Annotated in this window: 54 protein-coding genes (2 of these 54 only partly in view); 26 read left to right on the forward strand and 28 right to left on the reverse strand. The window is 44.6% G+C overall.

Annotation, left to right across the window (positions count from 1 at the left end):
- From gltB to OE749_RS03150, 3 genes are all read left to right on the forward strand, one after another.
- Nucleotides 1-1,079: the final stretch of a glutamate synthase large subunit gene (gene gltB, locus OE749_RS03140; protein ID WP_263710892.1), read on the forward strand. The gene continues 3,388 nt to the left of window position 1, outside the view; the window shows 1,079 of its 4,467 coding nt (coding positions 3,389-4,467); its start codon lies beyond the left edge, outside the window; it ends in the stop codon at nt 1,077-1,079.
- 14 nt (nt 1,080-1,093) lie between these two features.
- Complete coding sequence (locus OE749_RS03145) at nt 1,094-2,509, forward strand: FAD-dependent oxidoreductase (RefSeq protein ID WP_263710893.1); 1,416 nt, start codon at nt 1,094-1,096, stop codon at nt 2,507-2,509.
- 121 nt (nt 2,510-2,630) lie between these two features.
- Nucleotides 2,631-3,122 (forward strand): hypothetical protein, encoded by a 492-nt coding sequence (locus OE749_RS03150; protein WP_263710894.1) that lies wholly within the window; start codon nt 2,631-2,633, stop codon nt 3,120-3,122.
- Nucleotides 3,123-3,171: 49 nt separating this feature from the next.
- On the opposite strand, the gene OE749_RS03155 is transcribed toward OE749_RS03150, so the two are convergent.
- Nucleotides 3,172-3,663 carry a hypothetical protein gene (locus OE749_RS03155; protein WP_263710895.1) on the reverse strand — a complete coding sequence of 164 codons (492 nt, stop codon included), beginning with the start codon at nt 3,661-3,663 and terminating at the stop codon, nt 3,172-3,174.
- Nucleotides 3,664-3,921: 258 nt separating this feature from the next.
- On the opposite strand from OE749_RS03155, the gene OE749_RS03160 reads away from it, so the two are divergent.
- The 9 genes from OE749_RS03160 (at nt 3,922) to OE749_RS03200 (ending at nt 11,608) form a co-directional block, all read left to right on the forward strand.
- The gene (locus tag OE749_RS03160; protein ID WP_263710896.1) at nt 3,922-4,512 is read left to right on the forward strand and encodes a DUF2726 domain-containing protein; all 591 of its coding nucleotides are present in this window, start codon (nt 3,922-3,924) and stop codon (nt 4,510-4,512) included.
- A 124-nt stretch (nt 4,513-4,636) separates the two neighbouring features.
- The gene (locus OE749_RS03165; RefSeq protein WP_263710897.1) at nt 4,637-5,341 is read left to right on the forward strand and encodes a 5'-methylthioadenosine/adenosylhomocysteine nucleosidase; all 705 of its coding nucleotides are present in this window, start codon (nt 4,637-4,639) and stop codon (nt 5,339-5,341) included.
- Nucleotides 5,316-6,320: a cobalamin biosynthesis protein CobD/CbiB gene (locus tag OE749_RS03170; protein ID WP_263710898.1), complete on the forward strand. Its 1,005-nt coding sequence runs from the start codon at nt 5,316-5,318 to the stop codon at nt 6,318-6,320. Before OE749_RS03165 ends, OE749_RS03170 begins: the two co-directional genes overlap by 26 nt.
- Before the next feature lie 10 nt (nt 6,321-6,330).
- On the forward strand, nt 6,331-7,146 hold the full coding sequence (locus OE749_RS03175) for a cobalamin-binding protein (protein WP_263710899.1): 816 nt from the start codon (nt 6,331-6,333) through the stop codon (nt 7,144-7,146).
- Between the two features lie 149 nt (nt 7,147-7,295).
- Nucleotides 7,296-8,690, forward strand: coding sequence for an adenosylhomocysteinase (gene ahcY, locus OE749_RS03180; protein WP_263710900.1), 1,395 nt, complete (start codon nt 7,296-7,298; stop codon nt 8,688-8,690).
- A gap of 138 nt (nt 8,691-8,828) precedes the next feature.
- On the forward strand, nt 8,829-9,248 hold the full coding sequence (locus OE749_RS03185; protein WP_263710901.1) for a rhodanese-like domain-containing protein: 420 nt from the start codon (nt 8,829-8,831) through the stop codon (nt 9,246-9,248).
- Between the two features lie 40 nt (nt 9,249-9,288).
- On the forward strand, nt 9,289-9,711 hold the full coding sequence (locus OE749_RS03190; protein ID WP_263710902.1) for a DUF2721 domain-containing protein: 423 nt from the start codon (nt 9,289-9,291) through the stop codon (nt 9,709-9,711).
- Entirely contained in the window at nt 9,684-10,250 is a 567-nt protein-coding gene (locus tag OE749_RS03195) for a GNAT family N-acetyltransferase (protein ID WP_263710903.1), read from the forward strand. The genes OE749_RS03190 and OE749_RS03195 overlap by 28 nt, the downstream gene beginning before the upstream one ends.
- 17 nt (nt 10,251-10,267) lie before the next feature.
- A complete protein-coding gene (locus tag OE749_RS03200) occupies nt 10,268-11,608 on the forward strand; it encodes an NAD(P)/FAD-dependent oxidoreductase (protein WP_263710904.1) in 1,341 nt (446 codons plus the stop codon).
- 90 nt (nt 11,609-11,698) lie between these two features.
- On the opposite strand, the gene tyrS is transcribed toward OE749_RS03200, so the two are convergent.
- Nucleotides 11,699-12,898 carry a tyrosine--tRNA ligase gene (gene tyrS, locus OE749_RS03205; RefSeq protein ID WP_263710905.1) on the reverse strand — a complete coding sequence of 400 codons (1,200 nt, stop codon included), beginning with the start codon at nt 12,896-12,898 and terminating at the stop codon, nt 11,699-11,701.
- Between the two features lie 270 nt (nt 12,899-13,168).
- Here tyrS and OE749_RS03210 point away from each other — a divergent pair, with 270 nt between their 5' ends.
- The 4 genes from OE749_RS03210 to OE749_RS03225 all read left to right on the forward strand — a co-directional run bounded on the left by OE749_RS03210 (nt 13,169) and on the right by OE749_RS03225 (nt 16,765).
- On the forward strand, nt 13,169-14,464 hold the full coding sequence (locus OE749_RS03210; protein ID WP_263710906.1) for an OapA family protein: 1,296 nt from the start codon (nt 13,169-13,171) through the stop codon (nt 14,462-14,464).
- 12 nt (nt 14,465-14,476) lie between these two features.
- Nucleotides 14,477-15,589 carry an anhydro-N-acetylmuramic acid kinase gene (locus OE749_RS03215; RefSeq protein ID WP_263710907.1) on the forward strand — a complete coding sequence of 371 codons (1,113 nt, stop codon included), beginning with the start codon at nt 14,477-14,479 and terminating at the stop codon, nt 15,587-15,589.
- Nucleotides 15,586-16,077 carry an Lrp/AsnC family transcriptional regulator gene (locus tag OE749_RS03220; protein WP_263710908.1) on the forward strand — a complete coding sequence of 164 codons (492 nt, stop codon included), beginning with the start codon at nt 15,586-15,588 and terminating at the stop codon, nt 16,075-16,077. Before OE749_RS03215 ends, OE749_RS03220 begins: the two co-directional genes overlap by 4 nt.
- Before the next feature lie 97 nt (nt 16,078-16,174).
- Nucleotides 16,175-16,765, forward strand: a complete 591-nt coding sequence (locus OE749_RS03225) for a hypothetical protein (RefSeq protein WP_263710909.1) — start codon at nt 16,175-16,177, stop codon at nt 16,763-16,765.
- A 126-nt stretch (nt 16,766-16,891) separates the two neighbouring features.
- On the opposite strand, the gene OE749_RS03230 is transcribed toward OE749_RS03225, so the two are convergent.
- Entirely contained in the window at nt 16,892-18,685 is a 1,794-nt protein-coding gene (locus OE749_RS03230) for a trans-sulfuration enzyme family protein (RefSeq protein WP_263710910.1), read from the reverse strand.
- 127 nt (nt 18,686-18,812) lie between these two features.
- On the opposite strand from OE749_RS03230, the gene OE749_RS03235 reads away from it, so the two are divergent.
- Nucleotides 18,813-19,748 (forward strand): D-2-hydroxyacid dehydrogenase, encoded by a 936-nt coding sequence (locus OE749_RS03235; RefSeq protein ID WP_263710911.1) that lies wholly within the window; start codon nt 18,813-18,815, stop codon nt 19,746-19,748.
- A 67-nt stretch (nt 19,749-19,815) separates the two neighbouring features.
- Nucleotides 19,816-20,829 (forward strand): GGDEF domain-containing protein, encoded by a 1,014-nt coding sequence (locus tag OE749_RS03240; RefSeq protein WP_263710912.1) that lies wholly within the window; start codon nt 19,816-19,818, stop codon nt 20,827-20,829.
- A gap of 10 nt (nt 20,830-20,839) precedes the next feature.
- Here OE749_RS03240 and OE749_RS03245 read toward each other — a convergent pair whose 3' ends face one another.
- Nucleotides 20,840-21,664 (reverse strand): thioredoxin family protein, encoded by an 825-nt coding sequence (locus OE749_RS03245; protein WP_263710913.1) that lies wholly within the window; start codon nt 21,662-21,664, stop codon nt 20,840-20,842.
- Nucleotides 21,665-21,754: 90 nt separating this feature from the next.
- Here OE749_RS03245 and OE749_RS03250 point away from each other — a divergent pair, with 90 nt between their 5' ends.
- A complete protein-coding gene (locus OE749_RS03250) occupies nt 21,755-22,129 on the forward strand; it encodes a DUF2750 domain-containing protein (RefSeq protein WP_263710914.1) in 375 nt (124 codons plus the stop codon).
- Between the two features lie 405 nt (nt 22,130-22,534).
- On the forward strand, nt 22,535-23,437 hold the full coding sequence (locus tag OE749_RS03255; RefSeq protein ID WP_263710915.1) for a zinc metalloprotease: 903 nt from the start codon (nt 22,535-22,537) through the stop codon (nt 23,435-23,437).
- Between the two features lie 90 nt (nt 23,438-23,527).
- Here the strand turns inward: OE749_RS03255 and htpX are convergent, their stop codons facing one another.
- The 11 genes from htpX to OE749_RS03310 all read right to left on the reverse strand — a co-directional run bounded on the left by htpX (nt 23,528) and on the right by OE749_RS03310 (nt 36,808).
- Nucleotides 23,528-24,403 (reverse strand): protease HtpX, encoded by an 876-nt coding sequence (htpX, locus tag OE749_RS03260; RefSeq protein WP_263710916.1) that lies wholly within the window; start codon nt 24,401-24,403, stop codon nt 23,528-23,530.
- Nucleotides 24,404-24,538: 135 nt separating this feature from the next.
- Nucleotides 24,539-24,931, reverse strand: a complete 393-nt coding sequence (locus tag OE749_RS03265; RefSeq protein WP_263710917.1) for a SpoIIAA family protein — start codon at nt 24,929-24,931, stop codon at nt 24,539-24,541.
- A gap of 12 nt (nt 24,932-24,943) precedes the next feature.
- Nucleotides 24,944-26,866 carry a methyl-accepting chemotaxis protein gene (locus OE749_RS03270; protein ID WP_263710918.1) on the reverse strand — a complete coding sequence of 641 codons (1,923 nt, stop codon included), beginning with the start codon at nt 26,864-26,866 and terminating at the stop codon, nt 24,944-24,946.
- A gap of 43 nt (nt 26,867-26,909) precedes the next feature.
- Nucleotides 26,910-27,710, reverse strand: a complete 801-nt coding sequence (locus tag OE749_RS03275) for an outer membrane protein OmpK (RefSeq protein ID WP_263710919.1) — start codon at nt 27,708-27,710, stop codon at nt 26,910-26,912.
- 633 nt (nt 27,711-28,343) lie between these two features.
- Nucleotides 28,344-28,916, reverse strand: a complete 573-nt coding sequence (locus tag OE749_RS03280) for a glutathione S-transferase family protein (protein ID WP_263710920.1) — start codon at nt 28,914-28,916, stop codon at nt 28,344-28,346.
- Between the two features lie 117 nt (nt 28,917-29,033).
- Complete coding sequence (locus tag OE749_RS03285; protein WP_263710921.1) at nt 29,034-29,786, reverse strand: hypothetical protein; 753 nt, start codon at nt 29,784-29,786, stop codon at nt 29,034-29,036.
- A 2-nt stretch (nt 29,787-29,788) separates the two neighbouring features.
- Nucleotides 29,789-32,950, reverse strand: coding sequence for an efflux RND transporter permease subunit (locus OE749_RS03290; protein ID WP_263710922.1), 3,162 nt, complete (start codon nt 32,948-32,950; stop codon nt 29,789-29,791).
- Between the two features lie 3 nt (nt 32,951-32,953).
- On the reverse strand, nt 32,954-34,039 hold the full coding sequence (locus OE749_RS03295) for an efflux RND transporter periplasmic adaptor subunit (protein WP_263710923.1): 1,086 nt from the start codon (nt 34,037-34,039) through the stop codon (nt 32,954-32,956).
- 202 nt (nt 34,040-34,241) lie between these two features.
- On the reverse strand, nt 34,242-34,586 hold the full coding sequence (gene erpA, locus OE749_RS03300; protein ID WP_263710924.1) for an iron-sulfur cluster insertion protein ErpA: 345 nt from the start codon (nt 34,584-34,586) through the stop codon (nt 34,242-34,244).
- 189 nt (nt 34,587-34,775) lie between these two features.
- Nucleotides 34,776-35,822, reverse strand: coding sequence for a hypothetical protein (locus tag OE749_RS03305; protein ID WP_263710925.1), 1,047 nt, complete (start codon nt 35,820-35,822; stop codon nt 34,776-34,778).
- 251 nt (nt 35,823-36,073) lie between these two features.
- Nucleotides 36,074-36,808: a DUF6776 family protein gene (locus OE749_RS03310; protein WP_263710926.1), complete on the reverse strand. Its 735-nt coding sequence runs from the start codon at nt 36,806-36,808 to the stop codon at nt 36,074-36,076.
- Nucleotides 36,809-36,922: 114 nt separating this feature from the next.
- Between OE749_RS03310 and OE749_RS03315 the strand changes: the two genes are divergently transcribed.
- The 4 genes from OE749_RS03315 (at nt 36,923) to folE (ending at nt 40,080) form a co-directional block, all read left to right on the forward strand.
- On the forward strand, nt 36,923-38,599 hold the full coding sequence (locus OE749_RS03315; protein ID WP_263710976.1) for a chloride channel protein: 1,677 nt from the start codon (nt 36,923-36,925) through the stop codon (nt 38,597-38,599).
- 9 nt (nt 38,600-38,608) lie between these two features.
- Nucleotides 38,609-39,037 carry a CopD family protein gene (locus OE749_RS03320; RefSeq protein ID WP_263710927.1) on the forward strand — a complete coding sequence of 143 codons (429 nt, stop codon included), beginning with the start codon at nt 38,609-38,611 and terminating at the stop codon, nt 39,035-39,037.
- A 105-nt stretch (nt 39,038-39,142) separates the two neighbouring features.
- A complete protein-coding gene (locus OE749_RS03325; protein WP_263710928.1) occupies nt 39,143-39,325 on the forward strand; it encodes a hypothetical protein in 183 nt (60 codons plus the stop codon).
- A 200-nt stretch (nt 39,326-39,525) separates the two neighbouring features.
- The gene (gene folE, locus OE749_RS03330) at nt 39,526-40,080 is read left to right on the forward strand and encodes a GTP cyclohydrolase I FolE (protein ID WP_263710929.1); all 555 of its coding nucleotides are present in this window, start codon (nt 39,526-39,528) and stop codon (nt 40,078-40,080) included.
- Nucleotides 40,081-40,144: 64 nt separating this feature from the next.
- Here folE and glnG read toward each other — a convergent pair whose 3' ends face one another.
- From glnG to glnA, 4 genes are all read right to left on the reverse strand, one after another.
- The gene (glnG, locus tag OE749_RS03335; RefSeq protein WP_263710930.1) at nt 40,145-41,557 is read right to left on the reverse strand and encodes a nitrogen regulation protein NR(I); all 1,413 of its coding nucleotides are present in this window, start codon (nt 41,555-41,557) and stop codon (nt 40,145-40,147) included.
- Complete coding sequence (glnL, locus tag OE749_RS03340) at nt 41,557-42,630, reverse strand: nitrogen regulation protein NR(II) (RefSeq protein WP_263710931.1); 1,074 nt, start codon at nt 42,628-42,630, stop codon at nt 41,557-41,559. Before glnL ends, glnG begins: the two co-directional genes overlap by 1 nt.
- A gap of 90 nt (nt 42,631-42,720) precedes the next feature.
- Nucleotides 42,721-43,254 (reverse strand): DUF4124 domain-containing protein, encoded by a 534-nt coding sequence (locus OE749_RS03345; RefSeq protein WP_263710932.1) that lies wholly within the window; start codon nt 43,252-43,254, stop codon nt 42,721-42,723.
- Between the two features lie 98 nt (nt 43,255-43,352).
- Nucleotides 43,353-44,762, reverse strand: coding sequence for a glutamate--ammonia ligase (glnA, locus tag OE749_RS03350; protein WP_263710933.1), 1,410 nt, complete (start codon nt 44,760-44,762; stop codon nt 43,353-43,355).
- A 480-nt stretch (nt 44,763-45,242) separates the two neighbouring features.
- Between glnA and OE749_RS03355 the strand changes: the two genes are divergently transcribed.
- Nucleotides 45,243-45,977, forward strand: a complete 735-nt coding sequence (locus tag OE749_RS03355; protein WP_263710934.1) for a 4'-phosphopantetheinyl transferase family protein — start codon at nt 45,243-45,245, stop codon at nt 45,975-45,977.
- A 94-nt stretch (nt 45,978-46,071) separates the two neighbouring features.
- Here OE749_RS03355 and ccmI read toward each other — a convergent pair whose 3' ends face one another.
- Genes ccmI through OE749_RS03375 form a run of 4 tightly spaced genes read right to left on the reverse strand, consistent with a single transcriptional unit; the run spans nt 46,072 to nt 50,350 of the window.
- Entirely contained in the window at nt 46,072-47,286 is a 1,215-nt protein-coding gene (gene ccmI / locus OE749_RS03360) for a c-type cytochrome biogenesis protein CcmI (protein WP_263710935.1), read from the reverse strand.
- Entirely contained in the window at nt 47,286-47,780 is a 495-nt protein-coding gene (locus OE749_RS03365) for a cytochrome c-type biogenesis protein (protein ID WP_263710936.1), read from the reverse strand. Before OE749_RS03365 ends, ccmI begins: the two co-directional genes overlap by 1 nt.
- A gap of 9 nt (nt 47,781-47,789) precedes the next feature.
- Nucleotides 47,790-48,389 carry a redoxin family protein gene (locus tag OE749_RS03370; RefSeq protein ID WP_263710937.1) on the reverse strand — a complete coding sequence of 200 codons (600 nt, stop codon included), beginning with the start codon at nt 48,387-48,389 and terminating at the stop codon, nt 47,790-47,792.
- Nucleotides 48,389-50,350, reverse strand: a complete 1,962-nt coding sequence (locus OE749_RS03375; RefSeq protein WP_263710938.1) for a heme lyase CcmF/NrfE family subunit — start codon at nt 50,348-50,350, stop codon at nt 48,389-48,391. Before OE749_RS03375 ends, OE749_RS03370 begins: the two co-directional genes overlap by 1 nt.
- A 559-nt stretch (nt 50,351-50,909) precedes the next feature.
- Between OE749_RS03375 and typA the strand changes: the two genes are divergently transcribed.
- Nucleotides 50,910-52,742 (forward strand): translational GTPase TypA, encoded by a 1,833-nt coding sequence (gene typA, locus OE749_RS03380; protein ID WP_404828110.1) that lies wholly within the window; start codon nt 50,910-50,912, stop codon nt 52,740-52,742.
- A 92-nt stretch (nt 52,743-52,834) separates the two neighbouring features.
- Here typA and OE749_RS03385 read toward each other — a convergent pair whose 3' ends face one another.
- The 5 genes from OE749_RS03385 to hutU form a co-directional block, all read right to left on the reverse strand.
- Nucleotides 52,835-54,325: a methyl-accepting chemotaxis protein gene (locus OE749_RS03385; protein ID WP_263710939.1), complete on the reverse strand. Its 1,491-nt coding sequence runs from the start codon at nt 54,323-54,325 to the stop codon at nt 52,835-52,837.
- A gap of 24 nt (nt 54,326-54,349) precedes the next feature.
- Entirely contained in the window at nt 54,350-55,108 is a 759-nt protein-coding gene (locus tag OE749_RS03390; protein WP_263710940.1) for a substrate-binding periplasmic protein, read from the reverse strand.
- Between the two features lie 38 nt (nt 55,109-55,146).
- Nucleotides 55,147-55,842: a TorF family putative porin gene (locus tag OE749_RS03395; protein ID WP_263710941.1), complete on the reverse strand. Its 696-nt coding sequence runs from the start codon at nt 55,840-55,842 to the stop codon at nt 55,147-55,149.
- Nucleotides 55,843-56,003: 161 nt separating this feature from the next.
- Nucleotides 56,004-57,527: a histidine ammonia-lyase gene (gene hutH / locus OE749_RS03400; RefSeq protein ID WP_263710942.1), complete on the reverse strand. Its 1,524-nt coding sequence runs from the start codon at nt 57,525-57,527 to the stop codon at nt 56,004-56,006.
- Between the two features lie 2 nt (nt 57,528-57,529).
- Nucleotides 57,530-57,671: the 3' end of a urocanate hydratase gene (gene hutU / locus OE749_RS03405; protein WP_263710943.1), read on the reverse strand. 1,541 nt of this gene lie beyond the right edge of the window; only the last 142 of its 1,683 coding nucleotides appear in the window; the start codon falls outside the window, past its right edge; it ends in the stop codon at nt 57,530-57,532.

The following is a 57,671-nucleotide window of genomic DNA, read 5'->3' on the forward strand; positions in this document are numbered from 1 at the left end:
ATATCGGACTACCTGACATGGTCATGAATTACTTTAAGTTTGTGGCACAGGAAGTTCGTGAAATTCTAGCCTCATTAGGCATTACAAAGCTGCAAGACATTATTGGCCGAACAGAACTGCTAGAAGTAGTCGAAGGCTACACGGCCAAGCAAAGCCGTCTAGATTTATCGCCGATATTAGCCAAACCGGAAGAAGGTGAACACACTCGCCTCTTTTGCTCAGAAGTCACCAATGCCCCTCTTGATAAAGGCGAGCTGAACCAACGCATCCTTAACGATGCGAAGCATGCAGTAGAAACTCGCTCGTCAACAAAGTTGTCGTACGCGATTCGAAATACAGATCGCTCTGTGGGTGCCACTTTATCTGGCGAAATTGCCAAACGCTATGGCAATCAGGGCATGGCAGAGACCCCCGTTCATATCGCGTTAACAGGCACTGCTGGGCAAAGCTTTGGGGTGTGGAACGCCGGAGGCGTCATGTTAACGCTGGAAGGCGATGCCAATGATTATGTGGGCAAAGGCATGACAGGCGGAAAGATCACGCTTCGCCCACCAGCATCCTCTCAGTTTAATCCGCATATTAGCGCGATTATGGGGAACACCTGCTTATATGGTGCAACAGGCGGCAAATTGTTCGCATCAGGGAGAGCGGGTGAACGCTTTGCTGTGCGTAACTCTGGCGCTATCGCCGTTGTTGAAGGCATGGGTGATAACGGCTGTGAGTACATGACAGGCGGCATTATCGCGTGCTTAGGCCAAGTAGGTGTGAACTTTGGTGCAGGTATGACGGGAGGATTTGCCTACCTTTACGACGAATCGGGAGACTTGACGCAACGCGTGAATACCGATCTTGTAGAGTTAATGCCGATTGATGACAAGGTGATTTTATCTGAGCATTTACGTGGTCTGATTGATCAACATTACGAAGAAACGGGCAGCGAACACGCGTTGCAGCTGCTAACCGATTTTCACCTTCATGTGAAAAAATTCCGTCTGGTTAAACCCAAAACCAGTGACGTGAAAAACTTGCTGGGACACATCAGTCGTTCAACAGCAGAATTACGTATACAAGCACAATAGGTGGAGGTGTAAGCATGGCAAAAAACGTATACCAATTTGTTGATGTTGAGCGCATTGATCCGCCTAAAAAGCCAATTCATGTGCGGCGCTCCGAGTTTGCAGAAATTTACCAACCTCTGAGCCAGTCGCAAACAGAAGGTCAGGCCGATCGATGCTTAGACTGCGGTAACCCGTATTGTGAGTGGCAATGCCCAGTGCATAATTACATTCCGCAGTGGTTAAAACTGGCTAACGAAGGCAAAATTTTAGAAGCCGCTGATTTATGTCATCAAACCAATTCTCTGCCTGAAGTGTGTGGGCGTGTTTGCCCGCAAGATCGCTTATGTGAAGGCGCCTGTACGCTTAACGATGACTTTGGTGCAGTCACCATTGGCAGTATTGAAAAGTATATAACGGATACTGCATTTAAGATGGGCTGGCGGCCTGATATGTCTGGCATTGTCCAAACCGGGAAAAAGGTTGCAATAGTCGGTGCAGGTCCAGCGGGATTAGCATGCGCTGATATTCTCATCAGAAATGGCGTAACCCCTGTCGTATTCGACAAATATCCGGAGATTGGCGGCTTACTCACCTTCGGTATTCCTTCATTCAAACTGGAGAAAGACGTCATTAAGCTGCGTCGCGAAATATTTGAGGATATGGGTATCCAATTTCAACTAAACACTGAGATTGGTAAGGACCTTCCATTTGATACCCTGCTCAGTGAATACGACGCCGTTTTTCTGGGAATGGGGACGTACACGTCTATGCAAGGTGGATTTGAGCACGAACACGCGCCTGGCGTATACGAAGCACTGCCGTTTCTTATTGCCAATACAAACCGCGTGATGGGGCTTGAAGCCTCTGCTAACGACTACATTGATATGAAAGGTAAACATGTCGTTGTGCTTGGAGGCGGCGACACCACTATGGATTGCGTACGCACCTCTATCAGGCAAGGGGCTGCAAGCGTTACCTGTGCTTACCGTCGTGATGAACAAAGTATGCCGGGCTCGCGACGAGAAGTCGTCAACGCGAAAGAAGAAGGCATCCAGTTTACCTTTAATGTACAACCTCTAGACATTGCCGTTGACGAGTCAGGAAAAGCCTGTGGTGTTAAGCTCGTTAACACCCAAATGGGAGCGGCCGACATAGATGGCAGGCGCAGAGCCGAGGTAGTTGAAGGCTCTGAGCATGTACTTAAAGCCGACGCGGTTATTATTGCCTTTGGTTTTCAGCCAAGTCCCGCGCCTTGGTTTGCCGATTACGGGATTATCTTAGATGAGAAAGGGCGAGTGCGCGCGCCAGAGCATGGCAAATTTGCCTTTCAAACCTCCAATCCAAAGATCTTTGCCGGAGGCGATATGGTGCGAGGTTCCGATTTAGTGGTCACCGCCATCGACGAAGGTCGCAAAGCTGCGCAAGGCATTATGGATTATATGGGCGTGTAGAATAAATACATTCAGTCTGATATGTAAGTTACGACAAAAACAAACCTATCAATATCGTCAAATTGATTTATTGAAAGAGAAGCTAAACACTTCTCTTTTTCTTTGTTTTGTATACCCTACGGTGATTACCTATACCCTAAAAGGATACGGCACGTATTGCACTTTCGCGGTCACGCAATATTATGGAAGCAATTTCGAGATAACCCAAACGTCTTCTATGTTTTATCGAATTCTCCCATTGGTATCTTTTCTAAGCACATTGGCCTTTTCGCCCTTTTCTGACGCGAATGCTAACCCCGCTTTTTCCACACAGCCTTGCCCTGATAGTTTTAAGTCTGTTCCTATTATTGAAAACGCGAGGCTATGCCAACCGTTTGCCGACAGCCTGCCAGCTTCAATGATTTATCATGCAGATATTACCAAAGACGAAGCGGTAGCGTTCTATGAACAACATATTGGTACAGCAGACAGTAAAAAGCATATGAAGGGGCGTGTGATGCTGACCTATACCGAAAAGCAGGTCATTATTGTGATTTCGAAAGATGGACAAGGTAGTCAAGTTGATATTTTGGTTAAATCCGTGCCAATTGACACCCAAAAAATAGAGCATTAAGTATGTAACGACTCAAACATAAAAACTTGAGTCGTCTTGTTCAAAGCAACTAAAAAACCATACCATTATTAATTGGAACAGCTCTTTCTGAGCGATGTGAAAAGTCGGTGATATACACCATTTGATATGCGTTTGCGACTAGCGCATTAGCGTTCTGGCCTTCAGACTGACTCCACTCAATGACACCATAGCCCTCTTGAACAGATCCTGTCAGAGCAGTGAATCGCACAGTTTTGTACGGTCCAATTACGATTTCAAGTGTCGAATCGACTTCGGTAAAGCTTCTCGCATCAGAATATTTCACGGTAAACGTATCGCCGCTTCTCGCTTTGTACAATGCCCCGTTAACATCGTATAACTTTACTTTTACCGATGTACTTTCTGACGTAACGTTCGATAGAGCAAGTTGAAAGTAGGTTTGATTCGAATTACTTCCATTATCAGAAGAAAACCAACTTGGAATAATCGTATTTCCTTGACCCGCAGCAGTTACAGCCGAATAAAACATCGCGGCCGTTAGAATTATCGCTTTTTTTAACATTGTATTTCCTTAAGTGTTGAATTCCAGATTTGCATCCAAGACTTACATCCGAGATTTGCATCCGCGATTTGCATCCGCGATTTGCATCCGCGATTGATAGTAAACAATTAGCATGAAGAAAAGGTATTCTCCCACATACAGAGGTATGTGAAAGCTCGCAACTTCAAACTTGGCATTTAACTTGCTCTATCGTTATCAACCTGTTTAGACATTTTGATCTGTCAAATTTCTGGCTATTTCTTGTTGGTAGGAGCAAATATGGAATTGGCAATTATTTTATTAATGCTATTAATTGTTGTGGCTATTGGCGCAATTAAACTTAGCGACGGTGGCGTTGCATTTCCTTTTAAGCGCAAAAATACACTTTTCACGCAAGTAGAATGCACCTTTCTTGATTTAATTGAGAAAGCAGTAGGTCACCAATATCGTATCGTATGCCGAGTTAGGCTAACTGATGTGCTAGCTCTGCGTCAAAATACTGACAAGAAAACAGCGAAACATGCGTTTTCACGCGCATCGGGTAAACACCTTGATTTTGTGCTGTGCGACAAGCAAACCATGAGCCCAGTGGTTGCTATTGATTTGGTTCACGCGGCGGGCAAAGACGGATACAAAGCCCAGCGTGATTGGTTTATTAGCGGAGCATTGGATGCAGCGCGTATTCCTCATTTACGCATAAAAGTAAAATCGGGTTATACCACGAAAGACATAGCCGATTGTATTGAAGCCAAATTAGCCCCGATTAAGCGTAAAACGCCTAAACCAGTTATAATGGGCACGCACAATCCAGACAACTTAGACAAACGCCCGACTCGTCCTTTACGCTCAAGTCGTCCCGCTGCGGCCTAACCCCAACACGCTTCCGTTCTCCGTTCCTTGCGCCTTCATGTTGTTTTTTTAGGCGCTTGGAATGGCTATTTTTGCCCACTTCTATTACACTTCGCGCAAATTTTTCAATGGAGAAGTAAGTACCATGAAAATCGCTATTTTGGGCGCAATGGATCAAGAGGTTGCGCTACTAAAAGAAAGCTTGTCTGATGTTGAAGTAACAGAATACGCACATTTGAACTTTTACTCTGGCAAAATGCATGGCGTTGAAGTTGTCGTGGTGAAATGTGGTATCGGTAAAGTTGCCGCATCTGTTGCCACCACGGTATTGATTGACCGTTTTGCACCCGATTATGTAGTTAATACGGGGTCAGCTGGTGGATTCGATCAAGATTTGTCTATTGGTGATTTGGTGATCGCAAGTGGTGTTATGCATCACGACGTTGACGTAACCCACTTCGGTTATGAGCTTGGCCAAGTATACGGCTTGCCTGCTGTATTCCCAAGCAACCAAAAACTTATTGAAGCAGCAGAGCACGCAGCAAAAGATGTTGTGCATGTAAAGAGTAAACGCGGCCTAATCTGCACGGGCGACTCTTTCATTGGTTGCGACGAAGCGGCAGGGCGTTTACGTAAACTTGTACCAGACATGAAAGCGGTAGAAATGGAAGGGGCCGCCATCGGCCAAACCTGCTACATGCTAGACACACCATTTGTGGTTATACGATCGTTGTCAGACATTGCTGGCCAAACGTCGACTGTTTCATTCAAAGAATACATCGACCAAGCTGCCAAGCACTCTGCTGAGCTGGTAATGGGCATGATTGCGGAGCTGGCTGAATCAGCCTAACGGAGTTCACATCTTACCCTTAGAGGCGATCATTCAACACCCGCTTTGGCAAACATTATTCGTTATGTTTGCCGTGATGGGTATTGAGCGCCTCTGGCTTTGGCCTGAACGTTATCACCCTCTCGCATTTTTTCGTTACCTTACTCAGCATATTGGGCAAAAAGTGCATCCGTCTGTTGAGCGAAGCCACCAGCAACAGTATATTTCTGGTACTTTAGCGGTTATCGTCATCACCTTACCCACCGTTGTGATCGCAAGCACCTTTGTATGGTTTGCAGAGTTTCCCCTGTTCTTTGATGCGATGATGTTATTGGTTGCCCTTCACTTTCATCCAGTTACGACACATTATGAGCGTATTATTCATGCGTTAAAGGCAAATAAAAAAATGCTGGCCCGCGATACACTGTCCCATATTGTTCTCAGAGAAACAGACAAGCTGTCTCCAATGGGGATTGCCAAAGCTGCGGTTGAAAGTGTGCTGCTGCGATTTTGTTATCAATATTGGGCGGTATTGTTTTGGTATCTTATTTTAGGGGGTGCGGGTGCCTTAGCCTACAGGCTGATATTTGAAATGTCGCAACAATGGAATCGGAAAACCCCGTATTTTGCTCACTTTGGCAAACCAGCTTCAACCATGATGCTGGTGTTATCGTGGTTGCCAACCCGATGGGTGGTATACAGCCTAGCCATTGCAGAAAATATCAGCGGGGCATTCAAAGCCGCTCGAAATATACGCTATCAACTTACAGGGGCGATACGGCAACACACTACCCTATTAGCCATTGCTGGTGGCGCAATGGGCATTCAGCTAGGCGGCCCTGCATTTTACGGTGGTAAAAAAATTCGTATGGCGAAGGTCGGGGGGAGCCGAGAGATCCGATTTGGAGACCTAGCCCGCATACGGTTGGCACTGATGAAAGTCACTGCCATGCTCTGTGTATTTTTGCTATTAGTGTTCGCCATAATCTATGTATTTTAAGGGCGTACTTATGTTCAAAAGGTTAGCATTTATTGCAGCAGTGTTGTTCTTATACAGTGTCAACATAGTTGCCCATGCCGAACAACGTATTGTGTCATTAGCACCTCACCTTACAGAGTGGGTATTCACTTTAAACAAAGAGGCTGAATTAGTAGGCGTTTCAGATTACAGCGACTTTCCTGAAGCCGCCAAAGCACTTCCCAGAGTCGCTAGCCATACTGGCGTTAATTTTGAAGCTTTATTAACACTTAAACCCACATTGGTGTTGGCATGGCATGGAGGAAATCGGCCTCAAGACATTGCCCGTTTACAGGCGTTAGGGTTGGATGTATTCCTATCTTCTCCCAAAACATTAGTCGACATGCAAGAGGAGTTACTCGCGCTAGGGAGTAAGTTAGGCGCTAACGAGCAAGCAAAATACACTGTCGATTCATTGGCAGAACAGCTCAGTAAACTTAAATATAGCATGCAAAAAAAGCCTCGCTATGCGGCCTTCTTTTACATGCATAACGCACCGCTAATGTCAGTTAGTGGCAACACCTGGTCAAACGATTTAATACGTCACTGCAACTTAAATAACATTTTTGAAGACGCAGATACGCCCTATCCACAAGTCAGTATTGAACAAGTGTTAACCAAACAGCCTGCCATTATTATCTCTTCTATGAACCAAAATAAGGATCAAATGAGAGCGCAATGGGGGAAATGGGAGCCCATACTTCATGCTCGCTACTTCAGCGTGAATGCAGCTATTTTTCAACGTTTTACTCCTCGCGTCGTGACGGAATTGTCGCAACTGTGTGAGCAAATTCATTTCCAAAAGTAAAACAAATCGCAACAGCCCTTTGATCATGGCTTTGTTTCTGGCAGTATAAATCGTAACCAGCGCGAGAACCAAAAAAACACAGGTTTACGCCGTGTTTGCCGTTACCGTGTTCACCACGCTCCTTGTACTCTTATTCTATAAGGACAGATATGAACCAAGACAATCACGTTATGGCAACAGGCGACTACAAGGTCGCAGACATCAGTTTGGCTGATTGGGGACGTAAAGAACTCTCAATCGCAGAGGGCGAAATGCCAGCCTTAATGGCAATCAGGCACAAATATCGCGCCGAACAACCTCTCAAGGGTGCCAAAATTCTTGGCTGCATTCACATGACCATTCAAACAGGGGTACTGATTGAAACCCTGATCGATTTAGGCGCAGAAGTGCGCTGGTCTAGTTGCAATATTTTTTCAACACAAGATCATGCTGCCGCCGCAATCGTCGCCGCAGGTGTGCCGGTTTTTGCTTGGAAAGGAGAGACTGAAGACGAATATGAATGGTGCCTAGAGCAAACCATATTGAAAGATGGCGAGCCGTGGAATGCCAACATGGTCTTAGACGACGGCGGCGATCTTACTGACATGCTTCACACTCGCTATCCAAAAGTACTTGAACAGGTTCATGGTATTACTGAAGAAACCACGACGGGCGTGCATCGGCTCTTAAAAATGCTAGATGAAGGCACATTAAAAGTCCCAGCCATCAATGTTAACGATTCGGTGACCAAGTCAAAGAATGACAATAAGTACGGATGCCGTCACAGCCTAAATGACGCAATCAAGCGTGCAACCGATCACTTACTCGCAGGTAAAAAAGCATTAGTGATTGGCTACGGCGACGTTGGCAAAGGCTCATCGCAATCACTACGCCAAGAGGGCATGATAGTCAGAATTGCAGAAATCGACCCCATCTGCGCCATGCAAGCCTGCATGGATGGCTTTGAGGTAGTGTCGCCCTATGTCGAAGGAAAAAATACTGGCAACCGCGACCACATCAACACCGCTCTGCTTGCCAATACAGACTTGGTTGTCACCACTACGGGCAACGTTAACGTATGCGACAAACACATGCTTCACGCACTAAAGTCTGGAGCTGTAGTATGCAATATCGGCCATTTTGATAATGAAATCGACACCGCCTACATGCGTGATAATTGGCGCTGGGAAGAAGTTAAACCACAAGTGCATAAAATCTACCGCGATGCAGCAAACAGTGATGACCATTTACTATTACTGTCAGAAGGCAGGCTCGTCAACCTAGGCAATGCGACTGGACACCCATCTCGCATCATGGACGGTTCATTTGCCAACCAAGTATTAGCGCAAATTCATTTATTTAAACAAGCATACGCATCACAATCTGAAGACAAACAACAAGCGATGATGGCGGTCACCGTGCTTCCCAAACAGCTTGACGAGGAAGTAGCGCGTTATATGGTGGAAGGATTTGGCGGCGTGATTACCACACTAACGCAAACACAAGCAGACTATATTGACGTTGAGATAAGTGGCCCCTTTAAGCCCGACACCTATCGGTATTGATATCTACTATACAACGTTTGCGTAATCTCGCATTAAACATCAGGCTGAGGTGTATGCGCGACGCGTTACACTTCATTCTTGTTTTAAGAAGGTTGCGCTAAAATAAGATGACTTATCGATTAAATCAGGATTACGTACATGAAAGTTGCGCTCGTTATTACGATGCTATTCTCGTTGTTATTGGCTAGCCCGAATACCATCGCAGGCGGCGACAATAGCCAAGCTAATCACGACACGTCCACGCAGTTGCAATCACTCTCGCAAGCCCAGTTTTTATCTCAAAAAGAGCAAGACTGGCTAGTGCTAGACGTACGCAGTGAAGAAGAATACCAAGCGGGACACATCCCTGAGGCTAAAAACATCCCCCATGTTGAATTAAAAGAAGTCATAGCTTCAATATCAGAGTACAAACACAAACCTGTTGTGGTGTATTGCCGTTCAGGTAGACGCGCTAAAATAGCAGCAGATATTTTGCTCGCAAATGGATTCCAAGATGTGCTGCATTTAGAAGGTGATATGAAAGGCTGGGAAGCTGCTGGACATACCATTGCACAATAATATTTGGTAGCCTGATTGGAAAAACAATCAGGCTACATTTATGGAAGTCACTCTTACTACTCCGGCAGTGTTATTTCCTGCTATTTCGTTACTATTGCTCGCGTATACCAACCGTTTTATCGCTCTGGCACAAATTATTCGAAACTTCGACCGAACTGAAGATTCAGACAGCACCCAGAAACAAATAGAAAACCTGCGGGAGAGAATTCAGCTAATAAAACGCATGCAAGAGGTCGGGGTTGTAAGTTTTTTTCTCTGTGTGCTGTCAATGCTGGTATTATATGCCGATTATCGTGTCGCAGGCAGCTGGATATTTGCAAGCAGCTTAATCTTTTTATTGTACTCTTTATGGCTGTCTGTAAGAGAAATACGGATCTCGGTTGAAGCCCTTGATGTGTATTTGTGTAGTCTCAACTTACCCTTTAGAAATCGAAAATGGACCAAATCGAATATCAACAATTAGCCCCTTCACACTTTGAAGGCATTATTGCATTAGGCAATCACGTTCATGGTGACAACTACATCAATCATGAGCAGCTGGAAGACTATTATCAGAAAAGCGTTCAAAACAATATCAACGCTAGCTGGGTCGCCCTGCTCAATGACAAGGTAATTGGATTCAGGCTTACCTTTGCAGCAGGTACATGGACGCTAGACGAATGGTGCAGTACCGACGAGTGGCCAGTAAAAGCAGACGAGGTATGCTATTTCAAATGTAATACCGTCGATGAAATTTGCCGTGGCAAAGGCGTAGGCTCAAAGCTTCTTTCACTGTCTATTGAGAACGCGAAGAAACAAGGCGCTAAAGCAGGTATGGCACACATCTGGATGGCAAGCCCGGGTAACAGCGCATTTAAATATTTTTCAAAATGCGGCGGAAAGGTCGTAAAGATGCACCCAAACAAGTGGCAACCGCTATTTGAAAGCGACGGTTATGTGTGCCCTGTATGCGGAAACCACTGCACCTGCACCGGTGCAGAAATGATGATTGAGTTTGATTAAAAAGGCATAATTTCCTGATGTACGACCCGTTACTTGCGCCCTTTCCTGCGAGCAAGCAGGCATTCCCTGACTCTTATTGGTTTAGCACAGCAAAAGACATCGTCGCGAAAGAAACGCTTCCGATTCTCACTGACACCATCGATGCCGATGTGGCGATTATTGGTGGCGGTTACACGGGGTTGTCTGCGGCCATTCATCTGGCTAAAGCTGGAATAAAGCCTGTTTTATTAGAGGCAAACGACAGCGGTTGGGGATGCAGTGGACGAAATGGCGGCTTCGTACTCGGCGGCACTGGCAGACTAGGCATGTCTGCCATGCAAAAAAAGTGGGGAAATGATACCGCATCCGCGATTTATCAAGAGTTTCAAACATCAATCGACACCGTTCAATCACTGATTGACGAGGGCAACATTGAATGCGACAAAATTGTTGGCGGATACATGAAACTCGCTCACAACGCCAGCATGACACAGCAATTACAGCAACAAGCTGATGCATTATCGGCATCGTTTTCTGAGTCTGTCTCGTTTGTACCCGCCAACGAAGTAAAAAACGGATATATCAATACCAACCTGCATTATGGCGGCTTGTATTACCCAAAATGCTTTGCCATCAACCCATTAAAACTGGCCAGAGGCTATCAAAGATTGGCACTGAGCCACGGCGCGACCTTATACGGCCAATCTCCCGTAAAAGATTGGCAACAATCTCAGGGGCAGCACCAACTTATCACACCACAAGGCCAAGTGAATGCCAAGCAAGTGATCATTGCCACTAATGGTTACACGGGTAATGCCTTGCACCCGTTAGTGAATAATCGTCATTTTCCTGTGATTAGCAGTATTATTGTCACGCGCCCGCTGTCGAGCGAAGAGCTTCAAGCAATCGGCATGAAATCAGGCCTCATGGCCATGGACACTCGTTCACTTAAATATTATTACCGTTTGCTACCCGATAACCGCTTGTTGTTCGGAGGTCGAGGTGCCATCGCGGGTAAAAATGCAGACAAAGCCTTATACAGACAACGATTAGAAACTGGGTTAGCCAGTACCTTTCCTCGTTTAAGCAACATTGACATTGATTATTTTTGGAGTGGCTGGATTAGCGTTTCATTAGATGATTACCCTCGATTGTGGCACAGCGATGATCGTTCCATTCACTATGCAATGGGATATTGCGGATCAGGTGTGGCATTTGGCGCTCAAGCTGGCAAGCGGTTAGCACAGATGGTGACTAATGATAAAACACTGCCGAGCTTACCCTATTGGCAGTCACCGTTAAAAACCTTTCCGTTCGCTGCTATGCGCCGACTCGGTTTAAGTGCGTTTTACGTTTTTGCCAATATGTTTAATCATTAGGTGGAATGATTGCAAAGCAACAGAGAAGACAATTGATGCTCGAAGGCCGGGGGAAGTTAGGCGACGCTGTTTGACGTCGCCTTTTCAGTATTACGCGAGAGTAACACGCGCAAACTTACGTTTGCCGACTTGATAAACAGCCTCACCCGGCTCTGACAATGTCAGCTTGGTATCTTCAACTTTGTCACCATTAATCTTCACTGCGCCTTGCTTTACCATGCGCATTGCTTCAGATGTAGACGCGACCAAACCAGCTTCTTTAAGAAGATTTCCAATTGCCATCCCTTCTGACGACAAAGTGAGTGTGACTTCGGGCATATCGTCTGGAATCGCGTTTTTCTGGAAACGTTGAATAAAATCTTGATGCGCTGCCTCCGCGTCGTCTTCAGTGTGGAAACGTGCAATGATCTCTTTTGCGAGTTCAATCTTGATATCACGCGGATTTTCACCGTTTTCAACACGGGTTTTTAACGCGGCGATATCCTCGATAGGGCGAAAGCTTAACAGATCGTAATAGCGCCACATCAAATCGTCAGAAATCGACATGATTTTTCCGAACATGTCATTTGGCGCATCGGTAATCCCAATGTAGTTGCCCAAAGACTTAGACATTTTCTGTACACCGTCGAGGCCTTCAAGCAGCGGCATCATCAATACAGTTTGCTGGCGCTGCCCTTGCTCTTTTTGTAGTTCACGCCCCATTAACAGGTTAAAGCGCTGATCAGTACCGCCCAGCTCAACATCCGCTTCTAATGCAACGGAATCCCATCCTTGAACGAGCGGATATAAAAATTCATGTATTGCAATAGGTTGCCCATTGGCGTAACGCTTTTTAAAGTCGTCACGTTCTAACATACGCGCAACCGTTTGGCTGGCCGCCAACATGATCATCCCCGCAGCACCCAGTTCGTCCATCCATTCAGAATTAAAACGAATCGTGGTTTTTTCAGGATCGAGGATCTTAAACACCTGCTCTTTGTAAGTTTCCGCGTTGGCAAGCACGTCTTCTTTTGACAACGGCTTACGTGTGACATTTTTACCCGTTGGATCTCCAATCAAACCAGTAAAGTCACCAATCAAAAAGATGACTTCGTGACCCAACGCCTGAAATGTACGAAGTTTATTGATTAATACTGTATGACCCAAATGCAAATCTGGTGCTGTTGGATCAAAACCCGCTTTGATTTTCAGCGGCTTACCTTCTTTAAGCTTGGCAACCAGCTCATCTTCCAACAATATTTCATCTGCACCGCGCTGAATTTCGCGCATTGCATCTTGCCAATCAGTCATTGAACGTCCTCGTTTACCCTTCGTGCCCAAGAAAATGAACGACGACGCACACTTGCGAGATGCCATTCTGAAAACACGAACTTATTAAAAATGTGAATGCACGTATTTTACGCGCCCGCAAGTCATAGATAAAGCAATTAGTTATTTTTTACAATAAGGGATTATGTAGATATATGCCGATTTACAGCTCATATTTTAACCAACCGCTGGAAAACTTGCGCTGTTCGATATATTCTCCAGTTGATGTGGTTGTAAGAGTGTTATTTCACCGTGCTTAAAAATACGATAAAACAGTTACCTATTCCCCATAAATTTATGCTGTCAGGGATTGTCGCACTTTTACTTTTAATGGTGTTTATTCCTTCAGACTCGGTCGAAGCCTCGCGCCATACTGAAGTAAAAACACTGGAGCTGGGAAAGCGCTATCAACTGGACCTGACATTAAGTCAAGGCTCAGAGGCGGATGCCTTGCCCATTGACGAGCAACAAAACTGGCATGCCTTTACCATTCAAAAAGGCGACAACCTCGCAAAGATCTTCAATCGTGCCGGACTAAGCGCGCAAGATACCTACAGAGTGAGCAAAGCAGGCAGTCTTGCTAAAAAGTTGTTGAGTATCAAACCCGGTCAGTCTCTATCTATTCTGAAAGATAGCGAAGGACAGTTTGTGGCGCTGCAATACGCCTATTCTCAAACAGAGACGTTACAGATCTCACACGAAAATAGTGGATTTCAGTCAGAGATATTAACCAAACCTATCGAAACGCGTTTAAATTTCGCTCAAGGCGAAATTAATTCTAGTTTCTGGAACGCGGGCAAGCGCGCCAATATGTCAGATAATCAGATTATGAGTTTGGCAGGAATATTCGGTTGGGATATCGACTTCGCGTTAGAAATTCGCGAAGGCGACCACTTTAATGTGGTGTATGAAGAACAGTTTATTGATGGTGAGTTTATTGGGTACGGCGATATTGTAGCTGCCGAGTTTACCAATCAGGGCGAAACCTTTACGGCTATACGCCACAACGACGGCAATTATTATACGCCTGAAGGACGTAGCATGCGTAAAAGCTTTTTGCGCGCGCCAGTTAACTTTAAGTACATTAGCTCAAGTTTCAGCAAAAAGCGGTTTCACCCAGTACAAAAGCGCTGGAAGGCTCACCGCGGTGTAGACTATGCTGCTAGAACAGGTACACCTGTAGTGGCTGCAGGCGATGGTAAGGTCATTCGTGCTACGTACGATAAGTTTAACGGTCACCATGTATTTATACAGCATGGTGAAAAATATGTGACGAAATACATCCACTTTAGTAAGCGCGCGGTAAAACGTGGTCAACATGTTAAACAAGGTCAAGTCATTGGCTATGTAGGCGCTACAGGCTTAGCGGCTGGCCCGCATTTACACTATGAATTTCTTGTTGATGGCGTTCATCGCAATCCGAGAACAGTATCGCTACCCAAAGCCAAGCCCATCGCTGAAAAAGACAAAGCGGAGTTTAGTCAACTAGCTGCACAGCGCGTTGCATTGCTTGAAAATAACAAGCGCATTATGCTTGCCATGAATTAACGAGGACGCCGATTGGCTCATTTATATCTGGGCATTATGTCCGGTACTAGTATGGATGGAATCGATATTGCGTTGCTTAATTTTAAGCAACGCCCCGCTACCATACTAGATTACGCGACTTACCCTTTTCCTGAAGCACTCATACCCACCATTCACGGCTTGTGTCAGCCTAATCAGAACGAAATTAACACGATGGGAGACGCTGATCGGCAGATTGCACATGCTTTTGCTGACGCGGTAAAGGCATTTCTTGCAAGAAATCAACTCACCTCAGCCGACATTGTGGCAATCGGCTCTCATGGCCAAACGATTCGACACTATCCCGACGGCAACAATGGATTCACTTTACAAATCGGTGATCCGTTTACGTTAGCCTCGAAAACTGACATCGACGTGATTGCTGACTTCAGACGTAAAGATGTTGCTCTTGGCGGACAGGGTGCACCACTCGTTCCTGCGTTTCATAAAGCAATGTTTGCCACCAAGCGATGCAATCGTGTTGTCCTCAATATTGGCGGAATTAGTAATATCACTTATTTACCCGCAGACCAACAAACACCCATTGTAGGGTTCGACACTGGGCCGGGAAATACGCTTATGGATGCTTGGTGTCGTAAACATACTGGCCAACAATACGATAAAAGCGGTGCGTGGGCATCGCAGGGAAAGCCAGATAACACACTATTACAGGCCATGTTGACACTGCCGTTTTTCTCCCAACCTGCACCCAAAAGTACAGGGCGTGAACTATTTAACTTAGCGTGGCTAGAGCAGCAACTCTCTCAATATGGTAATACGCTATCACCAGAATCGGTGCAGGCAACATTGGCCCTGCTAACTGCAACAAGCATTGCTGATCAAATTCATGCACTGCCAGACGTAGAAGAAGTGTATGTATGTGGTGGCGGCGCCCACAACGACTTTCTAATGGAGACCTTAGAAACCTTACTGTATGACTGCCAACTAAATACTACAGACGAGCTTGGTATTGTTTCAGATGCCGTTGAGGCGGCCGCATTTGCTTGGTTAGCTTATGCTCATAAACAGGGTATACCTGGCAATATCCCATCGGTCACTGGCGCGAGTCGAAGCGCTATTTTAGGTGCGAGTTTTTCTGCGTTATGAGTAAACATCCGTCCACCAAACCGCCTCGTCAGTTGGATGATACTGACAAGCAAATACTTGCCCATTTGTACCGCGATGCGCGACTAACAAACAAAGATATAGCAACAGCAGTCGGCTTGGCTCCTTCTACCTGCCTTGAGCGTATAAAACGATTGCAAACTGAAGGCGTGTTAAAATCTTCAAGAGCAGAGGTGGATTTTAATGCCCTTGGCGGCCATATTCAGGCGATGATTTCAGTGAGAATGTCAGAGCATAATCGAGAAACTTTCGATCGCTTTAAACACGATCTATTACCCTTACCAGAGGTTATCAGCCTATACCATATGGGTGGGGAAACTGACTTTTTCGTACATGTTTCTGTTAGTGACTCTCATCATCTACGAGATTTCGTGTTCAATGCCATTACAACTCGTGGCGAAGTAAACCATGTTGAAACATCGTTGGTTTACGATTACGACACCAGTGAAACATTACCGCGTTTCGATTAGAGCACGCTGCCACTTTAAGCGCATCAAGACAATACACAATAGACTAACATTAAAGAACAACGCTAAAAACGAAATAAACTTACACACGCGAGTGCCTATGAAATTATCAATTAATCCTCTTTTCGCTTCGGCATTAATAATTGCCGCAAGTACCACTACCACAGTAAATGCAGCGAATCCTCAAGATGCATTCTTTGAAAAATTAAAAACCTTGTGCAATAAGTCTTTTGCCGGAGAAGTCACAGTAGACAGCTCAAAATCCAGCTCATTTGCAAATAAACCCTTAAAAATGCACGTAAGGACCTGTGAAGAGAATAAGATAGAAATTCCCTTTTACGTGGGAAGCAATGCTTCGCGCACATGGATCATCACCAAATCTGCCAAAGGCTTAACCCTTAAACATGATCACCGTCACCGTGATGGTAGCGAAGATACATTAACGCAATACGGCGGCCACACAATAGATGAAGGCTGGGCACAAGTACAATCGTTTCCGGCAGATGACTTTTCAAAATCCCTCTTCGTAGAAAATGGCATTCCTGATTCTATCGATAACACGTGGCAGTTATACATTTACCCAGACAAGTTCACTTACCGATTAAAACGAGAAGGCCGAGAATTTAGCGCGGTGTTTGACTTAACCAAAACCATCGACACTCCCCCTGCCCCATGGAGCGATCGCAAATAGCCTAGCGTACAAACAGGCGTCTCTGGTTGCCGTCGTCAGCCCGACAACAAACAATCAAAAAAGCCCGGCACCACACAAAACAATGCCGGGCAAACACCTTACTGGGTAGCACTTACTGGGTAGCACTTACTGGGTAAGCATATCTTTCATTGAAGAAACAGAACCATAATGCTGGTTACATACTTCAAGTGCGACATTCATGTACAAACTATCGACCTCATCAGCCGACATAAACTTATCACTGAAACCGGGATGCTTCGGATCAATATGCAGTTTTGCACTGTTAATCATATGGGCGATAAGCTCTTTTACATTGTTAGTACCCATCGCGATACGCATGGTAGTTAAGAAGATTCCAGCTTCTTTCTGCGATTTTGGATCTAGCTCTGAATGGGTGGTCAATGCAGGGCATAAAATAATCGTATTGCTTTGTCCAATACTCACTTGGTGGCTAAAGGCAGGCTCAAGTGCATCGAAGAAACGCAAGAAAGTATCGCGCTCTAGAGATGCGCCTTCCATATCGACCGTAAACAGCGAGCACGGCCAGCCGTGGCGCATTTGGCTTTCACGTAGGTGCGCATTTTTATGCTCAGGTAAGGCGTGACAGTTCACATTAAAATCTGGGTGAGATGCAAGAAAACGGCTGAACACCGTAGTATTGATGACTTTATTCATCATACGCTGTTCTAATGTTTTCATACCGCTTAGTACATCAAACGCTTTTTCGGAGTCAAGGTAAGCACCTTTGATGTAATACACGTCCCAAAACATAGTGCGTGACCAATCATAGCCATTTACACTCTCGCCTTTAGGCTGGAACATTCGATAGGCTTCGCCAATCACTACGCCCGCAGTCGTTGCGCCACTGCCACAAATATCTTTGGTGTAACTATGCATAATAAAATCTGGGCGCTCGTCTTTATCTTCACGCTGCAATGGCTGATGCAGTACAGGAGTGGCTAAGGTAGCGTCTAGCATAACCGTATGATCATGCTTATGGGCCGCTTTACAAATGCCCGCGACATCCAAAACATAACCGTGCGGGTTACAGGGTGACTCAAGATATACGTGGATATGCTTGCCCTTATCAGTTCGGTTTTGATGCTTTTTCGCAACCTCATCTCTAAAGGCGGCAAACTCTTCGCCGGTGTAGCCATCAAACCACTCCAACTGCACATCCATTCTATTCTCACGCGCAAAATAATCTTTTAACAGCTGGAAAACGCCACCGTAAATATTACGAGAAACGATTAACACATCACCATGCCCTAATACATTAGACAGCAGTGCGTCAATAGCAGCCATACCCGAGTTGAAGTTCCACGCCATGTAATCAGCAGCATACGGACCGGCTTCCAGATCAACGATAGCATTGGCCAAAGAGACATTGGTTGGATTAAGCAAACGCGTATAAATTTGATGGGTAAATTCCTTACCCTGGAATGCGTCATCGACCCATTCTGTACAGGCATATACATAAGTGGCCGTTCTCACAATAACTGGGTTGGCTGAAAACAGCGCTGTCACATTATCAAAAAGTGGGTAATGGCCTTTTGTTACTTGTGAACCGCTTTGTTTGTTTAAGCTTTGAAATGTAGCGCGAAAGGGGTTTTGCAACGTATCAAGCACCTTTGCAATCTGGAACGACAAGAACTTTTTCGCATTGAAGTATGCAAGTTTATCTTCTCTGTCTAACCCCTCTAACGTCTCTTTGGTGACGTTCCACAACGTCATCACATCAGTTTGCGCCTGATACATATGAGACGCGGCCTGAAACAGTGCTTTTCCATAATCACTTTCTTTATTGATACCAAAATGCGCTAACTGCTCAGCGGCTAAGGCTTCAACTGACGTCGCTTTTGTAGTATTTCTTTTAGGAGACAGGATTCTCGCCTGCTCGACATGTTGCTTGTTTGTCATGGGTAACATTCCTTTACTGTCTATTTTTCGAATATAATTTGTTATTTACAAAAATTAAACAAATTTTGTTCGGTTAGTTTACAAAGAAAAGGAAACAAATCTTTACTAGACCAAAAAGGATATCAACATGATCAACCTAACTATTCTATCTGGTGATGCTAACGAGTACTTTACGCAGCTTGACGGCAAAGCAGGAATTAATATTATTGCGGCGCTGGAAAACAACCAAGAAATAGACGACGACATTTTTACCAAAACCACGGTGATTCTCGCTAACCCGGACCTACTTGCTCCTGTTGTTTATCGCTTTACTCATCTCAAGTGGGTTCAATCTACCTGGGCGGGGGCCAAGCCGCTCATCGATGTAATGCCACGCTCAATCCCGCTAACAGGTATTAAAGGGGTATTCGGCGTTCAAATGCGGGAATATGTCTTTGCCTATCTGCTGCATTTTTCTCGTCAAATAGACAAAATGACATCGCTACAAAAAGAAAAGAATTGGTTACAGCCCACCTGCTCAACCCTTGCAGGGCAAACGATTGGCATTATGGGAACGGGTGCCATTGGCATTGAAGTAGCCAAGATGGCGAAAGCATTTGGTATGAAGGTGCGAGGGTTTGCCACCACCCAAAAACCTTCACCGTTCTTAGATGAGCAATACACCCTTAAAGAGAAGCTCGCATTTTGTGAAGGCTTAGACGCATTGGTGTGTTTGCTCCCTCATACTGCGCATACTGAAAACATCATCGATGCCGAATGTATGTCAGCATTGCCAGAACATGCTGTTTTTATTAATGCAGGAAGAGGCCAGTGTGTGGATATATCAGCATTAGAGAGTGCTTTAACAGCACATAAGCTCCGTGCTGCTGTACTCGACGTTTTTGTGGATGAACCACTTCCTCAAAACAGCCTGCTTTGGACGTTGCCCAATGCGCATATTACTCAACACACTGCAGCGGTATCACGTCCAAAAGATATCGTAGACATTTTTTTAGAAAACCATGAGAGATTTTGCCAAAACACCGCACTGAATTATCAAATCGACCTCACCAAAGGTTATTGATTGTCGCATCGCTTTAAGTCATAACTGGCGCAGCGCAAGATAACCGCCACCTGTACAGGAATCACATGTGGAACTAAAGGTAATTCAGGGCGTTATGGTTAAGCCAGACCAGAACAGAGCATCACGCACGACCGAAGAATATATCATCTTATCTTTGAGTGGGTTTACCGCTCTTGTGTTGTTCCCCTTTGTGGTACTGCGCTTTTTCACCCAAGATTGGCTATTAGGAATCTTGGACTTCATTGGTGTGTTTTGTGCGCTGGCAGTATTCGTCTTAGTGTACACCACCCACAACACGCGGGTTGCTGGTAAAATACTGGCTGCCATATGTTGCTGCGTATTAATCGCCACGATCGAGCTAAAAGGCAGTGAGCAGTTGAGCTGGTGTTATCCAGCCTTAACCGCCCTATTTTTCTTGCTACTTCCTCGTCAAGCGCTTGTACTTAGCCTTGTCGTTCTTGCAGCCATTGGATTGATGATCTTAGATGAGGTGACAGTGGTTGGCGCGCTACGTTTTTACCTTTCAGCCATCGCAACCGTACTGTTTAGTTTTGTTTTTGCAGGCAGAATGCGGGCACAGCAGTTACAGCTGGTTCATCAGGCTTCGAATGATCCTCTCACAGGAGCTGGTAACCGACGAGCATTGGAACAGAAACTATTAGATCTGATGAGCTTACATCGCCGTCATACGGATACCGTAACCTCACTTATCATGTTTGATATTGACCGCTTCAAGTGTATTAACGACCGATTTGGACACGCGACGGGAGACGACATTCTGGTTGGCCTTATTCAGGTAATCAACCAGCGGATACGTACCACAGATCAGGTCTACCGATTAGGTGGCGAGGAATTTGTTGTGATTGCTGAGCAAACACCGTTGAAAGATGCCGTATTACTAGCCGAAACCCTGCGTACATCGGTTGAAAATGACCCTGTACTTAGCGAGTATAATGTCACTGTATCCGTTGGTACAGCACAATACGCTGAGGAAGAAACCGCATTTGAGTGGCTCGGTAGAGCTGACAAAGCCATGTACCGAGCCAAAAACGAAGGAAGAAATAGTTGCTGCGTTGCTTAGTAACTTGGCTTTATTCGCCTACTTCCCAAGAGTAAGGACCAAAGCGCTGCTCAGTGATTGCCAATCGGCTGGGTGCACCTTCATCTAGCGATCTGGCTTGCTCTGAAGAATGATGCAGTGCGCCCTGTAACGCCATTCGATATGCTTTAACCTCTTGCCATAATTGATTCAATTTTTCATCGTCAGCATCGCCAGTTTGATCTTCTTGCTTGAGTAACACACCTAATTTCTCAAAGCCTCGCTGTAACCTATCTGTCAGGTTTTTGGCATGTAGCTGCAATTGCGCGCCGTGCTTGTTCTTAGGAATAAACGATGCCGCCGAACGTTCTTTTCGGTTGGGATAATCCTGAATAAACTTAGCAATTGTATCGACTGACAATGAGGCTGCATGTTGAAACGTTAATATGGCATCAATATCTGGGCTAGGCGAAGCTGGCTCAGACACAATGAGAACCGTAGGTGTGGCAAAATAACCCGGGTAACCCAGCGCCATTGTTGCATCTCGCCTGTCTTGGTAATAACCAATATCAATAAATAACACTTCAAAGTTATCTTTTAAAACAGGCGCGACCTGAGGGTGAGAGAATGCCACTGACAGTGCGCGGCTGTCATGACACCACGACGCGCCAAATACGACCATCAATGGCTTTCCTCGTTCTTCCGCATTGGTTTTAGCCGCAGTAAGATTTTCCATATATCTTGCATCTTCAACATACGTATATTCTGGTAATGCTTCCTGATACTCGGCTTTCCCTGCGGCAAAACTCGAGCCGGAAAAACCGAGAAGTAAAGAAAGCAGTGTGGCGAAAAATAGGATAGATCGCGTGCTTGTCATCGAAATGGGTCCTTGATTGGCGAATAAAACATCATTTACTTTACTTCAAATGGGCATTGTTTGCGATTTGCATTATCATGAGTACTACCAATGACAACGAGAATTATCATGAATCAGCCTATCGAAAATATTCACCGCTTATCTCCAGACGAACGACTTAACTTCCTGATCAAAGAAGTTAAGGCGCAACAAAAAGTGTGGATTCTGACTGACGAACATGGTTGCGTCATGCTTAATACCGACGATGAAGACTGTGTACCTGTTTGGCCGTCTGAACATTTTGCTAAAACTTGGGCCACGGGTGAGTGGGAAGGATGCACACCGATGGGCATTGAGCTGAACACGTGGTTCGAAAGGTGGACCAGCGGTCTAGCTGAAGACGAAGTCATGATTGCTGCATTCCCTGGCGAAGATGAAGAAGGGATTATCTTATTCCCTGATGAATTTGAAGACGAAGTAAAATAATATTTCACATGAAGCTGACATAACAACCTTATGTCAGCTTCCTTTAATATCAATGCGTTGCATTGCGTTTCCCCTCAACTATTTATCCCCACAGCTCACAATCACTCTATGCTTTAACTAACATAGCTAAAAACTCTGGTCATTTTTTAAACTTATATGACAGTATCAAAGTTAGTATTAACCCTCTGTTTTTACTAGAATTTTATTTTTTACCGACTATTCCTATATACTAGGTTATGAATAGCGACCTATTTTTTTCTCTTCACAACTGTTGAAAAACACTCTATTGTAAATTTGAGGTTAATAAATTAACCCGCATACATTTCCGCTGTAGTCCCGAACCAAGCAGTGCGTGAGAACGGATATGTAAAAACATAATTACATATTGAAGAAAGGAAAATCGACATGGCGTTTAATTATAAAAAAATCGCTATTTGCACAATGGCTTTGTTATTCTCAACCTCGGCTTTGAGTAACGATCATCAACATAAACTTACAGACCTAAAGAACTCCAGAGACAGAGTGTGCGGCACTGAACACCCAAGTCCAGCTGAAGCGGCACTCAAAGAACAGCACTTTGACACACTACGAATTAAATCAGGTAAAAGTGCAGACTTCCAAACAATGCGAGCCGCAGGCTCAGTGACTGTTGACGTCTATTTTCACGTTATCACTGACAACAGCGGCACTGGCATGTTGTCAAATGGCGATATTAATGCACAAATGGCGGTGCTAAATGAAGCCTATGCAGACACCCCATTTACATTTAACTTGAAATCTGTTGACTATACGCAGAATAGCTCATGGTTTAACGCAGGTTATGGCTCTTCGGCAGAAACACAGATGAAATCGGCATTACGCCAAGGTGATGCGTCAGACCTAAACTTCTATACCACCAACGCAGGGGGCGATTTACTAGGATGGGCAACCTTCCCCACCGACTACGCGTCAAACCCTATGGATGATGGCGTTATTGTGCTTTATTCCTCGTTGCCAAACGGCAGTGCAGCACCTTACAACGAAGGCGACACTGGCACGCATGAAGTAGGTCATTGGCTAGGCCTTTACCATACATTCCAAGGTGGATGTAACGGCAATGGTGATTATGTCAGTGACACACCAGCCGAGAGAAGCTCGGCATCAGGCTGCCCAATTGGTCGTGACACATGCCGACGCGGTAAAAATGCAGATGGCGTTGACCCAATCCATAACTTTATGGATTACACCTACGACGCATGCATGTATGAATTTACACCTGGTCAAGCAAGCCGCGCAGACCAGCTAAGCTCGGTGTATCGTAACTTGTAAACACGGACGTCTACGTTAGACTACCTTCAAAATAAAAGCGATGCCGTTACACGCATCGCTTTTATTTTTGCTCACGCTCTTGTCGAGCAATCAATCTTCCCCTCTTAACGCAGCAATACGCTTTTCCAGAGGTGGATGACTAGAAAACAACGCGTGAATTTTGCCTGCGCTAATCGCAAACGCTGCCATTTCGTCTGGCATCTGTGGCGCATTTTGATGTTGTTGCAAACGCGACAGCGCCGCTGCCATATTTTGCTTCCCAGCTAGAGCCGCACCACCAGCATCAGCGCGATATTCTCGGTAGCGCGAGAACCACATAACAATCATCATCGCCAATACACCTAAAATAAGCTCAGCAACAATAGAGACAATCCAAAACGCGGGACCATGTCCACGCTCGACCTTGAAAACCACCCTATCAACCACGTGCCCAATAACGCGAGACAAAAACACCACAAAGGTGTTCATCACACCTTGAAGCAGCGTCATTGTTACCATGTCACCGTTAGCCACATGGCTAACCTCATGAGCAAGTACAGCTTCCACTTCATTTTCGCGCATACTCTCAAGTAACCCCGTGCTCACGGCCACTAATGCATCATTTTTATTCCAACCAGTAGCAAAGGCATTTGGAGATGGATGCTGGAATATTCCAACTTCAGGCATGCCGATACCCGCCTGCGTTGCTTGGCGTTTGACGGTATCGACCAGCCACTTTTCTGTCGCATTAGTGGGCGACTGAATAACATGCACATTCATGGTTCTCTTTGCCATAAATTTAGACAGAAACAATGAGATCATTGCCCCACTAAAACCAATCACAGCAGAGTAAACAAGTAATGCCTGTAAGTTTAGATCCACACCATTTTCAGCTAATAGTCCCTGAATTCCGAATAAGCTAAAGGTAATACTTAACAAGGCCATAATGGCAATATTAGTACCAATAAACAGCGCAATTCGCATCATAGGTGCATTTCTCCCAATAAAGATTTAAGCATGTAGAAAATGGGGGCAATAGTATATCTAGACAAGTACAGCGTAAGACTATTTAAACGTAAGTTCTGTATATTATGTCGCAAAACCTTCAAATTTATAGGAGCTTCAGTTGCTACCTTCGAGGCCTTGGTTTAGCCAACTCATGGCTGCTTTAATATCCTCAAAAAACGCCACTTCGCCTGAAATGAACCAGCCGCCCACTTTAGCAATACTGGATTGCCATTGCTTATGCCCGTAAATGGCGACTTTCTTAAACTCACTGCCGTGCTTAAGGATCATTTTAAAATCGTCCCACGCTGCGCGAAGCTCCCACCCTTCAAGTTCAGACGCATCAATTAACGCAAGTATCTCAGCATTTTTAACTCCTTTGAGGGCGCTGTCTATCATCGGCGTAATAGTTTGATAGTCTTCGTGAGTCAGCTTTCCAGTCACTTTTAAGGTCATATAGAACGTATTGCCAATACGTTCTATTCCAATTGATATGCCGTGTTTTTGCATCTGAGCTTTACTCTATTCCAGTGTAAACTGTTGCAAGGTTTTCGACAGCGTATTTACGTGCAACTTGAGGTCGTCACATAACGCTTCGCACTGTTTAATGTTATGGCTGGTACTGTGGGCAAAATCTGAAATCTCAGTAATATTCTTGTTGATCTCTTCGGTTACCGTACTTTGCTCTTCGGTAGCGGCCGCAACAGAGATATTCGTGTTAGAAATATAGCTTATCTTCTCTGCCATTTTAGAAATGGTTTGACCGGTGATTTCAGCATTCGATACGCTCGACGCTGTTAATGCGCTGCCAGATTGAATCGCATTTACCGTCGTTTTAGCGCTATTATCAAGCTTCGAAATCATTTCATTAATTTCTTCTGTTGATTGGGCTGTGCGCTGCGCTAATGTTCTCACTTCATCAGCAACCACTGCAAATCCACGTCCCATTTCTCCTGCTCGGGCTGCCTCTATCGCGGCATTGAGTGCCAGCAAGTTGGTTTGCTCCGAGATACCTTTAATCACATCCAGTACCGAGCTGATTGATTGAATCTCACTCGCTAGCGTTTCAACCGATTCCACAGAGCTGTCCATTGCAGACTTTAAATGACCAATGTCTTTTACGGTGCTATTCACCACTTTCAAACCCGTTGCAGATTCGCTCTCGGCTTCTTGTGACAATGCTGCCGCATCACTGGCATTTTTAGCAATTTCTTGTACTGTTGCCCCCATCTCATTCACCGCCGTCGCGACCATTTCTGTGCCTTGTTGCTGTTGTGAGGTCTTCTGAGCCGCGTCTCCCATCAATTGGTTAACGGTATTGGTGGCATCATCTATCTGTCGAGATGCATCTCGAATTTCAAGACAAATTCGCTGAAGTTTAGCGATAAACAAATTAACGTTTTCAGCCAGTTCGCCAATTTCCTGCTGCCCTGAAATAGGTAAACGTGCAGTGAGATCACCGCCTCTTTGACTAATGTCATAAATCGCTTTAGATACACGACGAATAGGATCAACAATCTGTTTTGACAACACTGCCACCACGGCAATAAAGATGGCAGCAATCAAAATGATGATCACCAAATTGCTAATAAGGGTTTGATTCAAGTCTTTGTATAATTCTGCTTTACTCAGCTCAGCAACCAAGTACCAATCTAGACTCTTTAATCTAAGGGATGCGACGATAAAGCCCTCGCCTTCGCGTTCAAATTCGTCAATTTTAATGACATTACTTTGAATCAAAGTACGACCAATATCATCCGATCCTACCAGGCTCGATAACATCGCACCAACGGCTTCCTTATCTTTATGGAGCATGACCTTGCCTTCTTTATTTACCAAATATACATGGCCTTTTTCACCAATGCGAAAGCCTCGAATTAGCTCTGTCATGCCCGCCAGCGAACGGCCAATCCCTCCAACTGCTACCGGTTTGTCATTCATTTTAACCGTGTAGTTAATAAAGACAGCAGCTTGTCCTGTAGACTGATCAACATCAACACTCAGCCCATAAGGCACTCCTGAATTGAGGAAGTTGTAAAACCATTGGTCACGCTCAGCTGAGGGAGACAATTTTTTTAAAACGCCATCCACGTTGTAATAGTTGTTACTTACAGACGATACAATAAACGCCGTAATCGCATTGTTTTCCTTTTTAATTTTAGATAAATAGCGAGTTACGCTGTTTAATCTATCTTGCGGTTCACCTTCTTCCACCCAGTCAAGAATATAGGTATTTTCTGCAATGGATTTAGAAATGATCAGCGATTCTTGCAGTTCAAGTTCAATGGCATTCCGGAGTCGTTCAAGTGTTGACGGCAACTCTCGGTCGATGAGTCGCCCGTCAATCAAGGAACGCAAACTAAAGGTAAAGTACAAGGTACTTATAAACAGCGGAATAAGAATGGCCGCGGTCATGCTGATAATTAATAGTGTGCGTAACTTCATCCTGAAAACTCCTAAAATAATAAACGTTGGTTAGTCGAAGCGACTAAAGGCGCCAAACTAACAACAGCTGCACTGCACTTTCATCAGTAGAGTCATCTCCTAACTTATTTCGCCAATACTGATATTCAATCCCCGCATAAATCGTATCTTTGCGATCAAAAATCGCGTGGCCTATATCCCATCTAAACTGTGGCTGGGCAAGTATCCAGTGGCTAACTTTTCCACCGAATTCATTGTCACGACTTCCAATGTATTCAGCGTGTCCTGTGATACTGAAATGTTGGCTTCCCACCGTAAATGGGTAATCCCAGTTAACATCAAACATGTAGCTATTATCTTCTGTCGGCGCTCCCCCTCTGGTAACACCGTCGCTGTCATCAAAATAGGCCGTGACATCCAAATTTAAAAATGCAAAGCCCGGCGCATCCATCGAAAACCGCACGCCAGGAAGATATTTTTTCACCTTTGCATCACCCGAAAAGTTGCCCCCCATTAACAGGCCGATATCGCGTACGGGGCCAAATCCAACGTTATTTCCCGTCATTTTTGACAGGCTGAAATTCAAGTACACTTCGGCGTAAAAATCGGTGTCATTGAATCCATCTTCTTCATCATCGTCTATATAATCTACAAAAAAGAAATTGTCACCGTAATCCCATCCACTGGCATGTTGCAATGTAATCACCGTCGTATCCGCATCGGTCACACCATTTTGAGCAAAAATCGGCACATCTAATGTTCCGCGCTGATAATGCACTTCCGTTGTACTCCAGTTAGCAGCCATTAAAGAAAAAGAAGAAAACATTGCACCAATACAAACAGGTATTGTGAATAGTCGAATCATTATTGCTCCAGCGTGTTGTGTGTGAGGTAGTGTGTATTGTTTTGTAACGCTAATTTGGCTTGTACCCATCTAGCATTAACTAAAAACTAAATATAGTTGATAAACAACGTGTTACCAGAACTTTTAAAAGAAAAAAGAAGATTATTGAAAAAGGCACTAAGAGAAGCGCTTGTAGTCGATATGGTCTATTACAAAGCACCTTGCATTAAATAAAAAAAGACCGAAATCAGCATACTCCATGGCGTTGGTTATTTACGTCCTGAATAACCTGTCGTTCCATCTCTGTCTTCCTGACAGTCATATCATCCCGATATGGTGTCACTGATATCCCTTGGAAAAAAATACTGCTCACGCAGTCCATTGCATATCAGTCACGTTCGCCCTTATCCTGTCGCATACTGTTTCGGCTCACATACAAACATGGTCGCTAAACATAGTCACATTGTTACATGTGCGATTATGTAGTGAGGCGACGCAGAAACATCTCTCACTAAAAATAAATAAAATTCGAAATAAAAAGCACAAAATTATTTTTATGCTTTAAAAACAAAATCTTACGCCAAACAAAAGTATGAAATTTAAACGTAATGTGAAACCACTTTTTGAAATGAGACGCCCTAACTAAACGGAGCTTTAATCTGGTGAGGTTGCCAATACCTCAGATCTTTCACTATTGGCTGACATAAAACGAACCAACGCAGGATGCTGGGTGTAATCGTAAAGATTTCGAAAACGCATCCAATCTACCAATGCGTACAGAGAAATCGCAGGATAATTCCACTCATCAAAGTCACCGTTATCGATTTGCTCACATATTTGTGCAAACGAGGTCGCAAACCGCTCTCGCTGAATATTGAAATACATAGCATCTTGCGAGGTATCAATGTTAGACAGCGATAGAATGAACATATTTACCCCCGCATCGTTAAGCGAATCTAATACGGTTAATTGATTTTCTTGATACCAATTCAAGATGGGATAATTCAACTTTTCGGTGAGGTAACGAAAAATCACCCGCGAGTCTAAAATCATGTCTCCGTCGTCCTCAAGCATGGGAATCTTTAAAGTTGGATTCTTTTGCTTTAATAACTCACGGTCTGCATCTTCAAAAATCTTCATGTTAACGAATTCGTGTTCAACGTTATGTAACCACATTCTGAGACGGCGTACGTAAGGAGAAGTGGTTGATCCGTAGAGTGTAAACATGGTTAGCCTCCTGCACTCAAATTGAAAAATCTAACACCTTCCTCTCAGTTAATAAGAAAGGAATGTGTGTCAGCATAGCAAAATGCATGCGTGCTGTGAGTGATTTGTAAGGATAATTTATGGCGCAATTAAATCTGTGCGTGATTGAGGATAAGACTGTGCAGGTGCAGGAATAGCGTATTGTAAACGCAATGCATGCAAAACCCCTTCGGTTTCTAAGGCGTTAAGTGTTTGAGTCAGCGCAGGTACTAAATGCGCGAAGCGCTCGTTGACATAGTGAAAATCAGGGTACACTGCAAGGGTTCGTCTCACCCAGTGTTTACCATAGCCAGCTAGATCGTCTGGGATCAGCGGTTCAGACATGACTGCCGCTTGCACTTTTTGCTCTTTCAATAGATTTAAAGCCTGCTGAAAATGCGTAACTTCAAGCACATTCGCAGATAACGCTGTATGGGCTCGAAATACAGTAAACCCTTCAAAGCCACGTGCGACGGCTAGATCCGCTAACTCACTGACATGGCATTCGCCACACAAGCGTGTATCTGCCAGTATCACCAATTTGAAATCAAATAAAACAAAAGGTACTTTCACCAGCCCTTCATATTTATCTGCAACGTGGGCAATACGAGCGCGCAAGCCATCTAGCCGCCCTTTATCTGCCTCAATAAAACTGCGTGCCAGCGGTACATGCCGATACACAACTTCATAGCCAATGCGCTGATAAGCTCGCTCTAGTACCGCTTGAACAAAGCGTGCCTCTGGTGAATCTCCCGGCCCTTCTAGCTCAATAACGCGCGCATGAGACAGAAAAGGTACAAAACATATCAACAATAAAACGACGATGCGCCTTAACTGCGACGCTAAAATCATGCCTATCCATTCAAGTTCACTACCTTGGCGTCTATTGTACCAGCGTCGATATGTTGTTCGATGTCTTTCTTAGACATTTTTCGCATGTCTTTTTTCGCTTTTAACGCCAATAGACATGGGGTTAATACCAATGTCAGAAGGGTTGCAAACGCAAGCCCACCCGCAACGGCCGTTGCTAACTGTGACCACCACTGCGTAGACGGACCGCCAAATTCAATATTGCGTTTAATAAAATCGATATTCACCTCTGCCACCATGGGCATTAACCCCAATATCGTGGTTACCGTGGTCATCAGTACAGGCCGCAAGCGCTGAGCGCCTGTGCGCAGAATTGCTTCAAAAGGTGGGCAACCTTCTTTACGCAAAATATTGTAGGTGTCAATAAGCACAATATTGTTGTTTACAACGATTCCCGCCAACGCAATCACACCGATACCCGACATAACAATACCAAAGGGTTTTTGGAATAGAATTAATCCAAGAAACACGCCCACCGTTGAAAACAAGACTGCGCTTAAAATTAAGAACGCTTGATAAAAACTATTAAATTGAGTGACTAGAATGATTGCCATTACAAACAAGGCCACCATAAAGGCATTCATAAGAAACACCTCTGACTCTTCCTGCTGTTCATTTTGCCCTTTGATCGCCACATTAACACGCGGATCTAACCCCAGTTCAGGAAACATAGTTTGTAGCTCAGGGAGTACTTTGCTCAGTTGCTCTCCTGGAATCATATTCGCATCAACACGAAGTACGCGCTCACTGTCTATATGACGAATCAAATCTGTTTTAGGTTTCGCTTCTCGTTCAACAAAATTAGACACGGGCACTAAGCCATACTGAGTTTTAACGCGAAGTCTGTCTAACTGATCGATATAACGTTCATCCTCTGGGTAACGCACGCGAATATCCAGCTCATCATCAACATCGTCTGGTCGATACTCACCAATCTTCAATCCCGTCGTTATAAACTGAACGGTGTTTCCTAGCAGTGTGGCGTCAGCACCGAAGCGCGCAGCATCATCGCGATTAACCTTAAGTTGCCATTCAATTCCTGGTTTGGGTGCCGTATCACTAATCGCCATAAATGCGCCGTGAGACTCTAAGGCACCACGAATTTTCAGTGCAGCCTCGTCTAATAATTCAGGAAAACGCGAAGACAGCTGAATTTGCAAATCCTTTCCTGATTGAGGTCCATCTTGATCAGGGCTAATTTCGATGTCTAATCCCGGCATATGCGCCAAGCGTTCTTCGACTTCCGCTAATACTTCATCAGAATGACGGCGGTACTGCCAATCGACCAAATTCAATCGCAGATAGCCAATTTGATCTTGTCCTCCGGTGCGCGCATAGAGGGTCTCGACTTCATCCATATCCATTACTCTAGCCTCGACCTGCTGCATCAATGCATCTTTTTCATAAATGGATAAATCGCCCGTTGTATGAACATTGATATTGACACCGGGACTGTCGACATGAGGGAAAAACTCCACACCCAATCCGGAATTTGCGTAGGCGGTAATGGTGAGAAACGCGATAATCAATGCGCTTGCCAGCACCTTCCATGGATGTTGTATAGCGACAGCCAGCATACGCACATACTTTCCAGTAAAACCTTTGAGCGTGGTGATATCGCCTTCCTCTGACTGCAGCATTTGTTGTCGATCTTCTTCAGACACCCATCTGGCTTTGCCAAACACCGTTCCCAGCGTCGGCACAAAAATTAATGCCATTAATAGCGACGCTGATAGCACGGCAATCAGGGTGAAAGGCAGGTATTTCATAAACTCGCCCATCATACCTGGCCAGAACATTAAGGGGGCGAATGCCGCAAGCGTCGTTGCAGTTGAAGCTATAATGGGCCATGCCATGCGCTGCGCAGCTTTCGCGTAAGCTTCGCGTCTGGCCATGCCTTCACTCATACAGCGATCAGCAAATTCGGTGACAACAATCGCGCCGTCCACGAGCATGCCCACCGCCATAATTAAAGAAAATAGTACCACCATATTCAGGGTATACCCGAACATAGAAATGATTAGAATGCCCGTTAAAAAAGATCCGGGAATGGCAATTCCCACTAACGCCGCAGTGCGAACACCTAAAATCGCCACAATGACAATTGCCACCAGCAATACCGCACTCGACACATTGTTTTGCAGATCAGACAACATCATATTGACGTCTTTGGTTTGATCGCCCGTAAAGGTTACCGACATAGTCGCAGGCCAGATAGGTGAAGACTGCGCGTCTAGAACCAGTGCTTTTACCTCGTCGACAGTTGCAATAATATTTTCACCCGGCCGCTTTTTTACTTCTAATGAAACGGAAGGCTGCCCATCGAGGCGAGCAAAACTGCTCGGGTCTTTGTAGGCCCGTCGCACCGTTGCCACATCACCAAAGGTGATGACCTTATCACCATCAACTTTAACGGGCTGCTCCATCACATCTTTCACACTCTCGAACACAGATGGCACTTTTACGGCAAAACTGCCTTTGCCCGTATCCATCGTTCCCGCTGGTACTAAACGGTTATTTCTTGAGAGCAGATTAAAAATATCGTTTTGATCAAGCCCGTATGACTCCATCAGTAGCGGATCGACAATAATTTCAACGATATCTTCTCTATCGCCACCAATTTCAACTTCAAGAATGGATTTAAGGCCTTCAATTTGCTTTTTCAGCTCACGAGCGGCTGTCACTAATGCACGTTCACTTACCGCACCAGACAGCACCACCGTAATTGCAGCCTGCTCGCCCGCCATAGTCACTTCATGGATGGTTGGTTCTTCAGTTTCTGACGGAAGCTCGGCACGAGCGACGGTGACCTTATCTCTCACATCAGCAAGCGCACGATTCGAGTCAAAACCGGCAATGAATTCTAATGTGACACTAGCGAACCCCTCACCTGCTGTAGCAGTCATCTCTTTAATGCCTTCAATGGCCCTTAACTCGCGCTCCATAGGCTTGACCAGCATTCTCTCTGCATCCTCAGGAGAGATTCCATCATGCACAATAGAGACATAAATGAATGGAATCGGTACATCTGGATTCGATTCTTTGGGTATATTGATGTAAGTCACTGTGCCAGAAATAATGAGCAATAAGAAAACCATTAACACAGTACGGGTGCGCATTAACGCGGCGTAGATCATGCTAGACATTTACTATATCTCGCTGTCAACAACAATGGCGTTAACGGTGTCGCCATCGTTCACATAGCCATGGCCAAACGTGATAATTTGTGCACGTTCACCCAGACCGCTCAGCCATACGCCTTCGGCATCACTTCTAACAATGTCGATGGGTACAAACTTCACTTTGCTCTCTTCAACGATTTTCACGCCAAGATTGCCATGTTTATCTAGCGCCATAGAGGCTGGTGTAATTTTTATTGCCCATGTTTTTTCAAGGGGAATACTCACACTCGTGCTCATTCCAGCACGCCACTTTCTCTCTGGGTTGGGTACCGCGATTTCAATTGGAAAGGTATTGGTGCCCTCATTCGAAACACTAGAAATATAGCGAATTCGCCCTTCCATGCGCTGACCAGACAATAGCTCGCCCGATGCCTCTTGATTTAATTGTAGTTGACTAACGTCATTCTCGGTAACGTTTGCGGTAATCACTAATGGGTCAAGGTCCACGAAAGTCACCATTAAATCCCCTTCGCGAAGTGAGTCTCCAACTTCAACATGCCGCATATTTAGCACGCCATCAAAGGGAGCTCGGACGCGGGTGTTGTTTAAATCGATGTCTAGTTGTTCTATGGCTGCAACAGCAGAATCTAACGCAGCTTGGGCCTGCGCTTTTGCTACTTTTGACTGATACCCTTTTTCTATCAAAGACATCGCCGCTTTAAGTTCAATCTCTCGCTGATTTTTTAACGATTTTGCTGCATCTAGTTGGCGCTGCAGGTCCTTTTCTTCAATCACTAGCAAAATCTCACCGGCTTTGACGAACTGTCCTTCCTTTACAAGCACGTCAATGACTTTGCCTGTCACTTCGGCTTTGAGTGATGCTGTGCGGTCGGGCTCAGTTCGTCCATACAAACTGATTTCACGACTCACTTCATCAGCGCTTAGGATGCGCGTACGTACCTCTGCCAGCGTCTGCTGTTTAGCTTTGCTTTGTGTTTGCTCGGCTGCTTTTTGTTGCCCTACACCAGAAAATAGCCATAGGCACAACAGCAAAAATATTAAGAGAGCAATCCACGCAGGTTGCCTGCGCATACGAGTAATAAGACGTGTCATGAATATCGTTCCAGAAAAAGTAGAGGTAACGTTATCTACTTTAGCGCGAAGCGTGGGGTTTAGACACTGAGAATATGTAACAGAATGTCGAGAAATGCGGTGAAATGACACATTTAGACATATTAACTAGGAGAATGACGGCACAAGGAGTAAATATGATAGCTACTCAATGGTTGAATAGCTATCAATTTGATTTGGCGTATTAGATACTGAAAGAAGAACCACACCCGCAGGTCGTTGACGCGTTCGGGTTATTCACTAAAAATCGAGAGCCCTCCAAACCTTCAATGTAATCAACTTCGCCACCTACAAGGTATTGCAGGCTCATTGGGTCGATGACCAAAGTGACTTCGTTTTTTTCAATAGTGGTATCACCGTCATTCACTTTTTCATCGAATGTAAAACCATACTGGAAACCAGAGCAACCACCGCCGGTGACATAAACTCTAAGCTTCAAATCCGGGTTCTCTTCTTCGCTAATGAGCGCCTTCACTTTTAACGCTGCTGCGTCAGAGAACTCAATAGGTAAAGCCGTTTCTACCGACATAAAAGACCTCTTCGTTGAGATTCCTAAACTAATAAGCCTAATTATCTAATACCCGACCATTCTTATCAACTATTGTTCGGTAATAAACCCTATCAAAACAATTTAAGCAGATTTAGGCCCATTAAGAAACGACTGTAGGCTACGTTCGCTGTCATTAGGTTTCTCTTCTCAAAAGACCCCACTCTTAACCTAGAGCAGACCACGTTGATTAATTTTATGTTTGATGTCTAACTCACTTAACGTTTCGCCAGCTTTTTGAATTACATTCAGTGTCGCTTTACGCTTTTCTTCTTCCACGGCCCGTTTTTGTGCTTCTTCTAACATACGTTCTTTTTGAAGTTGAAGCGCCTGAAGTTTAACTTGCTTTTGCTCAGGCGTGAGTGAGTCGTCGTTTTCAACTTCTTTCATTTTGTCATCAAGTTCCTCCAGCTTTTTACGGTCGATACCTAAACGTGCATCAATTAAAAGCTGATTAATATTGTCGATGAGGGAGGAAGAATGCGTCTGATTTTCAGCGGTTTCGTTTTCAGATTTATCCGTTTGTTTTTGGTAAGCCGGATTGTCCACGTAGGTGACAGGTGCGTGAGGAGATACTGTCACTCCGCTCGTCCAGTGGCTTTGCAACTCTGATTCAAACGCCTTATACACGTTTTGCATCTGGCGATTGTAGTCAGTCATGCCCTCCATGTTGACCCTAAACTCCCAATTGCTCCATGCATTCTCCATTAGCGCCTGAATACCTGCCTGACTCCATTGTCGCTCTGGTGGCAAAGGCGGCTTAGTGGGCAGACCGTCAATATTGACACCATATATTTGAAAGTGCATCGACAATTCCATTGTCGCTTTATCAAACATACTCAGACCTTCAGTGGCCTTTTCCCATGCATCTTTTACATATTGTGGTGAATTAACAGGAGGGAAATGTATCGTTCGCGCTATACCCACTTCAACAATGCCATCATTGTTTGGATCAACTAACCCCGTACCGTCAGGTTGACTGAGTAGATTTTGCGCACCCTCTGCTGACAAACCTGACACGTTAATTTTATCAACCAAACCATGGGCTTTCTGAACAAGCGCAAGCTCTTCTGGTGACAGATTTTCTAAAAACTGTTTCGCGGATCCAGTGCGCGTTTGGGCGCGTGACAGCAAATCACCAAATTCAGAGGCGTTCTCTTGATTAAAGTTTCTGTTATACAGTTTTTGAACAGAAAGCGCACTTAAACCACTGATCATAATCGTTTCCTTGTCGGCTTAAATAGTCAAACTGCGACGGATAAAAAATCGGCATTACATTGCCAGTAGAGGCAAGCTTTCTCCAATTTGACGCGTGCTAAATAAGGAACTGTGTTGCAGTTCTTACTACTTTTTACTCACTGCGTTGTGAATAAATATTATTAATACAAAAAGTACGCCAACACTTAGCGCATGGTGTAGCAAGAATGTAGGTATACGTGAGGTGCGCAAGGGTTCTCGCCAGAAGAACCCTATAGCGTAGTATCATCTATTGAAATAGGACGCCAATCGAAGGTCTTTTCAAGCTGGCCTTGTTTCTTCTTGTATTGATAGACGTCTGCTTTTATGCTGACTTTTTCTGGCACAAAACCTTCTGGCAATCGCAGTTGGCCTTCAATGACCTGAAAATATTTAAAGCTAAACGCTAGGGCCTTTGCTTCGGAGGCCAATAATGCAGTTTGGTTGTAACGTTTCGGTTGCCCATCCTGACTCCCACTAATTGAGAACGTTACCGACCCTTTAACCGCGCGCTTTATTTTGCTTTGTTGTAGTAACACCAAATCAAACCGATAGAAACCATCACTTACGCTCGGTTCTACATCGAAGGCATCGATCACAAACCCTTGTTCGCGCAATTCAGGCGCCATAACTTTTTGATAAAACGTGAGTTGTTCTTTTAGTGCCGCTTCTCGTTCTAATCCCTCGGAAATAGTTCGCTGAGCCTTTTCCGCTGCTAATTTCTGTACTTCTAATTCAACGCCGACAATATTAAGATTTTTAGTTAGGCTATCATTTTCTTGTTTCAGATTAGTCACACTTTGTTGAAGCGTTGCACTTTGCGCTTGCTGCGCTGCTTGCATAGAAAACCCAAATTGATAGCCCACATATCCTGCCGCCACAATTAACAGCAAAACAATGCTATAAAATTTAAATGCTCCGTGATGTGCCTTGAGTGCTTCCGGAGACCAATTTGAAAATAAACTCACCGCGCTTACGGCTCCCGATTGATTAAATTAACGACGACTTTGAAAGATGAAATATCGCTCAGTTACAAGCACTTGTGCTACTATACCGATCATTCTTTCGAATTGCTGCACTGAATCATGTTAAAGGCTCTGAGGTACGAACTTGCCCACCCTCGCACATCTTACCAATTATGCTTGCTTGGCATCGTTGGCGGCTTATGTGCTGGGCTGCTAATTATCTTATTCAGGCTATGCGTAGAATGGATTCAACTTTGGGTTTTAGAGTCCCCTTATGGCTTTGATTCTTTACCCGCTTTAGAGCGCCTATTGCTCCCCATCATTGCCGCCTTACTGATTATCGCATTCGCTTTTTTGACTGGCTTCAAACATTACCGAATGGGCATTCCTTTTGTGATCCATCGCGTTAAACGCAATTATGGTCATATTCCATTTAGAACAACATTAAACCAGTTCTTTGGTGGAATGATAGCGTTATCTGGCGGCTTTGTCGTGGGTCGTGAAGGCCCATCTGTGCATTTGGGCGCAGCTGGCAGTAGTTTTTTAGGGCAATGGTTAAAGCTGCCCTATAACAGCATTCGAATACTCGCGGGATGTGGCATCGCGGCGGGCATTTCAGCCTCGTTCAATACACCGTTCGCGGCTGTCATATTTGTAATGGAAGTCGTACTCAGAGAATACCGTATTCACGTTTTTATTCCAGTTATGCTCAGCGCCGCAATCGGAAGTGTGTTAACGCGAGCGGTCTTTGGAGAAGTCACTGAACTGGCTTTTCTACGCTTTGAAAACTTTAGTCAATGGTATTATCCCTACCTTATTGTGTTAGGTGTAATTCTCGGCGCATTTGCACATCTGTTTAATCAACAATTGATGAATATTATCCGCTTCTTTAGGCCCTTAAAAATGCGCTGGCGCTTACTCATTGCAGGCATTATGACAGGCATAATAGGGTGGGCCCTGCCCGAAGCCATGGGCGCGCATTTAGGATCTGTACACGCCATTATTTCGAGTGACAGCATGCCATTATTATTGTCAGTGCTCATTGCTAAGCTGGTACTCGCGCTATTAGCCATTGGCTTGGGTATTCCTGGCGGCGTTATGGGACCCGTCTTTGTGTTAGGCATGCTCACAGGTGCAATTTTGGCCCTGCCGCTGAGTATGCTTATTGATGATGGCAATGGCTACAGCAATAGCTTTGCATTATTAGGCATTGCAGGCTTGCTGACGTCTGTGTTGCACGCACCACTCGCGGCGCTATCTGCCGTCATGGAATTATCGGGTAGCCCGCAGGTTATCTTACCCGCGATGCTAGTAATTGTTCCTGCTTATGTAACCTCCACTCAGTTTTTAGGCAACCGTTCTATTTTTATTCGCCAGTTGGACTATCAAAAGCTAGCCTATCGTTCAACGTCGATTCAAGAAGCGCTCCAAAAAACTGGCGTACTCGCGGCAATGAATACTGATTTCAAACTGTTTTATGATGCTCCACAACAAGCACTGAAGCAATTTCTCGAAACATCACCGACACAACCGGTTGTACAGTGTAGTCATTTTGAAATTGGCATCGAATACGCACTCATTCAGTACAATGTTAGCTTGGACCATGATGGCGCTGTGCTGAATCAATTTGATATGGAAGGAGTGCCTGCCCAAAGCACACTTGCCGAAGTGTATGACATTCTTCAAGCAAGCAGAGATGGCGCAGTATACGTATACGAAGACACGCCTGACTCTATCGTGGGTGTGATCACCTGGAACAATTTAAGAAGTTATTTACACAAAGAACAATATTAGAGAGCAGTGATGACAATACTCTGGATAAAAACCCTACACATCTTTTTCATGGTTGCTTGGATGGCTGGAATCTTCTATTTGCCGAGGTTGTTTGTCTATCACGCACAAACCGATAATCAAGCGGTGAAAGATCAGTTTAAAGTTATGGAAAGGCGTTTATGGATGTTTGTTACGCCCTTTGCAGTTCTTACCTTGATCTTTGGTCTCGTTCTTATTCATATGTACGGAATTGACTGGTTCAAGCAATCTCACTGGCTCCACGCCAAATTGGTGTTAGTGGCGGTAATATATGCCTACCACTTTTACCTACTGAAAATTTTACGGGCATTTGCACGTGATGAAGCGCCTAGATCGGTCAGATTTTATAAGCTTTTGAACGAATCTCCTGTATTCCTATTACTCGGAATTGTCGCGCTCGCAGTGACCAAATCTTTTTAACGGTCTTTTTTTTTACCTCAAAATGCTAAAAGTGGGTTGCTTTATCATCATTTATCACCCACTATTAGTGTATTGATTGCGTTTCAATCATGAGGATTTTTAGACATGGATGTAGAACACAAAACGCTCGATATGCTTTTGAAGAAAACGGATATGGCCTTCAAAGAGCTGCTCAAAAACCCCGATTCGCCAGAGCTTAATCAGGCGTATGAAAGCGCTAAAAACGAGCTTAATAGCCACTTGCAAGAAATGCGCACATCAATGAAGGGAAAATACAAAGACTACTGATCTTTATTTATTTCTCTCCGTAACTCATATTTAAAGCACATTGCTAGCAGACACCCTTAATCTCTGTTTAACAAAGTGCTATCATTCCGCTTAATTTACCAGCAGGAATTTGTGATACTCGGTAATAACCTGCAGAATTGATCCGTCAACCTGCGCACTTGTTTCCGCTCGGACTAACTAACCACAGAGATTTACGATTCATGTCAGACAAACTTCAGGCACACTATTCTGAAATTTTAGGTATTCTTGGAGAAGATGTTTCTCGCGACGGCCTTGTCGATACCCCTAAGCGTGCAGCCAAAGCAATGCAGTTTTTAACAGACGGTTATGAGAAATCACTTGATGATGTTGTTAATGGCGCAATATTCGAAGCCGATACGGACGAAATGGTAATTATTCAAGACATCGAATTTTACTCTTTGTGTGAACACCATATATTGCCATTTATTGGCCGTTGCCATATCGCTTACATTCCAAGCAAGAAAGTATTAGGTCTATCAAAATTCGCACGTATCGTAGATATGTACGCACGTCGCCTGCAAATTCAAGAAGGGCTTACCAAGCAAATTGCCGATGCCGTTCAGAGTGTTACTGGTGCCCAAGGCGTTGGCGTTGTTATGGAAGGTAAGCACATGTGTATGATGATGCGTGGTGTGCAAAAGCAAAACTCATCAATGGTGACGTCAGTCATGCTCGGCACCTTCCGCGAATCTCAAGCGACTCGCACAGAATTTTTGCGCTTGATTGGCAAATAAAAAAGAGCACCGTTTGACGATGCGCTCAGCGCATCGTCTCTATAATCAAAATAGCGAAGATGCTTTAAACATCAAAATCCAAATCTTTGAGCTTTCTGGTCAGCGTGTTTCTCCCCCAACCTAACCGTTTGGCTGCTTCTTGTTTATGTCCGTGTGTATGGTGTAGCGCGCGTTCAAGCATGATTTTTTCAAACTCATTCATCGCATCATTAAGTATATTGTTTCTGCCTGTGCTTAACTGTTTGTCCGTCCATGATGCTAAAAGCGCTCGCCAATCCAAACCGTTTGATTCAGTATGCTGTGCTATGGGTTCCTGATTAATTTCAGGTGGTAAGTCGCTCACCAAAATTTCTTGCCCGCTAGCCATAACCGTCAGCCACCGGCATACATTTTCAAGTTGACGTACATTCCCAGGCCACGCCAACGACGACATCACTTTTTTCGCATCAACACTCAATACTTTTGCTTCAACCCCGAGCTCTTTGGCAGCCTGTTGCAAAAAGTGCCCCGCTAAGAGCGGGATATCTTCTCGTCTTTCGCTTAACTTAGGTATATGAATGCGGATTACGTTCAAACGGTGAAACAAGTCTTCTCGAAATTTTCCATCAGCTACACGTTTTTCTAAGTTCTGATGAGTAGCAGCAATAATTCTGACATCTACGGATACAGGACTATGTCCTCCCACACGGTAAAACTGTCCATCTGCCAACACTCGCAATAAACGTGTTTGAACATCTAATGGCATATCGCCAATTTCATCTAAAAATAACGTTCCACCATCAGCTTGCTCAAATCGCCCTTGCCGCGACGTTTGTGCACCAGTAAATGCTCCCTTTTCATGTCCAAATAATTCAGATTCCACCAAATCTGCAGGAATCGCAGCCATATTCAACGCAATAAACGGTTTAGCAGCCCTCGGGCTATGACGATGAAGTGCCTGCGCAACAAGCTCTTTACCAGTGCCTGATTGCCCGTTAATTAAGACACTGATACTTGAACGAGATAAGCGGCCTATTGCCCTGAACACTTCTTGCATTGCGGGCGCTTCGCCAATGATCTCTGTCGCTGCGATCACATCTGGCGCGCTTAGCTGTCGAGAGTTCTCGCGTGCATGTGCCAAAGCCCGCTGCACTAAACTCAGTGCTTCGTCTATATCAAACGGTTTCGGCAAATATTCAAAGGCGCCGCTTTGGTAGGCGTTCACCGCACTGTCTAGGTCAGAGTGTGCGGTCATGATGATAACCGGAATCTGTGGGAAATCTCTATGCACTTCTGCAAGCAACGCCATGCCATCCATCTGAGGCATCCGAATGTCGGAGATGATCACTTCAGGCGCCTGCCCCATTTGCAGCTGAAGTAACAGATCTTGCGGATTACTAAAACTAACACATCCGATATTCGAAGCTTGCAAAGCTTTTTGTAACACCCAACGGATAGAACTATCATCGTCAACAATCCAAACGGGTTCGTTGCTCATTAACCAGGCTCCTTTTTATCAATAGGAAGATAAAGACTGAATTCCGTATGGCCGGGCCAGCTATCTACCTCTATTTTTCCACGATGGTGATTGATTAACGTTTGAGCAATTGACAAACCTAGCCCTGTTCCATCCCGTTTACTGGTTGTCATGGGATAGAACAATGTATCTTTTAAATTATCGGGAATGCCTGGGCCATCATCAATGACTTTAACTTCACACACCAAGGGATATCGCTTTCCGTGAATCGTCATTTGCCTCTCAACCCTTGTCACTAAAGAAATACATCCTCCTTCAGTGGTATCTTTCAAGGCCTGCATGCTATTTCTGACTATATTCAGCAAAGCTTGCTGGATCATATTCTCATCCATCCATATCTCGGGGATACTCGGGTCATAATCGATGTGCAACGTGATTTTTTCACTGTCATCCAATACGATAAGCTTGCGAATTTTTTCCAGCGTACGATGAATATTATGCCATGCAAAATCTGGCGGTGAGTTAGGACCAAGCAAGCGGTCAACCAAATTTCGTAATCGGTCAGACTGCTCGATAATAAGGCTGGTGTATTCAGATACTTCAGACGACGCCATCGTGCGCTCTAACAACTGTGCCGCACCACGAATACCACCCAGCGGATTTTTGATCTCATGGGCTAATCCGCGAATGAGCTCTCGCGCAGCTTGTTGCTGTGCCCACTGGGAAGTTTCCTGTGAAATGCGTTTTTGCTGATCGATCTTCTTCATTTCAAGCAGCAACAATCGCTCTTCCGACTGCTCCAGCGCGGTCACCGTAACATCTACTAGCATAAAACGTCCGTCATTAAAGGCAAACTGCGCTTCATTGTCAGAATAGCCTTCTGCATTAACAAACGTATCGCGAAGACGTTGGTAGTCTAAACATTCACGTGAAAATAATTGTGGTAGACACAATTCCAATAATTGATTTCGGCTAATTTGCATCATCACTTGCGCAGCTAAATTAGCGAATCGGATAGACAAGTCCTTATCAACCATCAAAATGGCCGTAGACAGGTTATCAAAGATGGTGTCTAAGTCTGTTTCAATATGCATAGGTAACGTTATATCACATGCACCATAATGGTGCATCAGCTTAATTTAGTGCAACGTTTGCTGCATTCCTGTGCTGTTACCTACCCGACACTACTGAGCTGGCGTAATTAACTTCGATGCCTGATGCAAATAGATAACAACAGGAGGACTAGATGCAAGTATCTTGCCTGAACTGTGTTTAAATTTAACCTGTAGCTGGTGCTCTCCACGTTCAATGCCTTGCAAAGAAAATCTAGGATTGGGCTGAGTTTGAATCAATTCACCATCAATAAATAACTGAAAGCGTCCTGCCACTAACGGCGTCAGTTCAGCCACAACATGAAAGGCACCATTATTGTCTCGAATCGTGGCTTCGTTTGCAGGTTGTAGAATCGAAAGTGAATAATTCGGTCGTTTTCGTTCTTGCTTTTTGGTTGAACTTGTCGTCGATAATGTAGGTGAGTTGGACGGTGTATTCAGGCTTGAAACCGTATTCGTCGACGTTGAAGACATAGTCATTTCCTCTGCACCAGCTTGGAATTTGTCTGTGTACACAACAGTTCCGTCTTCATTCACGACTTTATAAATTTTACTGCTAGCACAAAAAGATATCACCAATAACATGCATAAAACGATTGTTCGCATTTTCATGCTCTCCCAAATTTGTGTTTTCTCAGTGTAACCGTTTGCGCCATAAAAAAAAGCCCGCACAACGGCGGGCTTTGACATATCAAAGGGTGTGGTTAAACACTGTAGTACATATCGAACTCAACTGGGTGGGTTGTCATTCTCAATGTGGTCACTTCTTCTTCTTTAAGCGCAATGTATGCCTCGATCATGTCATCAGTCATGACATTGCCAGCCGTTAGGAAGTCGCGATCATTTCGTAGCGCTTCCAACGCTTGCTCTAGTGAGCTTGCTACAGTTGGAATTTCTGCGGCTTCTTCTGGTGGCAAATCGTATAAATCTTTGTCCATTGCATCACCAGGGTGAATCTTGTTCTTAATACCGTCGATACCTGCCATCAACATTGCTGTGAATGCCAAGTACGGGTTAGCTGTTGGGTCAGGGAAACGTACTTCAATACGACGTGCTCTATCGCTTGTTACGTAAGGAATACGAATAGATGCAGAGCGGTTTCTTGCAGAGTAAGCAAGCATAACCGGCGCTTCAAACCCTGGTACTAAACGTTTGTACGAGTTTGTTGAAGCATTTGTGAAAGCATTGATTGCACGGGCATGTTTAATGATACCGCCAATATAATAAAGTGCTTCCTCTGACAAGCCAGAGTACTTATCGCCTGCAAAGATGTTCACACCATCTTTACTGATAGACTGGTGACAGTGCATACCTGAACCATTGTCTCCAACAAGTGGCTTAGGCATAAATGTCGCCGTTTGACCGTATGCATGCGCAACGTTGTGAACTACATACTTGTAAATTTGAAGTTCGTCTGCTTTTTTCACAAGGGTGTTAAAACGACACGCGATTTCGTTTTGTCCCGCTGTAGCAACTTCATGGTGGTGAGCTTCAACTACCAAGCCCATTTCTTCCATCACTAAGCACATTGCTGCACGTGTATCGTGAGCTGAATCAACAGGAGGAACTGGGAAATAACCGCCTTTCACACCAGGGCGGTGACCTAAGTTACCGTCTTCGAAATCTGCACCTGAGTTCCATTTCGCTTCAGACGAATCAATTTGGAAAAACGAGCCAGCCATATCTGTATGGAATTTTACATCGTCAAATAGGAAAAATTCTGGTTCTGGACCAAATAATACGGTATCGCCAATGCCTGTTGATTTTAGGTATTCTTCTGCACGCTTTGCCACAGAACGAGGATCGCGCTCATAACCTTGCAATGTAGTCGGCTCAACAATGTCACAACGAATGTTGATTTGCGTTTCTTCTGCAAACGGGTCAAGTACCGCAGAGTCTGCGTCAGGCATTAGGATCATGTCTGATTCGTTAATTCCCTTCCATCCAGCGATAGAAGAACCATCAAACATTTTACCTTCTTCAAAGAAGTCTTCGTCGATTTGGTGTACTGGAATTGAAACGTGCTGCTCTTTTCCCTTTGTATCGGTGAAGCGTAAATCGACAAACTTCGCTTCGCTTTCTTTGATAAGCCCTAACGCCTTTTCTACTGACATTGTGTCCTCCGGATTACATTCCAAAATTAATTAATGCTGCGCTCAAACAGCGATGCGATAAAGAAAGCGAAAAGCGTGCCATAAGCTATATTTCTTGGCAGCCCTTTAAAATGGCATGTATTATTCTCGGGCAATGGAATACTCAACACTTTATGCACCATATCGGTGCACAAAATAGCCAAAATGGTGCATTGCACCAAAACGCATCGCGATCGCTCTGAAATACTATAGTCAAGAAACTAGGCGTTGATGCTTACTTTTATGTGGTCATGCAAATTTGTTAGTGGCTTACAAAATATTAGCGCTTAACATCGACGGTACGTATTATTTTCGTGCATGGTATGGTAGGTTTTTAAATGTTTGCTTCTGTAGATAAGTCTCACTTTACAAGGAGCTTGACCTTTGTTTTCTTCAACAAGAGCAAACTGTTTTCGTAAGTATATTGAGTTGCCGCATAGAGTTGCCGCATAGACGTACCCCATGTTTGAATTGTTAGAACCATGCGCCATTAATCACACTGAAAACGCATTTATTACAAAAATAACTGCGAACACCCTTTCGGAACAGGCACTTTTTCTTGTCGATTGCACCCTCAACCCTGAAGGATACCGGTTCAATATATTTTCTGAGGAGGGTATTTGCTGCCCTGAATCCGTAAGTGTGTCGGTTGCAAAGCGCCAAGCCGAATTTTTATCGGGCAGATATGCAGCGAAGTACGCCTTGAAACTGTTAGATATGAACACACCGACCACGGTCCCCATAGGCGACCATCGAGCCCCAGTTTGGCCAACCGGTATTTGCGGCGCTATCACACACAACTCTAAACGAGCAATCTGTGTTGTCGCCAAACGCTCCCACATTTCTCACGTTGGCATTGATATCGAAGGCATATTGCCACTCAACACAGCTATTGAGATTGGAAGCCAAATTCACACGGATGAAGAGCGAGCTAAACTGGTCGAATGCTCGATAGACAGAGCGCTGGCAACCACTCTTCTTTTTTCAGCTAAAGAAAGCCTATTCAAGGCTATTTATCCGCAAGTAAAATGCTATTTTGGTTTTGAGTGTGCGCAGTTAATACATGTCGATTTGCCAGCAAAGTGCTTGACGTTCGGCTTGGAAAGGGCATTTACGCGCCAATACAATGTTGATAGGCATTACCAAGTATATTTTGAATACGATGACAACCTTGTTAAAACGATGGCTGTGAAGTAATACCACCAAATGAAAAGGCAAAAGGGGCTCAAACAGCCATTCGACATGCTTGAGCCTTAGGATGTGTGACAGCAAGCGTTAGACTGCTACCTTATTATTCCGAAGTCAGCACCAAATGAACGGTGGTTTCCTCTCCTACACTTACTCCATTTTGCGCAGTTTCTAAACGCTTATCACTAATGGCAATATTACCGTCCATAGAGAGCCTTGCAACTACATTAACCGTATCAAAAGAAGACAACTTCTGAGTTGGCATTGGCGCATCGTTATCGGTCAGCGTTACCGTCATTGGAAATTCAGATATAGCCACTTTCTTAGCAGCAACAGGCATTGGCATATTGTCCGATTTAGCAAAAACAAATACGTACTGGTAGCCTTCAAGTTGCGCTAACAATTTCTCTGATATATCAATTTCAATGGTTAACAGTGCAGACGCGTCCGTTTGTTCAGGAGTCAACGTGGCCAATTCATTTTTTGCCCAACTATGCCTCGGATCATCCGGGGATAACATTTGTAACAGTATGTTCAAACTTTCTTTTGCAACAGACGTATTTTCCAATCTGATATTTGCCGCGGAAAACATTATCATTGCCGTAATATTCATAGGGTCCACAGATAAGAGATCTTTGGTTAAATTCAACGCTTTTTGCCAGCTATCCCTGTCTTCACCGAATAGTAAGGCCTGACTATATCCTATGGTTATTTCTTTATTTTCCGATGCCAATGCGTGCGCTTTTGCATAGGCTGCCTCAGAACCCGGCTGATCACGCAACACCAACAATACTCTACCCAGCAGCATCCACCCAGTTGCATCTTCCGGCGTATTCACAAGTCGAGTACGAATTCCGAGGGCAAGATCAACCATATTGGTCGTAGACATTGTTGGATCTTGCTTAAGAAAAGCACGTTCAGCTAACCCACTTCGATCAACGACAGAGGTTTCCCAGCGTTGCATGTGTGAATGCGCACCTAGCGCCGCATACATCGCAATCCCAGTAACTAACATTATCGCAACCGCAAATAACTTGGCGTTCGCACTACCTGATGTTACTAACGACTTACCCTTGCCTTCTGCCTTTGACAAGTCTTCCGTGAGCCGCTTTTTAAGTTCTATCACCGCTTCATCATAAGCCGCTTTATTCAACTTTCCAGCCACATAATCTTTTTCGAGCTCATTCTCAGCTACTTTGTACCAATCAAGACTATGTTCGTTGACCGATTGCTCCTTGTTAAAACGAATTACCGGAACAAAGATAAATAGCGAAGCAATCAATACAAACAAGAGTGCCCCAATGTAAAAACCAACCATTACTTCGTATCTCCTCGCCTTTCAAGTTCTTCAATCCGGCGTTTCAGTTCTAATTCTTGCTGCTCGTTCCACTGTTCATTACGTTTGTTTTGTCTTCCGTGTGTGGTAAATCGTGTACTCTGCCGACGAATACGATACAAAAAGTAAATAATAAACAGTGCAGGCGCTAGCCATAAAATAACGGTAGACATCTTAACGGGTGGCTTATAGTGAGCAAATTCGCCATAACGTCCCACCATGAAATCAATTACTTCCTGTTTACTCGCCCCATCTGCCACCATCTTTCGTGTTTTATTTCGCATGTCTTTAGCTACCAACGCATTGGAATCAGCGATATTCTGATTTTGACACCTAGGACAGCGGAGTTCGGCTACTAACTCACGATATACACGTTCGTGTTCAGCGGTTTTAAAGCTTTCAAGATCTTCTGTTGCCATCACCGATTCAGACAACAGAACAAAAATAGCGACGATTAAAGTACGGATATTCACCATAATATGTCTCTAAAGTTGATTCCAAATAGGCGCGATTTTTTCATTCCAAACCCGCTCATTGACTTCTCCCAAGTGATGCAAGAGGATTTTTCCATCTGCATCGATAACGTAAGTCTCGGGTGCTCCAGTAACAGCAAGGTCTAATAAAAGATCTCTATCTAAATCTAATATATTGATGTGATATGGATTGCCAAATTGGCTCAGCATATTCACTACATCTTCTCTTATTTTCGGTACATCAGCATAAATCCCAAACTCAGGGTCGTGCTCTTGATCATAATAGAGCCCTACAATTTTGACGCCTTGCTCGTTTTTAAGTTGAGTCAAATATGGCAACTCGTAACGACACGTCACACACCACACACCCCACACATTCAACAAAAAAGGTTCACCTAGTAACGAGTCGCGAGAATAGCTCACGCCATCAGTATACAAGTCAGGTAGCTGGAATTCAGGTAATGGACGCCCTTCAAGCTCAGACGGCCTTTCAAACGGGTCAGCGAACAATGCAAAATAAAAGACAACAACGATACAAGCAAAAAATATAACGGGCAAAAATCGTATGATGAGTGATTTTTCTTGCTTATTTGGCGTGTGTAGCTGAGTCATTAGGCGGCCCTCTCTTGCAACTTACCCGTTTTGCGTCTGTAACGCTTATCGGCAATCGCAATGATTAAACCGATGGCAATGAGTATGCCTCCCGCCCATAACCAGCGTACGTAATGCTTTACATAAAGCCTAACACCCCAACTCCCATCATCAAACTGCGTGCCCAATGACACATACAAATCTCGGGTAAAGCCAACATCAACTCCGGCTTCTGTCATCACCGTTTTTTGAACCGTATAAAATCGCTTCTCACTCAGAATTGAGCCTACAGGCTGATTGCCTTTCAATACCTCAATACGCGCGCCGTGTCCCTCATAGTTAGAATCGTAAGTCGCCTCAATATCTTTCAGGTGAAAGGTATAGCCTGATAATTCAACCTTATCTCCAATATGCATTTTTACTGCACGCTCATCGGTGAATTGGGTCGCCATACCGCCTCCGGCTAAGGTCACCGCAAAACCGATATGCCCAATAATCATCCCCCAATGCGCTTTAGGTATTTTCGCCCAGCCCAGTTTCTGGGCGGTCTTGAACAGTTCTCTCAATGAAATGAGGGTAATCCAACAGCCAAGGCTAGCACTGACAATCGCGGTGAAATTCCATTGACCGAACTGCCCTAACACCCATGCAAGACCTAAAATTAGGCTTACGACGAACACATAGATATTGGATTTAAACAGCCTGTTCAGGTTGTCTTGCTTCCAGCGCATCATAGGTGCCACGCCTAAAACAAAAGAAAATGGTATTAATAACCAACTAAACACTTGATCAAAAAACGGTTGACCAACCGAGATAGCTCCCAAGCCCGCTTGTTTGTGTAGCATGGGGAATAGCGTTCCAATCAAGACAACTATTGTAGCCGCAATGAACAACATATTGTTCATTAACAACGTCGTTTCTCTGGATATTGCAGCATATTGCGTACGATCTTTTTGCACATGCGTAATGCGCATAGCATAAAGGGTTAAACTGCCGCCAATAACGAAAGCAAGTAATCCTAAAATGAAAATGCCACGTTCAGGGTCATTTGCAAAAGCATGGACAGATACAATCACACCTGAACGAACTAAGAATGTCCCTAATAAACTAAAAGAGAATGCTGCAATCGCTAAAAATAATGTCCAGCTAACAAAAACACCACGCTTTTCTGTCGCAATAAGTGAGTGAAAAAGTGCCACTGCAACAAGCCAAGGCATAAACGCCGCATTTTCAGATGGATCCCAGAACCACCAGCCGCCCCAACCGAGCTCACTGTATGCCCACCATGAGCCGAGTGTGATTCCCATAGTAAGGCAACTAATACCGAGTAACGTCCAAGGTCTAGACCATTTCGCCCAACTGGTATCTAATCGCCCCAAAATCAAGGCTGCGATAGCGAATGAGAAAGGTACCGACATGCCCACATACCCCAAGTAAAGCATGGGTGGATGAAAAATCATGCCAGGATCTTGTAGGAGTGGGTTAAGGTCTCGCCCGTCTACAGGAAAATAAGGCAACGTACGTTCAAATGGATTAGACGCAATAATAACGTAAGCGTAAAACCCAACACTTATCCACCCTAACACCACCAAAACTAGGGTGCGCGTGTCTTTAGGGAGCTGCTTTGAAAATACGGCAAAGCCGATATTCCAACATGATTGCATTAGCAACCAGAGCAAAATCGACCCTTCATGGCTACCCCAACTGGCTGCAATTTTATATTCAAAAGGCAAAAGCGATGTGGAGTTTTGGGCAACGTTAATGACAGAGAAATCATCTGTTGCAAAGGCGTATACTAAGCAACCAAAAGATATTGCTGTCATGATGAACTGACCCACCACAAGATTCGGGGCCAACTCCATAATGGGATGATTGTTTTTCCTGACGCCCCAGAATGGAACAATGGACAGTGCCAGGGCAAAACCAAATGCGAATGTTAGAGCCAAATTTCCTAATTCGGGTATGTAATGATGAATCTCCACATATGCCTCTGTAAGTAATCAAAAATAACAATAATCCCTACGATAGCAGCCGCAATAGCGCCCAAACTCAAACAGGGACAAATGCGTTTGGATTTTACACATTTAATTGGAAACTTCTAATAAATTTTGCGAGAAATCGCTGTTGCAGAAAACCATTGGAATCGCGCTTAAAATAAGGCTTTCATTATAGATTATAAGATCAATAGTTAGTGCATCATTAAACACCGATTGAGTGAGCTAACACACTCCGAAACGGTGAACATCAGAACTACTGCGACGACCTCCTATTAGCGCGGCTTTTTTCACATACCACCAAAATACTAAAAAATCACAATTTAACGCGAGGCATTACTCGAAAAAAACGTCGAGTGCCATATAATTTGGTGGAAACAATGTAAACTTCGTCATTGTACAAAAATTTAACTCTACCTTCTTAAGGTTTGAGTGTATAATACGCCACCTTTTTTTGCGTCTACCACTAGGGCACGCTTAAAGCTAGTCAGACTGCTTCGTCATTTTGGCTTTTCGTCCGTAATTACTTTGAGTTAAGGCATATATTTTGGCTAACGATATCAGTAACTTAAGAAACATCGCAATTATTGCGCACGTTGACCATGGTAAAACAACCTTGGTTGATAAACTATTACAACAGTCTGGCACCCTTGAAAGCCGTGGTGAAGCAGAAGAACGCGTTATGGACTCGAATGACATCGAGAAAGAGCGTGGTATTACCATCCTTGCTAAAAACACAGCGATTCGTTGGAATGACTACCGCATCAACATCGTAGACACTCCGGGACACGCCGATTTCGGTGGCGAAGTGGAACGTGTTATGTCTATGGCCGATTCTGTACTGCTACTTGTTGATGCCCAAGAAGGCCCGATGCCGCAAACGCGTTTTGTAACGCAAAAAGCATTTGCACAAGGCCTAAAGCCGATTGTTGTTATTAACAAAATCGACAAGCCAGGCGCGCGCCCTGACTGGGTAATTGATCAAGTATTCGACTTGTTCGACAACCTTGGTGCTACTGACGATCAACTTGATTTCCAAGTTGTTTACGCATCAGCCCTGAATGGTTGGGCGTCTTTAGATGCCGACGAGAAGCAAGAAGACATGACTGCATTGTTCCAAACGATCGTCGACCAGGTTCAAGCACCGAATGCAGATCCTGAAGGCAGCTTTCAAATGCAGATTTCGCAGCTTGACTACAACTCGTACGTAGGTGTTATCGGTGTAGGCCGAATCAAGCGCGGTAGCGTTAAGCCAAATGATCAGGTAACGATTATCGGCGCAGACGGTAAAAAACGAAACGGTAAAGTTGGTCAAATTCAGGGTTATCTTGGCCTTGAGCGTCACGAAATCGATAGTGCACACGCTGGCGACATCATTGCGATTACGGGGTTGGGTGAGCTGAAAATCTCCGACACAATTTGTGACCAGAACGAAGTAGAAGCGTTGCCGCCACTGTCTGTTGACGAGCCAACCGTCACCATGACCTTCCAAGTAAATACCTCGCCATTTGCAGGTAAAGAAGGTAAATATGTTACTTCACGTAATATTCTAGAGCGCCTTCAAGCGGAATTGGTTCACAACGTAGCACTACGTGTAGAAGAAACGCCAGATCCGGATAAATTCCGAGTTTCGGGCCGTGGTGAATTACATTTGGGTATTCTAATTGAGAATATGCGTCGTGAAGGCTACGAACTAGCAGTATCACGTCCAGAAGTAATTCTGCGTGATGTAGACGGCGAAGTTCATGAACCCTATGAAACACTGACCATTGACTGTGAAGAAGAGCACCAAGGCTCAATCATGGAACAAATTGGTTTGCGTAAAGGTGAATTGACTGACATGTCACCTGACGGCAAAGGCCGTGTTCGTATGGACTTCGTGATCCCAAGCCGTGGTTTGATTGGCTTCCAAACTGAATTTATGACACTCACATCAGGCTCAGGGTTGTTGTACCACACGTTTGATCACTACGGTCCTCATAAAGGCGGTAACATTGGTCAACGTAAAAACGGTGTGTTGATTGCTAATGCTGCGGGTAAAGCACTAACAAACGCATTGTTCAACCTTCAGGATCGTGGTCGTCTATTCATCGGACACGGTGTAGAAGTGTACGAAGGTATGATCATCGGCATTCACAGTCGCGACAACGATCTAACGGTTAATGCCCTTAAAGGTAAACAGTTAACTAACGTGCGCGCATCAGGTACTGACGAAGCACAGAACCTTGTACCGCCAATCGTTATGACACTTGAGCAAGCGCTAGAGTTTATCGACGATGACGAATTGGTTGAAGTCACACCGGAAAGCATTCGCCTTCGTAAGAAGCTACTAACGGAAAATGACCGTAAACGTGCTTCTCGCGCAAAAGATAAAGAGTAGTTTACTGAGTCTACTTAAGTTTCATTAATAGCAAAGGCGCCTGTCGGCGCCTTTGTTTTTTATCTCGCTTTCCATTCATGGCTAGCGAATTCTCACACTTTAAATCGGCGAGTTAAATCATCTAAGATTTCAGATTGTTCATGCATTTGCTGAGCAAAGTCTTTCACTTCATTCATCTTAGTAATGCTCGTGTGGCCAGTTTCGACAATAACATTAATATTTTTACTTAGCTCATCAGCCACCGTACTTTGCTCAGATACTGCGGTAGATATTTGCTCTGACATTTCTGATATCTGGATTGTGGCATTTTGCAGACTTTCTAACGAGCTGCCCGAACTTGATGCTTTCACCTTTGCATCTTCACTCTTGCTTTGGCTTTGTCCCATCACATCAACCGCTGACTTCGCGCCATTTTGCAGCTCATTGATGGTGTCCTGAATTTGAGACGTGCTCTCTTGCGTCCGGCTTGCTAATGAACGCACTTCATCCGCTACTACCGCAAACCCACGCCCTTGTTCACCTGCGCGCGCCGCTTCTATAGCCGCATTCAATGCGAGTAAATTAGTCTGCTCAGCAATGCTCTGAATAACATCTAACACCAATACAATTTGCCCTACATTGCCTTCTAATGATGCAATTACATCTGACGCATTACCGATATGAGAGGCCAGATTTTCAATCGAATCAATCGCCTCTCCGACAATACGAGATACATTCGCAACGTCCGTGCTCGCGCGTTGCGCCGATTGTGACGTCGTTGAAGCATTATTTTCAATTTCGCCCGCTGCCGCCGCCATTTCAGTGACCGCAGTTGCCACCTGATCTGTTTCAACTTGCTGGTGCTCTATACTCTTTAGACTGTCATTGCTGGCTCTAGATACCTGTACTGATATTGCACGTGATTCTTCAACCGATTGCTTAATCGCCACAACAAGGTCGCGAATTTTTGATTGGAATTGATTAAATGCACTAGACAGCTGACCAATCTCATCATCTCTATCAACAGGTAAATCTCGCGTTAAGTCACCATCACCACTGGCGATATTTTGAAGAGCTAGGGCGACCTTCTCAAGTGGATCTGTGACCAGAAGCCGAAAAACAAAAAACATAGCGACCACCAGCAACACATCAAGAATTATGATGCGCACGGCTGCGCTAACTGCCAACGAGCGCAATTGCGCATCTACAAATTCGCGATTAACAAAAATAGTGACACGTCCAAGGTCGTTTTCAGTACCATCTTGCTCATAGATAAGTTTGAAATTAGTTTCCTCGCCTTCCTTTGCGCCTGCCGACTGGTTAACCACCTCATTGTTGACATCCGTCAAAATGATTTTATTCACATCTTCAGATTTCACTTCTGCGGCAAGAATTTTATTAATTTGTGCATCCTGAAAGTTCCAAACTGCGCTGGGCAAACTTAGCATTAGTCGCTCTTTGACCAAATCTACACGATGCGCTTGCTCAGCTCGGAGCTTGCTACTACTTGCGTAGAAGTCATAAAAGCCAAACACAATCAGCACTACGCTGAGTACCACCAGCGCAGCAATGATTAACTTAAACGATATGGACTTTGTGACCACCCAAACCTCCTATTTCCTTCAGCGTTACAAATGGCTTTTCATAATGGCGTCAACATCTATTTTCTTCAGACCACTGTTAAAAATAGCTTGCCACTTTTGTCCTTCGGCATCATTACGAAATGCAATGTACAATTTCTTTTCGGCCAACAACGTCGCGTTCATTTCAACTTTAGCAGCCAGCGGTTTAAGGCCGGCATCGTTTGCTAATAAATAACTCAAAACGTTTGCATCAATCACAGCAGCTTCAATGCGACCCGCAGCCACTTTTTTCACATTCACATCGTCAGATGGTGCTGCTTGGCCTTTAATTTCACCTGATGCTATTCTTGCGTCTAATTCAGGGGTATTGACGTAATCTTGAACCACACCAATCATTTTCCCATTCAAGTCATCGACGTTGGCAAAGGTCACAGGCTTTGACTTTAGCTGCACTAACCCTAACGGTCCCGTTCCCATCGGATCAGAAAACACAAAATCAGATGATTCGTATTTGTACTCTGGGAAGTAACCAACATGCTTGGAACCTGCTTGAGAAGCTTGTGATACCGCACGTGACCAAGGAAAGAAATCCACGACCAACGTGTGGCCTTCGGCTTCAAACGCGGCTTTGGCAACCGCTACCGACGCCCCCATGTCTTTTAAATCTTTGTCAGAATAGGGAGGCCAACTCAACGACGTAAGGTGTACAGTATCGGCTCGTACTGTACTCACAGTTAATAGCACGACCGTCGAAATGAGTAAGCAGTATTTCACAAACAAGGTTATTACGCCGTGTAAACTCATGTGTTGCTCCTTTTATCCACTGGTAAGTTAATGTTTATTTAAAACGAAAAAGTCTTCGATACTGTAAACAACACCGTCGTGTCGCCATAGGTATCTAAATCAGTGTCTTGCACGCCGAGGGAAAATGTCATGCCTTTCCAGTCGTAGAATGCAGTAATTTGATAGTGCATGTAATTATCATCGCCAGGTTCCCATTCCCATTTATCTTCGTCATAGCTCACCGACATATCTGCACCAATCAGCAGCGATACACCGTTATCGAATGAAAACGTGTGGTTAATCATATAAATAGCATGCTTCGCATCAAGGCCGAAGTAGTCCCAGGTGTACCAAAAATTAAAATCCGTTTTCCCAAGTGCATTGGTAAGCCCGAACTTAACCCATGCTTCTGGGTAATTGTAATCAGAGCTAAAACTTTCTCCCCAATAAGTGTAATAGGCGATGCCCACATCAAGCGCTAAATTCGACGACAGCTCAGTGTAATACCCTACATACGGGTCGAACTCGATTTCAGTTCCTTCAAAAAAGTGGACATTCGACGCCCAAGCGCCAGCATAACTGCCTGATTCACCCGCCCAATCCAGGCTGACTTGAAGAGCAGGATTTTCATCGGTTTGGGAAACACCATTAAATAAGTAGTCACTCGCAAAGGTGACAGTAGAAGAGAGCTCTGCATACGCCATACTGCTAAAAAGGAACGTGGCAGGAATAAGAAGTGTGTGTGCAGCTTTCATGGTTTTGCCTAATTTTTTCAGTTGATAAAGTGTTCACTTATAAGAAAAAAATAGACGATAACCGTAAAAGTGCAATATTTGAGATAACAACTAACATGGCCCTCACTTGGACTTTTCCAATGTAAGGGCCGAAAATTACACAGTCAACACGAAAGTCACGATTACAGCATGTGTAACGCCATCAAATCTTGCAGTGTATGCTCAGAAATAAGCGTCGCTGCTGCTTCAATATCTGGCGCGAAATAACGGTCTTTATCGTAAAACGCCACCTGCTCTCTCAGTAACGCTTTAGCAGACTCTAGTGCTTCACTCGACTTAAGCGGTCCTCGAAAATCAATTCCCTGAGCCGCCGCTAGCCACTCAACAGCCAATATTCCGGCAACATTTTCAAAAATGTCACGTAGTCGCCGTCCTGCAAAGGTTGCCATCGACACATGATCTTCTTGATTTGCTGATGTGGGAAGAGAGTCGATAGATGCCGGATGGGCCAGCGTTTTGTTTTCACTTGCCAGCGCAGCGCAGGTCACCTGAGCAATCATAAAACCAGAATTCACTCCACCATTCTCAACTAAAAATGGCGGCAAACCACTGAGGTTGGAATCAATCAATAGCGCCATTCTACGCTCAGACAACGCGCCAATTTCAGACAATGCAATCGCAATCATATCCGCAGCCATAGCAACGGCTTCAGCATGGAAGTTTCCACCTGATAAAATATCTTGTGAGTCTGCAAAAACAAGTGGATTGTCAGACACTCCGTTAGCCTCGGTAACTAAGGTCTGTGCGGCGTACCTTAGCTGCTGCAAACTCGCCCCCATCACTTGTGGCTGGCATCGCAGTGAATAAGGATCTTGTACTTTCTCGCATGCCGTATGTGAATCGCCAATTTCAGAGCTGTCTGTCAAAATCTGGCGGAAGGCGCTTGCAACATCGCTTTGAGACTGGTGCCCACGCACATCATGAATTCGCGCATCGAATGGCACGCGAGATCCAAGCGCAGCTTCAACCGATAAAGCACCAATGGTGACGGCACTTTCAAGCGCATTTTCAGCATAAAACAGCCCCTGCAATGCAAAAGCGGTCGAGGCTTGCGTGCCATTTAATAACGCCAGCCCTTCTTTCGGGGCTAATGAGATTTTCGCCAGTTCAGCAATGCGTAAGCCTTCTTCCGCGCTCAAGCGTTTGCCTTTATGCAACACCTCGCCCTCACCCAATAATACTGCACTCATGTGTGCCAACGGAGCTAAATCACCCGATGCACCCACTGAGCCTTTTTCAGGAATGGCAGGATAAACTTCTGCGTTGTAAAGCGCCATCAGAGCTTCAATCACAGACAGGCGAATGCCTGAGTACCCACGTGCTAAAGAATTGATTTTCAACAGCATTAACACACGTACGGTATTCTCTTGCATAAACTGCCCAATACCCGCAGCGTGAGACAATACGATAGAACGCTGCAAGGTCTCAAGCTCATCAGCTTCAATACGCGTGTTTGCTAACAACCCAAAACCCGTATTAATGCCATACACGGTGCGGCCCTTCGCCAACACATCCAATACGGTTTTCTCTGACGCATGAATCGCCGCATGCGCATCAGGGTTCAGTGCAATAGGAACGTGCGCGCGATGCACAGCACGAAGATCATTTAAGGTAAGTGTTCCTGGTGTAATGGTTAAGGTTTCCATACTTATTCGTCCTCAAGCATCGGTAAATCAAGGTGGTTTCGGCGGGCACAATCTTTTGCGATGTCATAGCCTGCGTCAGCATGACGCATTACGCCGGTGGCAGGGTCATTGTGCAGCACGCGGGCGATGCGCTCATCAGCCTCT

Origin of the sequence: Fluctibacter corallii (assembly GCF_025751585.1) — a bacterium.
GTDB classification, from domain to species: domain Bacteria; phylum Pseudomonadota; class Gammaproteobacteria; order Enterobacterales; family Alteromonadaceae; genus Fluctibacter_A; species Fluctibacter_A corallii.

What these genes read in the sequence shown, in the direction of transcription:
- OE749_RS03365 (WP_263710936.1), bottom strand. Translation starts at nt 47,780, where the DNA reads ATGGTGAATATCCGTACTTTAATCGTCGCTATTTTTGTTCTGTTGTCT.
- OE749_RS03305 (WP_263710925.1), bottom strand. Translation starts at nt 35,822, where the DNA reads ATGATCAGTGGTTTAAGTGCGCTTTCTGTTCAAAAACTGTATAACAGA.
- OE749_RS03185 (WP_263710901.1), top strand. Translation starts at nt 8,829, where the DNA reads ATGAAAGTTGCGCTCGTTATTACGATGCTATTCTCGTTGTTATTGGCT.
- OE749_RS03250 (WP_263710914.1), top strand. Translation starts at nt 21,755, where the DNA reads ATGACAACGAGAATTATCATGAATCAGCCTATCGAAAATATTCACCGC.
- OE749_RS03325 (WP_263710928.1), top strand. Translation starts at nt 39,143, where the DNA reads ATGGATGTAGAACACAAAACGCTCGATATGCTTTTGAAGAAAACGGAT.
- ahcY (WP_263710900.1), top strand. Translation starts at nt 7,296, where the DNA reads ATGAACCAAGACAATCACGTTATGGCAACAGGCGACTACAAGGTCGCA.
- OE749_RS03290 (WP_263710922.1), bottom strand. Translation starts at nt 32,950, where the DNA reads ATGTCTAGCATGATCTACGCCGCGTTAATGCGCACCCGTACTGTGTTA.
- OE749_RS03280 (WP_263710920.1), bottom strand. Translation starts at nt 28,916, where the DNA reads ATGTTTACACTCTACGGATCAACCACTTCTCCTTACGTACGCCGTCTC.
- OE749_RS03275 (WP_263710919.1), bottom strand. Translation starts at nt 27,710, where the DNA reads ATGATTCGACTATTCACAATACCTGTTTGTATTGGTGCAATGTTTTCT.
- OE749_RS03230 (WP_263710910.1), bottom strand. Translation starts at nt 18,685, where the DNA reads ATGACAAACAAGCAACATGTCGAGCAGGCGAGAATCCTGTCTCCTAAA.
- OE749_RS03355 (WP_263710934.1), top strand. Translation starts at nt 45,243, where the DNA reads ATGTTTGAATTGTTAGAACCATGCGCCATTAATCACACTGAAAACGCA.
- OE749_RS03155 (WP_263710895.1), bottom strand. Translation starts at nt 3,663, where the DNA reads ATGTTAAAAAAAGCGATAATTCTAACGGCCGCGATGTTTTATTCGGCT.
- tyrS (WP_263710905.1), bottom strand. Translation starts at nt 12,898, where the DNA reads ATGACTGATTGGCAAGATGCAATGCGCGAAATTCAGCGCGGTGCAGAT.
- OE749_RS03345 (WP_263710932.1), bottom strand. Translation starts at nt 43,254, where the DNA reads ATGCGAACAATCGTTTTATGCATGTTATTGGTGATATCTTTTTGTGCT.
- OE749_RS03370 (WP_263710937.1), bottom strand. Translation starts at nt 48,389, where the DNA reads ATGACTCAGCTACACACGCCAAATAAGCAAGAAAAATCACTCATCATA.
- OE749_RS03225 (WP_263710909.1), top strand. Translation starts at nt 16,175, where the DNA reads ATGAAATTATCAATTAATCCTCTTTTCGCTTCGGCATTAATAATTGCC.
- OE749_RS03195 (WP_263710903.1), top strand. Translation starts at nt 9,684, where the DNA reads ATGGACCAAATCGAATATCAACAATTAGCCCCTTCACACTTTGAAGGC.
- OE749_RS03220 (WP_263710908.1), top strand. Translation starts at nt 15,586, where the DNA reads ATGAGTAAACATCCGTCCACCAAACCGCCTCGTCAGTTGGATGATACT.
- OE749_RS03270 (WP_263710918.1), bottom strand. Translation starts at nt 26,866, where the DNA reads ATGAAGTTACGCACACTATTAATTATCAGCATGACCGCGGCCATTCTT.
- OE749_RS03390 (WP_263710940.1), bottom strand. Translation starts at nt 55,108, where the DNA reads ATGAGTTTACACGGCGTAATAACCTTGTTTGTGAAATACTGCTTACTC.
- htpX (WP_263710916.1), bottom strand. Translation starts at nt 24,403, where the DNA reads ATGATGCGAATTGCGCTGTTTATTGGTACTAATATTGCCATTATGGCC.
- OE749_RS03265 (WP_263710917.1), bottom strand. Translation starts at nt 24,931, where the DNA reads ATGCAAAAACACGGCATATCAATTGGAATAGAACGTATTGGCAATACG.
- folE (WP_263710929.1), top strand. Translation starts at nt 39,526, where the DNA reads ATGTCAGACAAACTTCAGGCACACTATTCTGAAATTTTAGGTATTCTT.
- OE749_RS03160 (WP_263710896.1), top strand. Translation starts at nt 3,922, where the DNA reads ATGGAATTGGCAATTATTTTATTAATGCTATTAATTGTTGTGGCTATT.
- glnA (WP_263710933.1), bottom strand. Translation starts at nt 44,762, where the DNA reads ATGTCAGTAGAAAAGGCGTTAGGGCTTATCAAAGAAAGCGAAGCGAAG.
- OE749_RS03320 (WP_263710927.1), top strand. Translation starts at nt 38,609, where the DNA reads ATGACAATACTCTGGATAAAAACCCTACACATCTTTTTCATGGTTGCT.
- OE749_RS03165 (WP_263710897.1), top strand. Translation starts at nt 4,637, where the DNA reads ATGAAAATCGCTATTTTGGGCGCAATGGATCAAGAGGTTGCGCTACTA.
- glnL (WP_263710931.1), bottom strand. Translation starts at nt 42,630, where the DNA reads ATGCATATTGAAACAGACTTAGACACCATCTTTGATAACCTGTCTACG.
- OE749_RS03190 (WP_263710902.1), top strand. Translation starts at nt 9,289, where the DNA reads ATGGAAGTCACTCTTACTACTCCGGCAGTGTTATTTCCTGCTATTTCG.
- OE749_RS03395 (WP_263710941.1), bottom strand. Translation starts at nt 55,842, where the DNA reads ATGAAAGCTGCACACACACTTCTTATTCCTGCCACGTTCCTTTTTAGC.
- OE749_RS03145 (WP_263710893.1), top strand. Translation starts at nt 1,094, where the DNA reads ATGGCAAAAAACGTATACCAATTTGTTGATGTTGAGCGCATTGATCCG.
- OE749_RS03235 (WP_263710911.1), top strand. Translation starts at nt 18,813, where the DNA reads ATGATCAACCTAACTATTCTATCTGGTGATGCTAACGAGTACTTTACG.
- glnG (WP_263710930.1), bottom strand. Translation starts at nt 41,557, where the DNA reads ATGAGCAACGAACCCGTTTGGATTGTTGACGATGATAGTTCTATCCGT.
- OE749_RS03175 (WP_263710899.1), top strand. Translation starts at nt 6,331, where the DNA reads ATGTTCAAAAGGTTAGCATTTATTGCAGCAGTGTTGTTCTTATACAGT.
- OE749_RS03245 (WP_263710913.1), bottom strand. Translation starts at nt 21,664, where the DNA reads ATGACAAGCACGCGATCTATCCTATTTTTCGCCACACTGCTTTCTTTA.
- OE749_RS03200 (WP_263710904.1), top strand. Translation starts at nt 10,268, where the DNA reads ATGTACGACCCGTTACTTGCGCCCTTTCCTGCGAGCAAGCAGGCATTC.
- ccmI (WP_263710935.1), bottom strand. Translation starts at nt 47,286, where the DNA reads ATGGTTGGTTTTTACATTGGGGCACTCTTGTTTGTATTGATTGCTTCG.
- erpA (WP_263710924.1), bottom strand. Translation starts at nt 34,586, where the DNA reads ATGTCGGTAGAAACGGCTTTACCTATTGAGTTCTCTGACGCAGCAGCG.
- OE749_RS03295 (WP_263710923.1), bottom strand. Translation starts at nt 34,039, where the DNA reads ATGACACGTCTTATTACTCGTATGCGCAGGCAACCTGCGTGGATTGCT.
- hutH (WP_263710942.1), bottom strand. Translation starts at nt 57,527, where the DNA reads ATGGAAACCTTAACCATTACACCAGGAACACTTACCTTAAATGATCTT.
- OE749_RS03285 (WP_263710921.1), bottom strand. Translation starts at nt 29,786, where the DNA reads ATGATTTTAGCGTCGCAGTTAAGGCGCATCGTCGTTTTATTGTTGATA.
- OE749_RS03255 (WP_263710915.1), top strand. Translation starts at nt 22,535, where the DNA reads ATGGCGTTTAATTATAAAAAAATCGCTATTTGCACAATGGCTTTGTTA.